This is a genomic window from Brevibacterium otitidis (genome assembly GCF_042429315.1).
GTDB lineage: Bacteria > Actinomycetota > Actinomycetes > Actinomycetales > Brevibacteriaceae > Brevibacterium > Brevibacterium otitidis.
Genome location: NZ_JBHMAU010000038.1, coordinates 1 through 54,957, shown reverse-complemented (window position 1 = coordinate 54,957; position 54,957 = coordinate 1). Strand labels below are relative to the sequence as shown.

Genomic DNA, 54,957 nt, shown 5'->3' with positions numbered 1-54,957 from the left:
AGGTGCCGATCCAAGCCAACGCCTCAGTCAGCCGGTGGGGTGGGGCGAGCTCTTGGATGACGGAGGCGGCGGCGATGAGCGAGGGCGCGAGCGCGAGGCCGACGGTGAAGATCGTGACGCCGAAGGCGAGCATCGAGCTGGCCAGCAGCATCGGCCAGGTGAGGGCGGCCAGGCAGCTGAGGGCGATGGCGAGGCGGCGCTGGACGGGTGCCTTCCAGGTGCGCACGCCGTAGAAGATGCCGGCCAGCAGCGAGCCGAGCGCCATGGCGCTGACGAGCACGCCGGCCATCGGCTTGTGCCCGGCCTCTTCGGCGAAGGCGACGGCGATGATGTCGAGGGCGCCGAACTTGACGCCGAGCACCGCGTGGGCGATGACGACCACGAAGATGCCGAAGTTCGACAGCACCTTGCCGCGGGCGGCGCCGCGCTGGTGCGGCTGCGGGATCGGCTCGGTCGACTTCTGACTGTAGAACAGCGCCGAGCCGACGACCGTCGTCACCATCGAGGCGATGATGCCGGCGGCCGGATAGATGACCGTCGCGAGGAAGGTGACGATCATCGGCCCGGTGACGAAGAGCATCTCGTCGGCCACCGACTCCCAGCTGAAGGCGGTGTCGAGCTGTTTGCGGCTCGTGATGATCGCATTCCAGCGGGCGCGCACGAGCGAACCGAGCGAGCCGACGGTGGCGCCGGAGATCCCGGCGAAGATGAAGACGAAGCCGATCCACCAGCCCTGGAACACCGCCAGCAGCAGCCCGATGAGCCCGATGATGTGGATGCCGACGATCGGCAGCATGACGCGCGCCTGGCCGTAGATGTCGACAAGACGGGCGATGATCGGGTTCGACACCGCCTGCACGAGCATGAAGACCGCGGCGACGAGCCCGGCGAGCGCGTAGGTGCCGAGCACTCCCTGGATGAAGAGGACGACACCGAGGCCGAGGATGGCGATGGGGAAGCGCGCGATGAGCCCCGCCAGCGAGAACTTCAGCGCTCCTGGCAGCGAGAAGATCTCCTGATAGTTGCGGAACATCAGGACAGTCTACCCCGCACCCGCCTGCCGACAGGCGTGAATCCGTGGTGTGATTGGTCACCGCGGCACCGGTCCCGCAGCAACCGTTCACGCAGCAACCGCTCCAGCAGCAACCGGTCCCGAGGCGGTGGGCGAGCCGGAGCGGGGGGCTCAGTATCCGAATGCGGCGAGCAGTCCCTTCTGCATCACACAGCGCTGCGCACAAGGTTGATGTCTGCGCTGTGCGCGGGCGATCTCAGAGCTGTGATCCGATGACCCCGTCGACGACAGCCTTCGCCTCAGCCTGGACCCCGGCTAGGTGGTCGGCGCCCCTGAACGACTCGGCGTAGATCTTGTAGACGTCCTCGGTGCCTGAGGGGCGTGCGGCGAACCAGGCGCTCTCGGTTGTCACCTTGAGTCCGCCGAGTGCCTCCCCGTCACCGGGAGCCTCGGTGAGCTTGGCGGTGATCGGCTCACCGGCGAGCGTATCGGCGCTGACCTGCGCGGGGTTGAGCTTCTTGAGCGCGGCCTTCTGTTCGCGGGTGGCTGGGGCGTCGATGCGGGCGTAGGCGCTTTCGCCGTGCTCGGCGGCGAGTCCGGCATACAGCTGTGAGGGTGTCTTGCCGGTCACTGCGGTCATCTCGGCGGCCAGCAGGCACAGCAGCATGCCGTCCTTGTCGGTCGTCCAGGCGCTGCCGTCGAAGGCGAGGAAGGAGGCGCCTGCCGACTCCTCTCCGCCGAAGCCCACGCTGCCGTCGAGCAGTCCGGACACGAAGTACTTGAAGCCCACCGGCACCTCGTACAGCTCCCGGCCGCGGGCGGCGGCGATCCGGTCGATGATGCCGCTGGTCACCGCAGTCTTGCCGATCTTCGCGTGCTTCGGCCAGTCCGGCCGGTGGGTGAAGAGGTAGTCGACGGCGGCAGCGAGGTAGTGGTTGGGGTTCATGAGCCCGGCATCCGGGGTCACGATGCCGTGCCGGTCGGCGTCGGCGTCGTTGCCGGTGGCGATGTCGAACCGGTTCCGGTTGGCGATGAGTGAGGCCATCGCGTGCGGCGAGGAGCAGTCCATCCGGATCTTGCCGTCCCAGTCCAGCGTCATGAACGACCACGTCGGGTCGACCTCGGCGTTGACGACGTCGATGTTGAGGTCGAGGCGCTCGGCGATGATCGGCCAGTAGTCCGCAGCCGCCCCACCCATCGGGTCGGCGCCGATGTGCAGCCCGGAGCCGCGGATCGCAGCGACGTCGATGACCTTCTCCAGGTCGTCGACGTAGTTGGAGGTGAAGTCGAAGTTCATCGTCTCGTCGAGGTGGAAGGCCCGCTGGAATGCCTGCCGGGGGATCTTCTCCCAGCCGGCTTCGAGCAGTTCGTTCGCCCGGTTCTCGATCCAGGTGGTCACCGACGAGTCGGCCGGCCCGCCGTGAGGGGGGTTGTACTTGAAGCCGCCGTCCGAAGGCGGGTTGTGCGAGGGCGTGATGACGATGCCGTCGGCCAGGCCCTGTGCGCTGCCGCGCGCGGCGTTGTGCTTGAGGATCGCGTGCGAGAGCACCGGGGTGGGGGTGTAGCCGTCTCGCTCATCGATCATCGTCGGCACCTCGGCGGCCGAGAGCACCTCCAGCGTCGTCAGCAGCGCCGGTTCCGACAGCGCATGCGTGTCCCGGGCCAGGTAGAGCGGACCGGTGTAGCCCTGCTGCCGGCGGTGCTCAACAATCGCCGCCGTGATCGCGGCGATGTGCGCTTCATTGAACGACCCGGCACTGGAGCTGCCCCGATGCCCCGACGTCCCGAAGCTCACCCGCTGGGCGGGATCACTCGGATCGGGGACGATGTCGTGGTAGTCATCGAGCAGATCGGGGATCGAGACCAGATCGGACTCAGCTGCGGGTTCTCCTGCACGAACATTCATAATCACACTTTCTCAGAGCCCCGCGCCGAAACGTAGTCGAAAGCTGAATCATCTCGCCATGCGGCCAGCTAGCCGAGACGACGCGGGTGCGGCGTCCCAGCAGGTGAGAACGCCGCGCCCGAGGCGGTGGTTGGGCGGCAAGTCGGATTGCCTCTGCGGGTGGTCACTTCACGTGCGGTTCTTCGTCGGTGTCGCCGACGATCGGACGGCCGTTGTCGAGGTGCCAGGCACCCATGCCGCCGTTGATGTTGATGGCGTCGAAGCCGTTTTTGTTCAGCCATTCGGTCGCGGTGCGCGAGCGCCCGCCGGAGCGGCATATGACGTAGACGTCCTCGTCCATCGGCACCTCGCCGTAGCGCACCGGCAGGTCGGAGAGCCGGATGTGCTGGGCGCCTTCGATATGGCCGGCGGCGAACTCATCGTCTTCGCGGACATCGAGGATGTTGGCACCCTCGGGGATCTCGGTGATGCTGCAGCTTGGAATACTCATGCCGGTCATTCTAATCGCCGCACCTGCCGGCGGACAGGGGCTCAAGCGTACGGCGGTGAGGGGCTGAAGCGCACTGCGGCCGGGACGGGAAGTGCACCCGCCCCGGCCGCAGTGCGATCCGGTGGCTGCGGTGAGGCGCTCACCGCAGCCGGGCCATCACCCGTTGTACATGGCCGGGGCTGATGCTGCCGCAGCGATGGAGATGATGATCCAGGCGATCGTCGACAGCACGCCGAGTGCGATGAGGATGATAGAGACGAACATCGTGATTTTCCGGTGCTCTTCGTATCCTTCGAGCGGCCGGCCCTCGGAGTCGGTGCGCTTGCCGAAGATCGTGAGGAAGACGTCGATGATCGCCCAGATGCCCAGACCGCCGCAGGTCAGCAGCTTGGCCACGCCGGTACCGATCCTGCCGAGGTAGAAGTGGTCGACGCCCCAGCCGCCGAGGAACTGGGCGAAGACCCATGTGAGGATGTAGGACTTCTGCGGTGTACCTCCGTAGCCGGCGCCGGGCTGCGGGCCGCCGTAGGACTGGGCGCCGTAGGCGGAGCTGGGGCCCTGGCCGGGCTGCTGGGCGACCGGGCCGCCGGGCTGAGAGCCGTAACCGGACTGCGGCTGCGCACCGGCCTGCGGCTGTGCACCGGGCTGGGAGCCGTAGCCGGGCTGGGCGGAGTGGGAGCCGCCGGGCCGGCTGCCGGCGGGCTGGCCGTACGGCTGGGGTGAGCCGCCGGGCTGGGACGGGGTGTCGGTCATGGATGGTCCTCCTGTTGGTGCGCTGGGGACTCGGCCCTCATGGTGCGGTGGGGTTGCCGCGCTGAAACCAGGATGCGGCGGAGTGCTGACCCCGCTGGAGGGCACCTGCGCGCCGACGATCGGCGGCGGCGCGCAGGTGCCCGTAGCGCATCGGCTGATCGTGCTGACTCATGGTCCCTCCCTGCGAAATCGGCGGGGATGAGCCGGATGGCTCATTGTCGCTTCGATCGTATCCGAGCCGCGACCCTATTCCGCGCTGCTGTCCGGCAGTGTGTCGAGACTGGCACAACCGCTCCCGAGGCGCCGGTCACCGCTCCGGAGACGCCGGTCACCGCTCCGGAGGCGCCGGTCGCCGGCAGCCAGCCGGCCCCCACCTCGGGCGCGGGTCCTGTCACATGCGGCCGGTGTCGCGCAGGCGCTGATGCCAGCTCAGCGCCTCATCGAGCAGATGCGGAGTGTGGCGGGCGCCTGCGGAGGCAGCCCAGGCGCGCTCGGTGTAGTCGTGGAGGCGGTCGCGGAAGTCCGGGTGGGCGCAGTTGTCGATGATCTTCTTCGCGCGGCGCCGGGGCGCGGTGCCGCGCAGATCGGCGATGCCCTGCTCGGTGATGATGACGTGCACATCGTGTTCGGTGTGGTCGACGTGCGAGGCCATCGGCACGATCGCGGAGATCGCTCCGTCCTTGGCCGTCGAGGGTGAGACGAAGAAGTTGAGGAAGGCGTTGCGGGCGAAGTCGCCGGAGCCGCCGATGCCGTTGATCATCTTCGCGCCGAGCACATGCGTGGAGTTGACGTTGCCGTAGATGTCGGCCTCGACCATCCCGTTGATGGCGATGAGGCCCAGCCGCCGGATGATCTCCGGATGGTTCGACATCTCCTGGGTGCGCAGCAGGATCTTGCCCTTGTACGCCTCGGCGTTGGCATTGAACTTCTCGGCGGCCTCGCGGGAGAGGCTGAAGGCGGTGGCGGAGACCGAATCCATCTTCCCGCTCTCGATGAGCTTGAGCAGATTGTCCTGCATCACCTCGGTGTAGGAGTGCAGGTGCTCGAACTCCGAATGCTCCAGTCCGTCGAGCACGGCATTGGCGACATTGCCGACACCGGACTGGATCGGCAGCAGGTTCTCCGGCATCCGCCCGGCCCGGACCTCGTGGCGCAGGAAGTCGATGAGGTGCTCGGCCATCGCCTCGGACTTCGCATCGACGGGGGCGAAGGCATTGTCGCGGTCCGGGGCATTGGTCTCGACGATCGCGACGACCTTGTCCGGATCGACGTGCAGATACGGGTCGCCGATCCGCTGGGTCGGCTCCAGGATCTGGATCGGATTGCGGTTGGGCGGCAGCTTGGTGCCGTAGTAGACGTCGTGGAAGCCCTCGAAAGCCCGCGGCTGCCAGGAGTTGACCTCCAGGATGACCTTGTCGGCCAGGTCGAGCCAGGTCTTGTTGTTGCCCACCGAGGAGCTGGGCACGAGCAGCCCGTTGGGCAGCACCGCGGTGACCTCGACGACGGCGACATCGAGGTTGCCGTAGAAGCCGAACCACACCTGCTGTGCCAGGTGGCTCAGGTGGGTGTCGATGTACTCGACATCACCGGAATTGATGGCTGCGCGCATGTCCGGATCGGTGTTGAACGGTGCGCGCATGTGCACGCCCTTGGACTGGGCGAGCAGGCCGTCGAGCTCATGCGAGGTCGATGCGCCGGTGAGCAGGCCGATGCTGAAATCATCGCCGGCGGCATGGGCGGCGTCGATCCGCTCGGCGAGGGCGCCGGGGACCGCTTTGGGGTAACCGCAGCCGGTGAAGCCGCTCATCGCGACATTGTCGCCATGGCTGATGTGGGCCGCCGCCGCAGCGGCGCTCGTCACTCGCTGGGACAGAGTGGGGCACGTGATCCGGGACATGCTCCTATTATCTATAACCCCACACCGCCTGGGCACTCAGGTCGTCCTGGCCGGCGGGGAGCGGAGCTGCCGAGGCGACCGGCACCTCGGGGGCGGCTGCCTCAGTCTGCGGGCTGGACGATGAAGTCGAGGTCTTCGGCCACTGCCAGCGGCAGCTCCATGAGCCGGTCAAGGTCCGCCTCGGCGGGATCGCGGCCGAGCAGGCGCAGGCAGTAGAGCAGATAGCTGCGTTCGAGCTCTGCGACGGTGATCGGTCCGTCCTCGCGGTACCACAGGGCGATCGAGTTGCAGATCGAGAGCACTGCGCGGCCGGCGAGTTCAGCATCGTCGACGTCGAACACCCCGGCTGCCTGGCCGGCTGCGATCCGGTCGTTGAGCACCGCACGCGAAGCCCGCTGCTGCTCGTGGATGACCTCGAACTTCTCCGGCTCCAGCCGCTCGGTATCGCGCACCACGACCCGGGAGATGAGCTGATTGTGCGCCCGGTAGCGCACGAGCAGCCGGATGACAGCGGCGGTCTGGTCGATCGGATCGTCTCCGGCGTCGGCGATGACGCGGGTGGCGGTCTCGATGTAGCCGGCGAACGCCGAGCGGATGAGCTCGAACAGCGCGTCCTGCTTCGAGGGGAAGTAGTAGTACAGTGCCGACAGGCTCAGATCCGCCTCCTGGGCGATGTCGCGGATCGAGGCGCCGTCGAAGCCCTTCTTGGCGAAGGTGTTGCGGGCGGCGGTGAGGATGACGGACCTGCCGTTGGACGATCGCATGCTGGCTCCTGACGTGTCTCGATTCGCGGGGGCCAGGCGGCGCAGGCGGCAGCCGGGGCGGCGCACCTCGTCGTGGCCCGCTTTCAGTCTAGCGGGCATTCTATCGAGCAATCGCTCAATTCCGTCATCCGTGCCCGAGGTGACAGCTGGCTCCCGTGCCCGAGGCGACAGCCGGCTGCCCTGCCGAGGCGACAGCCGGTTGCCGCGCCGAGGCGGCGGTCACCGGCCGTTGCCCGCGTGCGGGGGCGCCTTGACAGCGGCGACCCGACCTCCATATTTTGAATGCAGACGAACGTTTGTTCATAAGGGGGTTTAGGGTGGTCGACACGGAACAGCAGCCGGCGGCGCGCAGCGGAGTCCCGGCAGGCATCGACGCCGTGCGGGTCGGTGCGTGGATCGCCGAGCACCACGGTGCTGACCCCGGCAGGCTCAGCTATGAGGTCATGTCGGTCGGCCGGTCGAACCTCACCTACACGGTCCGGTGCGACGGCGAGCCCCGCTGGGTGCTGCGCCGCCCGCCGTTGGGCCACACTGGCGGCAGCGCCCACAACGTCGCCCGCGAAGGCCGCATCATGGCCGCCCTGAAGGACACCGACGTGCCGGTCGTCAACGTCTTGGACATCGTCGACGACGGCAACGTCCTTGACGTCCCCTTCGTCTTCATGGACCACTGCCCCGGCTTCCCTCTCAACACGCCTGCCGACCTCGCCCGCATCCCCGCTGGCCAGCGCCGGCAGACCGCCTTCAACCTCGTCGACTCACTCGCGGCCATCCACCGCGTCGACATCGACGCCGTCGGATTGGGCGATCTGCGCCGGCCCGGCGGGTTCGTCGAACGCCAGCTGCGCCGCTGGCTGGGCCAGTACGAGGCGATCACCACCCGCGACCTGCCGGCCATCCGCGAAGTCCACGCCGAACTCGTCGCCCGCATGCCCGATGACTCCCAGGCTGCCGTCGGCCTCGTCCACGGCGACTTCAAGCCCAACAACGCGATCTTCACTCCTGCCGGTGAGATCGCTGCGGTCGTCGACTGGGAGCTCTCGGCCATCGGCGAAGTCGTCACCGACCTCGGCTACCTGGTGGCGATGCTGTACTCAGACCCGAACCTCACCCACATCTGGGTCCCAAGCGTCGCCGACGGCTTCCCGGAGAAGTCCGCGCTCATCGCCCGCTACGAGGAAACCGCCGGCCGGGAAGCCGCCCACGTCGACTACTACGCCGGGTTCGCGCTGTGGAAGCTCGCCTGCATCTCCGAAGGTGTCTACACCCGCATCCTCAAAGGCCAGATGGGCGATACCGGATTCGATCCCGAGCAGGCCGGGCAGGGCGTTGAGGAGCTCGCCCTCGCCGGCCTCGACCTCATCACCGGCAGCCGATGAGCAGCTTCCTCGGCCGCACGCTTGGTGCCGCGCTGCTGACCCGCGGCACCGACTGCCTCGACGTGTTCCTCATCCGCCACGGCCAGCAGACCCGGCCCGGACCTGACACCCCGGAAGCCGCCTCCTACGACCCGCCGCTGTCGGCCATCGGCCGCGCTCAGGCAGAGGCCGCCGCGGACGCCCTGGCCGCCCGCCCGATCACGGCGGTCTACGCCTCCCAGCTCGCCCGCGCCCATGACACGGCGGCGGCGATCGCAGCCCGCCACCGCCTCGGCGTCGGCACCGACGAGCGGCTGGCCGAGGTGGGGATCTTCCAGCAGGTGCCCGCCCACCTCAGCTTCGAACAGGCCGTCGGAGCCCAGACCGCGGCCGAGGCGGCGGAGACGATGGTGCGCACGCGCAAGTGGGATGCGCTGCCGTTGGGCGAGGGCTCGCAGGCGTTCCGCACCCGGGTGCACACGGCGATCTGGGAGCTGGCGCGCCAGCACCTGCCCGAGCCGGGCAGTGCGATGCGGGCGCGGGAGGCAGCCGAGCGCAGCGGCGAACCGGTGCCGCACCCGCAGGCGATCGCCATCGCCTGCCACGGCGGGGTCATCAATGCCTTCCTCGCTGAGGAATACGGACTCGAAGCCGATTTCCTCTTCCGTCCCGCCCATGCCGGGATCACCCGGGTGCGCTTCGCCGCCGACCGGGCGGTCATGCTCACCGGAAACGAACTCGGCCACCTCGAAGACCGGCAGCTGCTGACCTTCTGAGGGCTGACCGCCCTTCTCGGGGCGTGCCGCCCTCTTGAGGGTCTGCCAGTGGACGCGGTGGATGCCGGCAGGAACCGTGCCGGGACCGCCGCACAGGACGCCGGCAGGCGGCCGGTATAGTGCAGATCGTGCCCCGTGAGTGAAAGGAATCACACCCCATGGAACTGAACAACGCTGTCGCCCTCATTACCGGGGGCGTCTCCGGTCTGGGCCGCGCGACCGCCGAACGCCTGCTGGCTGCTGGCGCGACCGTCGTGCTGCTCGACCTCAATGCCGAAGCCGGTGCCGCCGCCGTCGATGAGCTCGGCGAGAAGGCCCACTTCATCGCCGCCGATGTCACGAGCGAAGAGGATGTGCAGAAGGCCGTCGACCTGGCCACCTCGCTGGGCAGCCTGCGGGTGGTCGTCAACTGCGCCGGCGTCGCCACCCCGGGCAAGCTCGTGAGCAAGCGCGGGCCGCTGGGCCTCGACGAGTTCACCAAGGTCATCAACATCAACCTCGTCGGCACCGTCAACGTCTGCCGGCTCGCCGCTGCGGCCATGCAGCAGCAGGAGGCCGAGGGCGAGGAGCGCGGCGTCATCATCAACACCGCCTCGGTCGCAGCCTTCGACGGCCAGATCGGCCAGATCGCCTACTCTGCCTCGAAGGGCGGCGTGCATGCGGTGACCCTGCCGATGGCGCGTGAGCTGGCGAGCTCCCTCATCCGCGTCGTCACCATCGCCCCAGGCATCTTCATGACCCCGATGATGGCCGGGCTGCCGCAGGCCGCGCAGGACTCGCTGGCCGCCTCGGTGCCGCACCCGGCGCGCCTCGGCCAGCCGGCCGAATATGCGCAGCTGGTCGAGTCGATCGTCGCCAACCCGATGCTCAACGGCGAGACGATCCGCCTCGACGGCGCCATCCGCATGGCGCCGAAATGATGCGCATCCCCTGGCACCGAGGCGTCCCCGCAGGGACGCCTCTCCACGGCGCCGGTCGACTCCCAGGGGTCGACCGGCGCCGTGCGTCTGCTGCCTTCGTCGGCTGCCGGCTGCCGCACGCAGACGCGCGGGCTGCGGCGGTTGCGGTGGTGAATGTGCGTCGGCGCGACACCCTGTCCTCAGGGAACACTCAGCGTCCGGCCTGCTCAGAGCCATCAGCCGGCGGTCGGCCCGGTGCTCCCCGAACCGATGTCGGCAGATCAGCGTCGAGTTGTCGGCAAGGCCCAGAACTGTGGAGGAACCACTGATGGAGTACACCCCTTATACCCTGCTCATCGACGTCGGCATCATCTCCGGCCTGCTGCTCGTCGGCAAGCTCATCCGCGCCTACGTCCGCCCGGTGCAGAGCCTGCTCATCCCCTCGGCGATCACCGCCGGCATCCTCGGCCTCATCCTTGGCCCGGCCGTGCTCGGCTGGCTGCCCTTCAGCGACCAGCTCGGCACCTACTCGACACTCCTCATCGCCGTCGTCTTCGGCGCGATGCCCTACAGCATGGAGCTCTCCGGCCGTGTGCTCAAGGGCGCCCGGGCGATGTGGTCCTTCTCCACCGGCATGTACGTCCTGCAGTGGGGCATCGCGGTGCTCTTCAGCCTCATCGTGCTGTCCTTCCTCTTCGACGCCCCGGACTGGTTCGGCCTCATGCTGCCGGTCGGCTGGGTCGGCGGCTTCGGCACCGCCGCGGCGATCGGCGGCTCCCTGGAGGACAGCGGCCGGGAGGCTGCGATGACCCTCGGCTTCACCTCGGCGACGATCGGCACGCTCGTGGCGATCATCGGCGGCATCATCATGGCCAAGTGGGGTGCGAAGAAGGGCTACACCTCGCAGATCGGCGACACCTCCGAGCTGCCGCAGGAGCTGCGCACCGGCCTCATCTCGACCATCGGCCAGCGCCCGGCGATCGGCCATGCGACCTCCTCGCCGTCCTCGCTGGAGTCGCTGGCCATGCACGTCTCCGTCATCGGCATGACGGTGCTCGGCGCCTATGGTGTGCAGCAGGGTGTGAGCGCGCTGTTCCCCGACGTCAGCATCCCGCTGTTCGCGCTCGCCTTCGTCGTCGGTATGGCCGGCCGCGGAGTCCTGGACGTGAGCAACGCCAAGAAGTACGTCGACCGGGACACCATCTCCGCTGTCTCCGGCTCCGCCACCGACTACCTCGTCGCCTTCGGCGTGGCATCCATCGTCCCGTCGATCGTCGCCGACTTCGCCGTGCCGTTCTCGATCCTCATGGTCGTCGGCCTCATCTACTGCCTCATTCTCTTCCGCTTCGTCAGCCCGGCGATGTTCGGCAAGCAGTGGATCGAGCGCGGCATCTTCGGCTGGGGCTGGGCCACCGCCTCGGTCGCCACCGCGATCGCACTGCTGAAGATCGTCGACCCGAAGATGAAGTCGAAGACGCTCGAGGAGTTCGGCGTGGCCTATGTGGGCTACTCGCCGTTCGAGATCGGCATGACGATTGCGGTACCGCTGCTCATCATCGCCGGCTTCGCCTGGCCGTACGCCATCGTCGTCACCCTCGGCGGCATCGCCGTCTTCGTCATCGCCTTCATCCTCGGCTGGACGAAGAACGCCGATGAGGACGGCGGCGAGGCGAGCGGACAGGCCGGGGCGGCTGCCGCCTCGGGCGCGGACGGCACCTGACACGCGGACGGCACCTGAGCCCCGGGCCGAGGTGAGACGGTCTGGCGCCGCAACCGCTGCGCCGCAACCGCCGCCTCAGTAGCCGCAACCGCCGCGCCTCAGCATGCGCCAGCACCCTTGTTCAGGCGCGCGGTGCCGGTGCGGTGCTGCGGTGCCGGGCCTCGGCCCGCTCCTGCCGGCGCAGCACAACACCGCGGGCGCTGCCCATCGCGATGAGGGTGAGCGTCAGCGCGACCGCCCCGAGTGAGAACGACGGGGAGGCATCAGCCTGCGCGACAGCGAGCTGGAAGACGATGATCGACAGCATCGAGGCGCAGAATGCCGGGATCGTCCAGTTGACCGACAGCCGCGCGGCGATCGAGATGAGCACCACGGCGCCGGCCGGAGCGGCGAGCACCGAGACCATCCAGACGCACAGCACCACCAGCCCGGCGACCAGTGCCGAGGGCGGGCCGACATAGGAGTCCTGCCGCTCCATCGGGTCGTGCTTGATGGCCGCCGGCAGCATCGCGAGCGCAAGGATCCCGAGGATGACGTCGACGATGAGGTGTACGCTCGGGATCCCCGGCTGCACCGCCCGGCCGAACGCGCCGGCGGAGTTGAGCTGCAGGCCGTGATAGGCCGCGCACATGAGCACTCCGGAGATCGCCGCCAGCCAGAACAGCACCATCGTGCGGGTGTGCGAGCGCAGCGGCTGCGGCTCGGTTGGCGGCAGCGGCCGGTCGGCTTCGGCAGAGCGGCTACTATTCATATGCAGTACTCTACGATTCCCAGCCGAGAGCCTGCCGAGACGGGGCTTCGCAGCGGCTGGGCGCGCCCGCTCGGCCGGGCGCCTGACTGGGGCAGAGAGGAGAGCCGGTGATGCGCAAGGTCTACCAGCCTCCCTACTTCGACCCGGCGAAGACCCCGGTGTTCCGCTACTACCGGATGGCCGAAACCTATCCGGGCATCCGCTGGTGGCGCCCGCTGCTCGTCGGGGCGCTCACCCTCGCGCTCTTCCTCATCTTCACCGGGATCATCTTCGTGCCGGTGGTGCTCATCACCGAGAGCCTCATCCCGGCGCTGCTCGAACCGCTCTTCGACGATAACTTCGCCAGGCGCATGACCGACCCGGCGGTGCTGTTCTTCATCGTGCTGTGGACCGTCGCCTGCATTCCGGCCTGCCTGCTGGCGATGAAGTTCTCCGGCCGGCCGGTGGGCACCCTGTTCTCCGTCGAGGGCCGGTTCCGGTGGAAGCTCTTCGCCCGTTGCATCCTGCTCGCCGCCGCCATCACCGTGCCGATCACCTCGCTGCTGCTCATCTTCGATCCGGTCGCCCAAGACCACTTCCACTGGCCGGACCGCGGCAGCGCCACACTCCTGCTCGCCACGCTCCTGCTCATCCCGCTGCAAGCCGCCGGCGAGGAGATGGTCTGCCGCGGCATCCTCGGTCAGATGGTCGGCTCCTGGCTGGCGTACCCGGTGTGGCCGATCCTGCTGCCGGTCCCGCTGCTGCTGCTCGGCAGCGGCTACACCTTCGTCAGCCAGGTCGACATCGTCATCTTCGCCCTCGGCGCCGGCTTCGTCACCTGGGCCACCGGCGGCCTGGAGGCGGCGATCGCGCTGCACATCGTCCTCAACATCCTCTTCTACTCGATGGCGGCGTTCAATCTGCTGCTGCCCAACAGCCTCGACGGCGGATCGCTCACCCAGCTGCTCGTCTCCACCCTCATCGTCGTCATCTACTCCACCCTCGTCGTCACCCACCACGACGCCGTCAAGTACCCCAACCACGCCCGCGCCCAGCCCGGAGCCCTCGACGGCCGGCTTGTGGTGCCGGGCGGCATGTGAGGTTCCGGTGGCCGCCGCCGAGGTGTGGGTTCCGTTCCCGAGGCGGGGGAGACCAGTGGGGAAAACCCGACCGACTCCGACGGTTGACACCATGCCCAGCGCTGCTGCGGCGAACATACGGTGAAGCTATGAACACCACTCCTCGCCCCGATGGGGCACATGAGAATCAGACGCTCCCACTGCCGGGCGCCAGCGGCGCTGCGCCGGAAGCCGGAGCCGAGGCGGTCGAACCGACCGCAGCCCTGCCCGCCTCCGGACCGGTGGCGCCGGCCGATGAGACTGCAGAGACTGCTGTGCTGGCAGCTGATGAAACTGCAGCCGATGAGACTGCGGAGACTGCTGTGCTGGCAGCTGATGAAACTGCAGCCGATGAGCCGGCAGCCGAGGCAGCGGCGACGAGCGATGCCTCCGCGCCCGGCGCCGCGGGAGCCGATGGCCCTGTTGCGGCCGGCGCCGCGGAACCCATCGTCCCGCCGGCGGTCCCGAAGGCTGACAAGGCCGCCGAGCGCACGTGGCGCAAGGGCTACCCGGGGATCTTCGGCATCTTCAATGTCATCGCCTCCGGCGTGCTCGCCGTCGTCTGGGCCTGGGTGCCGGTCTCGCTCCTCGTCGCCGGCGTCAGCGGGCTGTTTGCACTCGGCATCGGACTCCTCGCCCTGTTCCTCTGGTTCCTCCTGCAGCGGGCGGTCAACCGCTTCGAGCGCTACCGGGCCGAGGCGATCTACGGTGATGAGATCACCTCCCTGCCGACTCCGCAGTCGTCGTATCCCTTTGGGTTCGGTCGGTTCATGCACACGCAGTGGCTGATCCTCAAGACCCCCAGCTTCTGGCGCTCGACGGCGCACCACTACATCAAGATGCTCTACGGCGGGTTCATCGGGGTCCTCGTCGCGATCGGCGCAGGGTTCTGCTTCGTGTTCGGCGCTGCTGCCATCAACCCAGTCATCACTGCTTTCGTGGGCCCCGAAATCGTGGGCCTCGGCTCGCGCCTCGGCAGCGGACTGGCCGCCCTGGCGGCGCTCGCCTCCACGATCGTGATCCTCTTCTTCAGCCCGTATCTCGACCGGATCCTCGACCGTACGCTGCTGCCGCCCACCCGCACCGAGGCGCTGCGGGCCGAGGTCGATTCGCTCGACCGGGCGCGGGTCGGCGCTGTCGATGCGGCGACCACCGAACGGCTGCGCATCGAACGCGACCTGCACGACGGCGTCCAGCCGATGCTCGTGGCGACCTCGATGAAGCTCGGCATGGCCAAAGCCAAGATCGATTCCGATCCGGAGGCAGCCAAGAAGCTGCTGACCGAGGCGCATGCTGAGTCGAAGGCGTCGATCAATGAGCTGCGTCAGCTCGCCCGCGGCATCCACCCGGCTGTGCTCACCGACCGGGGACTCGACGCGGCGGTCTCAGCTCTGGCTGCGCGCTGCGCGGTGCCGGTGCGGGTGGACATCGACCTCAGCGAGCGCCCCGCCGTCCCAGCCCAGCCCGGTGCTGTCCCAGGTGCTGCGCCAGGTGCCATGCAGCTGCCGCAGCCGGCGCGCCTGAGCTCGGAGACCGAAGCCGTCGCCTACTTCGTCGTCGCCGAGGCGCTGACGAACATCAGCAAGCATGCGCAGGCCACCGAGGCCAGGGTCGGGATCTACGTCCAGGACGGACGCCTGAACCTGAGCGTCAGCGACAACGGCCGCGGCGGTGCGCGCATCGACCCGACGATCGGCACCGGGCTCTCCGGCCTGGCCGACCGTGTGACCGCAGCCCGCGGCACATGGGCCCTGACCAGCCCGGTCGGCGGCCCGACAACCCTGGTAGTGGAGGTGCCATGCGAATAATCATCGCCGAAGATGCCGTGCTGCTGCGGGAGGGCCTCGTCAGGCTGCTCACCGATGCCGGTCACGAGGTGGTCGCTGCCGTCGGCGATGCCAATGAGTTCCTCGCTGCGCTCAACACTCTGGCGCAGTCGGCTGAGGGCGCACCGGACCTGGCGATCGTCGACGTGCGGATGCCGCCCACCTTCACCGATGAGGGCATCCGCGCTGCGGTGCTCGTGCGCTCGCAGAACCCCGAGGTCGGCGTCATCGTCCTCTCCCAGTACGTCGAGGAGCGCTACGCGCGCGACCTCATCGCTGACAACTCCGGCGGATTCGGCTATCTGCTCAAGGACCGGGTCGCCGATGTCGAGGAGTTCCTCGAAGCAGTCACCGAGGTCGCCGAGGGCGGCACGGTGCTCGACCCTGAGGTCGTCAGCCAGATCATCGTGCGCACCCGCAAACAGGACGGCCTCTCGGTCCTGACGGCCCGCGAACGCGAGGTCCTGCAGCTCATGGCCGAGGGCAAGTCCAATTCTGCGATCGCCGGCAGCCTGTTCCTCAGCGCAGGCGCCGTCGAGAAGCACATCAGTTCGATCTTCACGAAATTCGGCCTCATGGCCGACACATCTGAGAACCGCCGCGTCCTCGCAGTGCTGCGGTTCCTCGGGGCCTAGGAGGTACCCGCCATGTCGTTCCCACAGAACCCCCAGCATCACGAGAACCCCCAGCAGCAGCCCGATGCGCCGACGCGGCCGATGCACCCGGCCGGACCCGCTCAGCAGGGGCCTGCCCAGCCCGGACCTGCCCAGCCTGGACCCGCTCAGTTCGGACCCGCCCAGCCCGGTGGCCCTGGCTACAACGGGCCGCCACAGACCCACCGACCGGCCGGCGGCCGGCCGGGGAAGCACGAGGTGCGGGTCGATCCGGCCACGGCCTTCCGACCCGAGAACGTCAGCAGCAGTGCCCGCACCGGCATCCGCACGGTCGTCGCCATCGTCGCCGTGCTGGCTATCGTCGTGCCGCTGTCGATCGGCTCGGTCATTTTCGCCGAGGTCGTGCGCACACACCAGTACACCGACCTCCAGTCCTTCGCGCCCACGTCCGATGAGCTGCTCGTCGATATGCCGGTGGGCCGGGTCGAGGTCGTTACCGGTGAGGTGAGCGAAGTCGAGGTCGCATTCGAGTTCGTCGGCACCACTGAGAACCCCTCGCTCTCGATCGACGAAGACGACCAGCGCACGCGGATCTCCGTCGAGCACGCTGAGGAGACGTCGCGGACGTCGGGCCACTACGACTCCTTCCTGAGCGTCACAGTCCCAGAGAAGGAGGCGGAGACGATGGGCGTGGAGGTCCGATCCGACCTTGCCGCTCTGTGGCTCAGCGGCACCTTCGAGACGGTCACGGCGTCCAGCGGTATCGGTGCCATCGACGCCTCAGACCTCACGACCAAGAAGCTGAGCATCGATTCCGGGACCGGAGCGATCAGCCTCGACGGCCGGCATGAGGTTGTCGAGGTCTCCTCCGACCTCGGTGCCGTCAACGCCTCCGATCTGGTGGTCACCGACCAGCTGAGCGTCGACACTGAGAGCGGTCTGATCGACGTCTCGCTGGACAAGGCCACCCTGCCGCGCAGTGGTGTCGACCTGAGCACTGAAAACGGCTTCATCGACCTTGCGGTGCCCCGCATCGGCGATGTCGTGGAGACCGATGCGGTCGGCTACACCGTCAGTTCCACAGGCTCCGGCTTGAACGAGATCAACATCGATTCGATCCCGCTGTCGAAGGACCAGACGACAGTGCCGCTCAACCTGCGCAGCTCAGGCGGTGACGTCACCGTCGTCTACCGCGACCTCGACGACTACGATGACAGCGACGACGGTGAAGACGCCGACGGAGAAGACGCCGACGGAGAAGACGCCGACGAGGAAGGTGACGAAGCCGACGCCCACGAGGCGTGAACGTGCGCATTGACACAGCGGTGGTGCCTGTCACAGCCAGTAAGATGGCTGCTGACAGGCGCCGCCGCGGCGTTGGGAGGGGGAATCGATGCAGGTCAACACCGAGACGCTGAAGCCGGCGATCAACCGACTCAAGCGGGCCAACGGTCAGCTCGCCGCCGTCGTCCGGATGGTCGAAGAAGGCAATGAGTGCCAGGACGTCATCACCCAGCTGGCCGCTGTGTCCTCAGCTGTCGACCGCGCCGGCTTTGCGATCATCGCCGACACCCTCCAGCACTGCATCTCCGAGGGCGGAGCCGAGGTCGACGTCCGCGAGCTGGAGAAGATGTTCCTCTCCCTGGCCTGAGCCTCCGACCTGAGGCTGACTGCTCAGCCGCCGAAGAGCCGGGCGAAGAAGCCCTTGCCGCCGCCGGCGGCGTCCTTCTCCGCCTGCGTGTGCTTGCCATTGCACCACTGTCCGGCCGGCACCTGAGCCTTGACCTGAGCGATGTGCTGGCCGCAGCCGGCCCACGTCGTCTTCTCGCACACTCTGCATCGCACTGGTCGGCACATGATGTGCCTCCTTCCTCTGCTGCCCGGCGGCAGCCTCGCCTCTGACGAAATCCGAAATAATACCCATAGGGGTATCTGAATGATACGCGGGTGAGAGCGACTCATGTCAAACCGTGCATCTGCTCGCCAGCCCGACCGGCTCGACGCGCCCGGAGGTGAATGGGGTACGAATGGACTATGGAGAACACCCCCGCCGCACGCCCCGGCCAGCCGGTCCGCGCCACCACCGTTCCCGAGGCGCTGGCCGCCTCACAGCAGCTGGGCACCGCCTTCAACGCGATCGTCGAGACCCTGCCGGTCGACCCGGAAGCAGCCGGCATGCCGATCGCAGTCAAGGACGTCATCGACATCGCCGGCTCACTCACGACCATGGGTTCCCACGTCCGCCCAGCTGAGCCGGCCACCGCCTCGGCGGCGGTCATCGAACTGTGCGCGCAGCTCGGGCTGGTGCCGGTGGCCAAGACGACCTGCCAGGAGCACTCCTACGGCATCATGGGCGAAGAGAGCGTCCACGGCCGCGGCATCAACCCGATCTGGCCGGGCTTCACTACCGGCGGGTCGAGCTACGGCTCCGCGATCGCCGTCGCCACAGGCGTCGTCCCGGCTGCGATCGGCACCGACACTGCCGGCTCGGTGCGCGTACCGGCTGCCTGCGCGGCCATCACCGGCTTCAAACCCACACTCGGGCGCATCCCGACCGCCGGTGTCGCGCCGCTGTCGGACAGCTTCGACACCGTCGGCTTCTTCACCCGCACCCTGGCCGAGATGGCCCCGCTGTGGCAGCGCTTCGCACAGGCCTGCCCCGGACCCGTGCCCGGTCAGGCCACCGTGCCGGCGATACCGCAGGCCCGCACTCTGCCGGCCAGGGGAGCAGCAGCCGGCGCCGAGGCGGCAGCCCACCCCGCAGCTGGCGCCGAGGCGGCAGCCCACCCTGAGGCAGGCGGCGACGCGGCTGCCGAAGGCGGCGACCGGTGCGTGCGCATCGGCGTCTTCGCCGTCGATGAGCTCACCGGTCACGGCGGCGGCACCGGTGGGCGGGCCTGCGACCGGGGCTGGTTCGCACAGCGCGTGCAGCCGTGGCTGGACGCGCGCATCGCCGCAGCTGAGCGCGCCGGCTGGCAGATCGAGCTCGTCGACCTGGCAGATGCCTTCGACCTCTCGGAGATCGCTGCGGTCTACTCGACGGTGCGGGCGCGCGAAAGCTGGCTCATCCACCGCCCGGCCTGGGAGGCCGGCCATCGGGACTTCCAGCCGCAGGTGCGCGCCAATCTCGAACACGATCAGTCGGTGACGGAGGAGGCCTACCGGCACGCGCTGGCTGAGTGCGCACGCATCCGTGAGACCGCCGCCGAGGTGTTCGCGCGCGTCGATGTCATCCTCACCCCGACGATGGGCTGCGAACCGGTCCGCTGGGAGGACACCGACCAGAACGTGCGCTGGGCCTTCCGCGCCTATACGCAGCTGTTCAACGTCCTCGGCTGGCCAGCCATCAGTGTGCCGGTCGATGCGCTGCCCCGGCTGCTGACCGGCCCGGACGGCCGGCAGCGGGCGGAGTTCCCTGCGAGCGTGCAGCTGGCAGCCGCTCCGTGGCAGGACACCGAGCTCGTCGACTTCGCCGCATGGTTCGCAGGTGAGGCCATGCCCGAGGCTGACCCGGCAGATGAAGATCCGGAGGTCGAGCAGGTGGTGCTGCTGTCCGATGACGGGCAGGCGATCGGCGTCGCTGACAAGGCCGAGGTCCACACTGCCGCGACCCCGCTGCACCAGGCGTTCTCCTGCTTCATCAGCGACGCCGATGGGCGTGTGCTGCTGACCCGCCGAGCGCTTGGGAAGAAGACCTGGCCGGGGGTGTGGACGAATGCGCTGTGCGGCCACCCCGCGCCGGGCGAGCCGATCGCTGCCGCCGTGCACCGGCGGGCGGCAGAGGAGCTCGGCTGCCGGCTGGAGGACCTCGACACGGTGCTGCCGGCCTTCCGCTATCAGGCGACCGACGCCTCGGGCGTGGTGGAGAACGAGATCTGCCCGGTCTTCACCGCCCGGCTCGCAGGCGATCTGGCGCCCCTGCCAGAGGAGGTGGCCGAGCATGCCTGGGTGGAGCCGACCGCACTCGATGTGGCGGTGGCGGCGGTGCCGTTCATGTTCTCGCCGTGGATGCGCGAGGAGTGGCAGCTGCTGCGCGCCGCCCAGCAGGGCTGAGCCTCAGCTGCTGCGGGCCGGCAGCCCGAGCAGCCGCGCACCGTTGTCCCACAGGACCGCGCGCAGCCACTCCTCACCCAGCCGGAGGCGGGCGAGCGCTTCGAGCTGATGCGCATAGGGATACGGGATCGTCGGGAAGTCCGAGCCGAGCACCACGCGCTCGCGCAGCTCCGCCAGCCGGCTGCGGTAGCGCTCATCGAAGGGCGCCATGCGGTTGGTGAAATCGGTGGCGAACATCGTCGTGTCGAGGTGCACATGCTCGAAGTCCTCGGCCAGATCCGCGAACGCGTGGTACTCCGGCATCCCCATATGCGCGATGACCGCATGCAGCTGCGGGAAGTCAGCGAGCACCTGCCGCATGTGCTCCGGCCCGGTGAACCGGCCCGGGCGCGGACCGGAGCCGACATGGATGACGACCGGCACCTCGGCGGCGGCCAGCGCCTCCCATGCCGGGGCGAGCAGCGGGGAGTCCGGTGCGAAATCGCCGACCTGCACATGCATCTTGAACAGCCGCGCTCCCGCGTCGAGAGCCTGGCGGACATAGTCGCCCACCCCCTCTTCGGGGTAGAGGGTGCCGCAGTGGATGACATCGGCGTGTTCTGCGGCGAAAGCGGCATTCCAGTCGTTGAGCCAGGCGGCCATGCCCGGCTTGTGCGGATAGGTCAGCGCCGGAATCGCCGGGATCCGGAAGCCGCGCAGGATCTCCAGCCGGGTGGCGACGTCGAAGCGGTAGGTGATGGGCCAGTCGTATCCGTCGACCTCGGCGGCATTGTCGAAGACCGCCCACACCTTCTGCTGCATCCGCGCAGGCAGGAAGTGGATGTGGATATCGGCCAGGCCGGGCAGCTCGAGGGCCGTGAGGAAGCCGGGGATCTCAGCGTCGGTGCGTGGGTCGGGCAGGCTCGTCATGGCCTGAGGGTATCAGCACCTCGACGCTGGGCGGCCAGCGGCATTAGAGTATTGAACAGTCGTTCGACAACTGCTAAAGGAGAGATCCCATGACGGTCAACCGCAGCATCCGCCTCGCCCGCCGCCCCCACGGCGCACCGGTTCCCGAGGACTTCGAACTCGCCGAATCAGCGATCCCGACCCCCGGTGAGGGGCAGGCGCTCGTGCGCACCCGGTACCTGTCGCTCGACCCGTATATGCGCGGGCGGATGTCGGATGCGAAGTCCTATGCCGCTCCGCTGGAGATCGGCGATGTCATCATCGGCGGCACCGTCGGCGAGGTGGTCGCCTCCAATGACCCGAAGCTCGCGGTCGGTGATGTGGTGCAGAACTACGGCGGCTGGCAGGACTACAGCCTCACGACTTCCAAGGAGGCCTATCCAGTCGATGAGTCGGTCGCCCCGGCCAGTGCGTCACTCGGCATCCTCGGCATGACCGGCTTCACCGCCTACTCCGGGCTGCTGGCGATCGGCAAGCCGCAGGCAGGTGAGACCGTCGCGGTGGCCGCCGCCTCGGGCCCGGTCGGTTCGGCCGTCGGGCAGATCGCCAAGATCAAGGGCTGCCGCACCGTCGGCATCGCCGGCGGACCAGAGAAGGTCGCCTATCTCAAGGAGATCGGCTTCGACGTCGCCCTCGACCACAAGGAGCCGGACCTGCGCGGCCGCCTCAAGGAGGCCTGCCCGGAGGGCATCGACGTGTACTTCGAGAACGTCGGCGGGCAGGTGTGGGATGCGGTGCTGCCACGGCTCAACACCTATGCGCGTGTGCCGGTGTGCGGGCTCATCGCCAACTACAACCGCACCGAGGCGCCCTCGGGCCCGGACCGTTCGGCTGCGCTCATGGCCTCGGTGCTGACGAAGAGCCTGACCCTGCGCGGCTTCATCCAGCTGGAGTTCGTCCGCGAGATGTACCGCGATTTCCTGCGCGATACGGGCCAGTGGGTCGCTGAGGGGAAGATCAGCTACCGCGAGGACATCACCGAGGGACTGGAGAACGCCCCGGAGACCTTCATCGGCATGCTCGAAGGCAGGAACTTCGGCAAGACGATCATCAAGGTCGCCGACTGATCAGCCGCGGAAGGCGGCGAACACTCCGGGCAGGCTCTCGCGCGGCACGCCGGCGCGCAGTGCGAGCATGAGCAGCAGCCGCGCCCGGCAGGCGTTGAGCACGCCTGCGGAGATGAGGCCGCGGCTGAGCAGGTCGATCTCGGCACCGGGGTAGGCGTAGGTGCGCTCGAGCACCGCGCCTGCCCCGGTCCGGCTTGCGAGCACGACTGGCAGCTGCTCGGCCAGCGCCGCAACGGATTCGATGGCGCGGTCGGAGACATGTCCTCCTCCCACCCCGGCGATGACCGCACCGGCGTATCCGGCGTCTGCCAGCCCGCTGAGGTAGGCGAGATCGTCATCGAAGCCGGCGGCCACGAGCGCCACCCGGGGCGTCTCCGCTGCCGAGGCGTCTGCCGCATCGGGCACGGTGAGGGTGCCCGGCAGGGTGGCCGGCATGTGCGCGAGGACGACCCGGTCCTCACTCACCCAGCCGAGCGGGCCGGCTCCCGGCGAGGTGAAGGCCGCAACCGAGGTGGTGTGGGCCTTCGTGACGGTGAGCGGGTTGTGGACCTCATCGGCGAAGACGAGCACGCTCGGCAGCCCGGCCAGCCGCGGATCAAGGGCCGCCAGCGCGGCGGCGCGGACATTGGCGGGGCCGTCAGCGCCGGGCAGGGTGGGGTTGCGCATCGCACCGGTGACGGCGATCGGCAGCCCGGTGTCGTTCATGAGCGCGAGGATGAAGGCGGTGTCCTCCAGTGTGTCGGTGCCCTGGGTGACGATGACGGCGCGGGCGCCGTCGGCGCGGGCCTGCCGGGCAGAGGCGAGCACCGCATCGAGCATCTGGAAGGTGATGCTCGGCGAGCCGACCTGGGCGACCTGGTCGAAGCTCACCTCCGGTCCGCCGCCGGGCAGGGAGTCGAGGCCGGCGGCTGCGGTGATCTCTGCGGCCGTGGCAGAGGGCAGCACCCCTCCGGCATCAGTGGTCGCGGCTTGCGCTGCGGCGATCGTGCCGCCGAGGGCGATGACATGCAGGTCGGACATCAGGCTCCTTCGCACAGATTCGGGTTCTCCGCACAGCTCCGCGCGGAGACGGGCAGGCCGGGCCGGCAGCGGCTGCCGGCCCGCAGGTGTCAGCGGTTCTTGGGTCGGGCGTAGAGCTGTTTGCGCACGGTGGCCACGACGGTGCCGGATGCGTCGATGATGTCGTTCTCGAACCACATGAGGGCCCTGCCCTCACGGTCGGCTTCGGTGCGCATCGCCTCGACGGCGGCATCATCGAGGTGGATCTCGGTGGTGACGGTGCCGCGGCCGGGACGCTTGAAGTCGATCTCGCCGGCCTTGTCCCACACGATGTAGTCCGGCCCGAGGCGGCGGAGCATGAGGATCATCCAGAACGGGTCGCACATGGCGAAGAGGGTGCCGCCGAAGTGCGTGCCGACGTAGTTCATATTCAGCTGGCCCTGCCGCAGCTCGACGACGGCTGAGGACCAGTCGGGGGCGATGTGGCGGACCCGCACACCGGCGGCCAGGAACACCGGCCAGGCGTTCATCGCCCGGCGCAGGGTCGCCGGATTGCTCTTGGCGTCGCTGACGGCGCGCTTCGTGCGCGAACGGGCGGACTCAAATGCCTGCTGGGCGCGATGCACAAGGACCATGAGGCACAGTATACGGAGCGCTCAGAGCACCGCGGCGAGCATGAGCATCGTGACGCAGAAGCCGGCGGCGTAGTTGAGCCACAGGAACACCTGCCAGCCGGCCCGGGCGCGTTCGGCGGTGTCATCGGTGACGGTGGCGAAGCGGGCGGTGTTGAGCACATACGGCACCGCGAGCACAGCGGCCAGCCGCACGAACACCGTCGTCCCGGCCAGCAGCAGGAGCCCGGCGAGCAGATAGGCGAGGCTCGCCGCCCGCACGGTCGCCCGGGCCCCGATGACGGTGGCGATCGAGGCGAGGCCGCCGGCCCGGTCCGGTCCGATGTCCTGCACCGCACCGAAGGCCTGACTGGCCGCACCCCAGATGAAGAACGCCGCGATGATGAGCCAGATGTCGCGGTCCAGGCTCGCGCCGGTGAGCGCCAGACCGTACCAGGCGGGGGAGGAGAAATGGGTCGAGGAGGTCAGCGCATCGAGAAACGGGATCTCCTTGAACCGCAGGCCCCGCAGACTGTAGGCGACGACGGCGAACATGCTGATGGCGAGCACGAGGTTCGCCTGCCAGCTGCCGGCGCAGGCGAGGACGATGAGGAACGGCAGGCAGGAGGCGGCCGCGGCGATGAGGATGGTGCGGTGGTGGCGCGGGTCGGTGACCTGGCCTTCGATGCCGCCCTTGCGGGGATTGCGGATGTCGGAGGCGTAGTCGAAGACGTCGTTGATGCCGTACATCGCCAGGTTGTAGGGGATGAGGAAGAACAGGCAGCCGAGCGCGAACACCGCATCGACCCCGCCGCCGGTGAGCAGATACGCTGCCCCGAACGGGAAGGCGGTGTTGATCCACGAGACCGGGCGCGAGGTGCCGGCCAGCAGCCTGAGTGTCCTCACCGGGCGCCCCGATCACCCGCGTTGCCGTGCCCGTCTGGGGTGCTGTGCTCGGCTGGGCCTGGGCGCTCGTTCCGCTGCCGTGGCGCACGCCGGCGGCCGAGCAGCAGCCACAGACTCGGCAGCGCGGCGACGGCGAAGAGGGTGTACGACAGGTCCTCGATCGGCATGAGCCCGATCGTGATCCCCAGGTGGTTCTCGTAGGAGAAGAGGCCGGCGGCGATCATGAGGTTGTCGAAGATGATCGTCAGTCCGATGAGCAGGGCAGCGGTGATGATGAGCGCCCGCTGGTGGATGCGCGAACGCGAGGCGGTCATCGACGGATCAGCCGGAGCCGAGGCGGCGGGCCGGTGGGCATCAGCGCTGGGGCTGCCGAGCCGGGCTGAGGAGGGATCCGAGGTGCGCAGCCGCAGGAGTGCGGCGAAGAGCAGCCCGGCGGCCGGGATGAGGAAGACGATGTTGATGAGCACATAGGTCACCGTGGCCCACCTCCCGGCTCGTGCGTGCCCGGCTTATGCCCGGCGGTATCGGCTGGCCCGGCGGGGGCAGCGGCACCGGTGTCGTCGGCATCGCGCATCCGGGTGAGGATGCGCATCGCGCCGGTGAAGACGACCATCGTCAGCCAGCACAGGAAGAAGAGGAAGAAGATCTCTTCGATCGGCAGCTCCGGGGCCAGGTTGATGCCGGTCATATAGGGGCTGTCGCCGCGGTGGAACACTCCGGCGGCGATCCCTGCGGCATCCCAGATGAGGAACACGGCCAGTCCTGCCCCGTGGACGAGGGCGGCGCGCTTCCAGTCAGCGAACCAGAACAGCCGGTGCCGCCAGTCCAGCAGCGCCATCCCCGCGAGCGAGACGAGCAGGCAGGCCAGGTACAGCAGGCTCACCGGACCACCGCCTCGGCTGCGGGAGCCGCAACCGCCTCGGGCACGGGCAGCGGGCCGGAGCTGCGGTCGCCGCGGAAGGCCTTGAGGACGTTCTCGGCACTGATGACGCACATCGGCAGCCCCACCCCGGGCGCGGTGAAGGCGCCGGCGTAGAAGAGGTTGCCGACCTTCTTCGAGCGCACCCGTCCGCGCAGGAAGATCGACTGCGACAGAGTGTTCGCCGGGCCCAGCGCGGTGCCGGACCAGGCATGGAAGTCGCGGGCGAAATCTGCCGGGGCGAGCACGCGGCGCACCCGCAGTCGAGCGGCCAGATCCGGGTGTCCGGTCCAGTGCGCGATCTGCTCGATGATCCGGTCGGCATAGGCTTGCACCGCCGGGTCATGCGCCTGCAGGGAGGCGTCCGCGGGCCAGGGGACGAGGACGAAGAGGTTCTCGCAGCCGGCCGGGGCGACACGCGGGTCCGTGCGCGAAGGCGCGCAGACATAGACCGAGGCAGGATTCGGGATCTGCCGGTCACGGTAGATCGCATCGAAGTTCTGCTCCCAGTCGGCGGTGAAGAGCAGATTGTGATGCGCCAGCCCGTCGAGGCGGCCCTCGACGCCGAGCAGCAGCACGAGCGCACCCATCCCCGGGTCGGCACGCTTCCAGCTGGCTGCCGGCCGGGTCTGCAGGGCCCGCGGCAGCAGGCGGGTCTCCAGATGGTGCAGATCGCAGGCGGCGACGACCGCCTCGGCGCAGAAGACCTCCAGGCCGTGCCGGGTGCGGGCGAGTACCTCGCCCAGCTGCGCGCGCCGGCCGGGCAGCCGACCCCCGACGCGCCGGCCGGGCCTGTGGTGGGTGAGGGAGACGGCCTCGGCCTCGGTGCGGATCGTGACGCCGAGGGCGCGCGCCCGCTCGGCCAGCGCGGTGATGAGGGTGTGCATGCCGCCGAGCGGGTAGCGCACCCCGTCGACGAGGTCGAGGTGGCTCATGAGGTGGTACATCGCCGGCGCGGTCTCCGGGCGGGTGCCGAGGAACACGGCCGGATAGCCGAGGATCTGCCGGGCGAGCGGATCGCTGACCGTGCGCTCGATCCGATCCTGCATGGAGGTGCTCAGCAGACCGGTGAGCTCACCGAGGCCGGCGAGCACCTCCGGGTGGGCGAAGCCGGCAGGGGTGGAGAAGGTCGTGTAGAGGAAGTGGTCGAGGGCCAGCCGGTAGGTGCGGGAGGCGGAGTCGAGATAGGCGGCAACTGCTGCGCGGCTGCCGGGCTCGAGGCGGTCGAACAGCTCGAGCACCCGCTCGCGTCCCGCCGGCACATCGACGGGTGCGGCCGGCACATCAACGGGTGCGGCAGGGGCAGCGCTGCCGGGTTCGGAGGCATGGCCGGTTCCGCTGCGGCTGCCGGGTGCGGTGAAGATCCGGTAGGCCGGGTCGAGGTCGACGAGGGTGAGCGGATTCGGCCCGCCGAGGAGCGCGAAGAGGTGATCGAAGACCTCGGGCATGAGGTACCAGCTCGGGCCGGTGTCGAAGGTGAAGCCGTCCTCGGTGTGCAGGCCGGCCCGGCCGCCGAGCTCGGCGTTCTTCTCCAGCAGCGTGACGGTGTGGCCTGCGGCAGCCAGCAGCGCAGCGGAGGCGAGTCCGGCGATGCCGCCGCCGATGACGACCGTGTCTGTCACGGTCGCTCACCGCCGGCGCCTGCGCGGGTGAGTGCGCGGGCGGCGAGGGCGAGTTTGCGCGGATTGCTCACCCGCATCCGCTGCGTGCGGATCTGCGCTGCCGGGGTGCGGGCCAGCCTCCGGTTGAGTTCGGCGAACAGGGCGTGGGCGATCCGCACCGCAGGGCGCACACGGGCCGGCAGCAGCCCGATGACGGCGCCGGCGGTCGCCAGATCCGCGTCGATCTCGGCGACGATCCGGTCGCGGGCGGCATCATCGAGCCCGGCTGCGCCCAGCCCGGGCAGATAGCTGCGGCCCAGCCGCGTGTCCTCAGCCAGATCGCGGAGGAAGTTGACCTTCTGGAAACCCGCCCCCAGCGCCATCGCGCCCGTGCGCAGGGACGCGGCATCCGCCTCGGGAACGGCACCTTGGAAGAACGCGGCCAGGCACATCTGGCCGATGACCTCAGCCGAGCCGTGGATATAGGCGGCGACCGACTCCTCGGTGTGGGCCTGCGGGCGGATGTCGGCGCGCATCGAGGCGAAGAACGGCTCCCATTCGGCCGGGCCGATGCCCACCTGGCGGGCAGTCAGTGCGAAGGCGTGGGCGATGAGATCCGCCGAGGCGCCGGTCGCCACCGCCGCGGCGATGCGCTGTTCGAAGGCGTCGAGTTCCCTCTGCCGCTGCGCGGCGTTGAGCTGGGCCATGCCGCCGTCGACGATCTCATCGGCGACCCGGGCCATCGCATAGATCGCGGTGATGTGGATCCGCACCTCCGGCGGCAGGGTGCGTACGGCCAGGGAGAAGGACGTCGAATACCGTGCCAGCACCTCGGCGGCGGCAGCCTGGCAGGCGCGCGTGTAGTCCGTGCGGGCGCAGCGGTGCCCGGAATGGCTCGCCGCAGCGAACCGGGTTCTGCGGATCATCGCAGCACCCCTCAGTGCCGGCCGGTCGGGCGGGTGGCGATGAGCGCCTCGTGCTTGTTCTGCCAGATGAGCAGCCCCTCGCAGACGATGAGGAGCACACCGAGTGCGATGCCGACCCAGGCGGGGCCGACGATGATGAGGCCGATGACAGCGCAGAGGTAGGCGAGGCTGCGCACGATGATGACGGAGGCGCGGGAGGCGAGGAAGCCCTTGGGGGAGGCGAACAGCGCCCACAGGAGGATGACGATGAAGAGCGCGCCGACCGCTGCCAGCCACGAGAACAGGCCGCCGCCGACGAGGACGAAGGCGACATAGGCGACCGCCAGCCAGGCGAGGGTCTCGAGGAAGAACAGCGTCGCCTCGGCGAACTTCACCAGTGAAGACATGGCTGGAATCCTCCTTGAGCTGACCGTAGGGCACCGGGCGGACCGGCTGCCCACCACGATACCGCCTGAAGCGTGGATGGCACGGCAGGTGGGTGCTGTGGCAGGCCGGTGGCGCGGCGTCCGGGCGGTCTGGGCGGTCGGGAGCTGAGTGCGGCCCGGAGGCGGCAGGCGGCGGCGCGTAAGTAGACTGTGCCCAGCACGTCTGCCCGGCAATCCGAAAGGACGCTTTATGACCCGCAGGTCCCTGGCGGTGACCGCAGCCGCCGTATGCGCCGCAGCTCTCGCGCTCACCGGCTGCTCGAAGGACGACTCCGAACCCGCGAAGGGCCCAGAGACGCAGACGGCGGCCGACCCGCGGGGCACCGAGGGGCCGCCGAACTCCGGCGACGAGCACGACCTGGCCAACTTCAAACCGGCGCTGAGCTGGGAAGACGCGCAGAAGAAGGCACAGGAGGAGTTCGACGGGCAGTTCCAGCAGATCCAGATTGCGCTCGCCAAGGACGATGTCATCCGCTACGACATCACGATGGTCTCTGAGGACAAGACCTACACCGCGGCCTTCGACGCGATGAGCGGTGACGTCATCTCCGAAGACACCGAGAAGGGTGAGGGCGGCGAGACCCTCGACCTGGAGAACACCGTCGACCTCGATGAGGCGAAGTCCGCGGCCCTCGATGTGCTGCCGGGGAAGATGACGAAGATCCAGCTCACCACCCGCGACGGCGCCGGCGCCTATGTCATCGAGATCGCGCCGGAGCAGGACAGCGAGGTCTTCGAGGTCGTCGTCGACGGCGAGTCCGGTGAGGCCCACCGCTCCGACGACTGACGGGCGCTGCAGCCTGGCTGCCGGCTGCAACCCAGCTGCCGGCCGAAACATGCGGGCGCCGCGCGGCGACGGTGTCGCTTGAGCCGGGTGCGCCCGGTCGTGGCGGGAAGCGCCGCTGCGGTGTGCGAAACTCTCATGCCACGCTGGATACAAACGCGCGCGAACGACGATTTAGCCCCCTGACTGGTTCACTTCCAGCGAGCGAAGGTCTTGGGCCGATCTTCTGGGAAACGAAGAGCTTGCGGTAATGGGGATCCCCGTCTTTACGTGGGTGATAGTGCCAGCCGATTCCTGTCCAAAACTCGTCAGCGCCTTCGGAAACGGCGAACGCCCACCAGGTCGTGGTGGGCGTGTAGACGTTGCTACTGGGTTACTGCTTGATGGCGACTACTTGGGTGCTGCCGTCGCGGAATCGAAAGGTGACGTTGCCGTCGACCTCGACGGTGCCTTTGTCGAGCAAAGCGACGCAGAGGTATGGGCTGAAGACCAACTGTTCAAGATCAAGGTTGGCTGTCTCCTGCCTGTAGTCTCGACGCCGGTGGACATGTATGGCGCGGACGACGGGCTGAGGGATTGCGTTCGACGATTTCCTTCGTTGCTGCAGTTGCCTTACTGGGCGAGAGCCGACTTCGAGGTGATTGGCTGGGCTTGAGGTTAGGCGACACGTTTCACGAGTTGCTGCACCCGCTGATGGGACACTCCCAACAGCATTGCCACATCTCGGTAGGTGGTTCCCTGTGAGACCAGGCGGCGCGCCGCAATTGCCATGTCTCGCATTGCGGATACCTTCGCCCGCTCCGCTGCAGCATTGGCTTTTGAGGCGACAACAGCGGCGTGGGCGGCCTCGTCATCTGATTCAAAGATAATGGTGGCCGAGTCAGGATCCGGTTCCACGTCCGGGTACAGGGTCAAAGCGTCGCGCACCATTTCGACAACTTCGGCGAGGCTGTGACCTTGGGTGAACAGTCCCGGAACCTCGGGGACGGTGACAGCCCACCAGTCCCCACTGCGGGTGACCTTTGCGGTGTAGGTGGTCATTGCTCCACTCCCAACTGCTTGTAGATGGCTTTCGCGGTCAGTTCGTTGATATCGCTGTGTCGGGGAATCACGCTCTGTCGGTCACCCACCCACACCTTCGTATGCCTACCGCCTTCCTCCATGCGGAAAGGCAACCCGTTGCTATTGGCGTGTGCGCGTACCTTCTTGATGATGTCCCGACGCTTCGTCACACCTCGAGTCTATTGTGATAGACAAACGGCGTCTACCTCGCTAGACACAACACTGTTGCCCACCCACGTGAGCCCGCCGATTGCGGACTAGATAATCTCCTCAAACTCCGCGCACATGTGATGTCTCAGGACTTCGGTGACAGCGCTGACCAGAGGGTAGTGGTTCTCGGGCGCGACAAACACGAGAAGACCGCGTCGTCTTGGCAGCCGTGTATTAGTGACGACGAACAGACCGCCATCCAACTTGAGGTGAGGCCATGACGCCCGAAGAAACCCCGGCGCGCGACGTGGAGAGTCTCATCGCCGTCGATGATCCAGCCTGGCCCTATCTTCAGCAGGCGCTGGCAAATTCCGACGCTGAGGAGCTGCCCGTCGATCCCGAGCGGGGCCGGCGCTCACTGTGGAACCTGCAGGTCACCGCTGCGTCGACGATGGGTGCCGTGGCGCTGCACACCGGCGGCATCATCGCCGACCACGGTTGGGTGCGGCTCTACGGCGGCGGCAGCGGACAGCTGCCCAGCATTGCCGAAGCGAGTGGCCTTTGCGGGTCTCAGCCCGGTGCCACCGGGGCGCTTGTCATCGGGCATGACGTCCTCGGCGGTCAGTTCGCCATCGACGGCGGCGCGCTGGGCGTCGAGCCCGGGGAAGTCTGCTACTTCGGGCCGGACACGCTCACCTGGGACGGCTTGGGAGGCGGCTACTCGGCATTCCTGGCGGCAGTGCTCGGCGGTGGGCTGGACGTCGTCTTCGACGGCCTGCGCTGGCCGGGCTGGCAGGAGGAGGTCGCGGCCCTGACGCCGGATCAGGGCATCTTGCTCTATCCGCCGCCGTCTACCGCCGAGGGCAAGGACGTGAGCAAGGTGGCGAGGTCCGTCGTCCCGATCGGGCAGCTGCTCGGCGGAGGTGCCGTGCCCAAGGCAGGCACCAATCCCGGCGACGATTAAGCGGGCAACGCGCTCATGGTGCTGCCCCGGGGATGACGCGACCCGCGTCTGGGATCACGAGACCGGAGAGGTCGAACCCGTGGATCTCCTCTGGGATCGTGCAATAGAGTCGGCTGCATGGACACGATGACTCTGCCAGCCCTGAGTTCGCTCGAACGTCAGGGATGGGATGCGCTGTGCAACCAGACCGGATCGTCCTTCTACGGATCCCTCATGACCGAAGATGCCGTCATGGTCCTCGTGAATGGCTTCATGATGGACAGGGACACCGTGGTCGCGTCCCTCGACCAGGCGCCGGCATGGGACAGCTACACGATCAGCGACGAGCGGATCGTCCGCGTCGGAGCGGAGGCGGCGGCATTGGTGTACCGGGCCACAGCTGAGCGCGCGGGCGAAGAGCCCTTCGAAGCGGTCATGACCAGCGTCTACGTCAGATCGGCCGACGGCCCTCGCCTCGCTCTCTACACCCAGACGACAGCAACGCACTGACCTGATGCTCAACGCGTGAGGCCGAGTCCCGCATCCGGGACTCGGCCTCACGCGTTCGGTCAGATGTACCGCCAGGCGAGTTTGTCCACCCGCTTGGCCATCACCATGATCGCACCGAGGGTGAGCACGAGCATTCCGGCGCCCACGAGGTCGAAGACGACATTCGGGGTCAGCAGCAGGATCGAGCCGACGACGAGCGCGATCCGCAGCACCCACGGCACTGTGACGAACAGGAAGCCTTCGGCGGCGACGGCCAGGAGGATGACGCCGATCGCTGCGGTGGCGATGACGCGGACGGCGGTGGGCACATCGACGTCCTGCATGAGCAGCACCGGGTTGTACACGAACACGAACGGCACGATGTAGCCGGCCAGGGCCAGACGCATCGCCGTGAATCCGGTCTTCATGGGGCTGCCGCCTGACAGGCCGGCGGCCGCGAACGCGGCGAGCGCGACGGGCGGGGTGATGTTGGCGAACAGGCCGAAGTAGAACACGAACAGGTGGGCGGCCAGCGGTTCGACGCCCAGCTGTGCCAGCGCCGGAGCAGCCATCGTCGCGGTGACGATATAGGCCGGGATCGACGGCAGTCCCATGCCGAGCACGATGCAGGCCACCGCGGTCATGATGAGCGTCGGCAGCAGCAGACCGCCGCCGATCGTCACGATCGCGCTCGCGAGCTTGACGCCGAAGCCGGTCTGGCTGGCGACGCCGACGATGATGCCGACCGCTGCACAGGCCACGGCCACAGAGACCGCGGTGACGGCGCCGTCGCGGAGCGCCAGGATGATGTCTTTGAAGCTCATCCGGGTGGTCTTGCGCAGCATCGCCACGGCGACAGTGACGAAGATCGTCGTGACAGCTGAGAACAGGATCGTGCGCCCGGAGAAGAACAGCATGTACAGCAGGTAGGCGAGCGGGATGAGCAGGTGGCCGCGCTCGCGCATGACATCCATGACCGCCGGCAGGTTCTTGCGGGAGATGCCCTCAAGGCCCCGGCGGGTGGCGCGCAGATGCACCTGCATGATGATGCCGAGATAGTACAGCAGCGCCGGCACGATCGCGACGAGGGCGATCTCGCGGTACGGGATGCCGAGCGTCTCCGCCATGATGAAGGCGGCCGCGCCCATGATCGGCGGCAGGATCTGTCCGCCGACCGAGGCGGCGGATTCGACGGCACCGGCGAAGTTGCGCTGGTAGCCGATCTTCTTCATGAGCGGGATCGTGAACGCGCCGGTGGTGACGACATTGGCGATCGCCGAGCCGTTGATCGATCCGAGGAAGCCGGAAGCGATGACGGAGACCTTCGCCGGGCCGCCGCGAGTCTGCCCGGCCAGGGCGAGGGCGATGTCGTTGAAGAACTGGCCCATGCCCGAACGCTGCAGGAACGCGCCGAAGAGGATGAAGAGGATGATGTAGGTCGATGACACCCCGATCGCGGTGGAGAAGATCCCCTCCGTCGAGGTGAGCATGTAGTTGAGGATCCGGTCGAGGTCGTAGCCGCGGTGGCGCATGATGCCCGGCATCGACCGGCCGTAGATGTCGAAGATGATGAACAGCACCGCCAGTGCCGGCAGGAACCAGCCGGTGACGCGGCGGGCCGCCTCCAGGGTGGTGAAGACGAGCACGGCGCCGATGATGACATCGGTCATCGTGAACCGGGAGCCGCGGGTGACGAGCTCGGCGTAGTTGATCGCCAGGTACAGCGCCACCGAGGCGGAGGCGGCGATGAGGATGTAGTCGAACCACGGCGTCGTCTGCCGCTTCTCCTTGGCATAGGGCCGGTAGAGCGCGAAGGTGAGCACGAGGACAGCGGAGACGTGGATCGCGCGGTGCACGAGTGTGGGCGGGCCGCCGAAGAGCGCGGTCGAGATGTGGTAGAGCGACAGCCCGACGGCGACGATGCCGACCGGCCAGGCCAGCCACGTGTCCCAGACTTCGCGGGTGCGGGACTCCCGGTCGAACTTCTCCAGGGTCTCCTGACCGGTGGCGGCCTCGGAGGTCACCACTCCGGATTCAGGGATGATGTCGCCGTCGGGCTGCGGCGTCTGCGGTGTGCTCATCGTGTGTCCTTTCTGCTCCTCCAGCGGAAACCGCTGTCACCGACTCTCAGGCGAGGACCATCTCCACCGGGGTGCGGTGGGGAAGGTCGGCTGCTGCGAGGAGTTGATGGCCGTTGATGCTGATGGTGTGGTCGACGTCGTGGGAGTGGATCCAGCGCACCGCGTCGAAGCGGCGGTCCAGGCCGCAGTAGCGCAGCATGCTCCCGACCTTCTCGACGTGCGGCGCCTCGGACGGGGCGCCGGCTCCGGTGAGGGCGAGGTCTGTGCAGTCGAGGAGGAAGCCGCTGCGGCTGAGGGTGTAGTACTCGATCCAGGGGGTGTGGTCCACGGAGTGGATCCAGGACAGGGAGATCCTCGCCGCGCGGCTGACCTCCACCTTCCGGTAGACCTCGCGCGGGCGGCGCTGGTGGCGGAAGAGAACGGTGGCCTGCGCCGCAGCCGAGGCGGTGAGCGCCACGGCCGCGAGTGCCGGCACCCAGCCGGCGAACCGGCTGAGCGCCGCCCGCCGGGTGACCGTCCGGCCCGGCCCGCGGACGGGCTCATGCGGGCGGGCACGCGACGGGCTCAGGCTCAGAGCGCGCCGACTTCCTCGAAGTAGCGCACGGCGCCCGGGTGCAGCTCGGTGACGACGACATCGGGGGCGTTCTCCACCGTGATGTCCTTGGCTGCGTTGTGGGTGGCGTGGACCTGATCGATGTTGTCGAAGATCGTCTTCGTGATGTCGTAGACGGCGTCCTCGCTCAGATCCGGGCTGGCCAGCAGCAGGTTCGGGATCGTCACCGTGGTGGCGTCCTCGGCGCTGTCGTAGGTGTCGGCCGGCACGGTGCCCTCGCCGAAGAACTCGTACTCCAGCAGGTTGTCCAGGCCCTCGCCCTCGAAGGGGACGACCTTGACGTCATGGGTGGTCGCCAGGTCGGTGACCGAGGAGTTCGGCAGACCGGAGGTGACGAACGCGGCGTCGATCTGGCCGTTCTTCATCTGGTCGATCGCCTCGGCATAGGGCAGGTAGTCGGCGTTGAAATCGTCGTAGCTCATGCCGTAGGCCTCGACGACAGTGCGGGCGTTGAGCTCGACACCGGAGTTGACGTCGCCGACCGACACGCGCTTGCCCTTGAGGTCCTCGATCGAGTCGATGCCCTTGTCCTCAAGCGTGATGACCTGCAGGTACTGCTCGTAGAGGTTGGCGATCGCCGGGATGCTCTCGACGGGCTCCTCGAACGGTCCCTCGCCCTTGAGGGCCTGGTCTGCGGCATCGGCCATCGCGAAGGCGACTTCGGCGTCGCCGTCCTTGAGCAGGGTGATGTTCTCCACCGAGGCACCGGTGGCCTGCACGGTCGAATCCGAGCCGAGCTCATCGGTGAACAGCTGGGACATGCCGGCTCCCACCTGGTAGTAGACGCCGGAGTTGCCGCCGGTGGCCACGGTGATGAACTCGGTGCCGAGGTCGCCCTCGCCTTCGCCGGAACCGCCGGCGCAGCCGGAGAGGGCGAGTGCTGCAGCTGCAGCGCCGGCGAGGATGGTGGTGGTGCGTGTGCGCATAGTTGTGTCGTTCTCCTCATAGATGGGCGATGCCGCCGCGTCGGCGAGCTCATCGGCGGCACCGTCAGTCAGGTTCTCCCAGCCTATTGTTGGCCAACTCACAGCTGCAAACGATCGTTCAGCGCTGATGGCATCTCGTGACCGGCTGTTTATGAAATCGTTGCCGACCGCCTCGGGCTGGGAGCGCACCCCGGTGCGCACCGGGATGCGGGCCGCAGAGCCGGTGATGGAATAGCGGCAGGGCAGCTGGTGTTGTACATGGCAGCAACCGCCCGTCTGCGACGAAGTGGAGGATCACGATGACGAAGCGCCCATTCACGATTCCCGGTATGACAGATGAGGATGCCGCCAAGGTCTGCGAGATCCTGCAGGACCGCCTCAACTCGATGAACGACCTGCACCTGACCCTCAAGCACGCCCACTGGAATGTCGTGGGACCCAACTTCATCGGCATCCACGAGATGCTCGACCCGCAGGTCGAGGTGGTGCGCGGCTTCGCTGATGCGATCGCCGAGCGGATCGCAGCGCTCGGCTCGAGCCCCGTCGGCGTGCCCGGACGCATGACCTATCAGCGTCCGTGGGAGGACTACGACGTCGATCGTGCTCTCGCCCTCGACCACGTCCGGGCGCTCAACCGCGTCTACGACGGTGTCATCTCCTCGCACCGCGCCAGCATCGCCGAGACCAGCGAACTCGACCCGGTCACCGAGGACATGCTCACCGGCCAGTCCTTCGAGCTCGAGCAGTTCCAGTGGTTCCTGCGCGCCCACCTCGAAGACGGCTCCGGCCAGATCGACGCGTGATGACCGCCAGCTGAACCTGCTGCGGGCCCTGCTTCTGCGGAAGCGGGGTTCGCGGTCATTCACCGCCGCCTGTTCAGAAGCGGTGGGTGATGCTCAGCTCGGTTCCCAGCAGCACGCCGGTGCGGTACTCGACCGGCTGCCCGCCGGAGGTGCCGACCCGTTCGAAGCGCAGCAGCGCCGCCCCGATCGCGCAGTCGAGCAGCCGTGCCTCATCGGGTCCGGCGAGGATCGCAGAGACATCCTCATGACCGCCGTCGATGTGTACATTCGCCGTCTCAGCCAGCACATGGTAGACCGCCTCATGCGTGAAGTCGGTCGTGAGCATCGGCTCGCCCAGTGCGGAGGGCAGCCACACATGGTCGACGGCCACCGGCCGCCCGCTGGCCCGGCGGATGCGCGCCAAGTGGAACACCTCCGCATCGGTGGGCAGACCGATCCGTTCGGCTGCACGGGCATCGGTGACGATCTCCTGGGCCAGCGTGTCCGACAGCGGCTCCTGCCCGGAGTGGGAGATGATCTCGAACAGCGAATAGATCGCGCCATAGGCCGATGGGCTGGTCGTCAGCAGCCGGGGCCGCTGCCCGCGGTTGGCCGTCAACACGCCGCTCTCGCGCAGCGGCCGCAGCGCGTGGCGCATCGTGCCGCGGGAGACGTCGTACTCAGCGGCCAGCTGCAGTTCACCGGGAAAGCCATCGGCGAAATCTCCGGCAGCGATCCGAGCGCGCAGATCATCGTGGATCTGCTTCCACCTCGGCGCCGAAGCTGCCATGTCTTACCCTCCTGCTGGAGCTGACGGTTCTGCCTGCTGACTGCATCTGCTGCGCCGCCCGTCTGAGCATGCGCTCAGCTGACCCCAGTATGGTGGCTGTCGGACTGCCGAGTCAGATGAGTCGTTATCAGCATAGGAGAGAGCGCAGATGAACCGCGGCACTGCCCGAGCCCAGGGTTTCCTGGCCCGCAACTGGCCCTGGACGATCGCAGCAGGACTGCTGGCCGTCATCCTCGTCTTCAGCCTCATCGCCGGCTCCGGATTCGGCGGCAGCTCCGGTTCGGGCGGCAGCGCGGATGACGCGGCAGCTGGTGGATCCGACGGCGATGCTGCATCCGGCGAGGCTGCTGCGGCCAGTGGGCAGGAGTTCGATCTCTCCCGCCGCATCGACGACGACCCCACTGCGCTCGGCGAAACCGACGCCCCGGTGGTGCTCATCGAATTCGCTGACTACCGCTGCCCGTTCTGCGCGAAGTTCCACCGCGATACGCTCGGCGATCTCGTCAGCGACTATGTCGACGACGGGCGGATGCGCGTCGAATGGCGTGACGCACCGGTCTTCGGCGAAGAATCCGCGCTGGCGGCCGTCGCCGCACGTGCGGCCGGTGAGCAGGGCATGTTCTGGGACTTCCAGCATGCGGTGTTCGGCGATGCTCCGGACAGCGGCCACCCCGATCTGCCGCGCGAGGTCCTCATCGAGCACGCCAAGGCCGCTGGCGTCGAGGACCTGGAGAGGTTCGAGGCCGATCTCGACAATGAGGCGCTGCACGATGCAGTGCAGTCCGATTTCGAAGAGGCGCAGCGCCTGGGCGTCACGAGCGTGCCGACCTTCGCGATCAACGATTCGGTGATCTCCGGTGCGCAGCCGGCCGAGGTGTTCCGCGAGACGATCGAGAAGGAGCTCGCCGAAGCCGGCCACTGAGCCGCAGTCTCAGCGGGAAGAACCGCAGCCTCAGCGGCTGTGGGCCTGCCGCAGATAGTCGCGCAGGTACGGGATGGCGAACTCGACCCTGCCGCGACCGGCCTCCATGATGACGCCGTCGATGATGAGCCGGCTGCGGTAGACCCCGGCATGCTGGATCGTCACGCCCAGCCGTGCGGCGATATCGCGGGTCAGTGACGGCCCGTCATCGACGCTCATCGCGAAGATGTAGTCCCGGTCCCGATCCGACAGTCCCGCCAGGGTGGGTTCGTGGATCTGCCGGAACATGGCCGGCCTGGCCTGTTCGACTGCCCAGGCGACGTGCGCTGCGGTGATGACCGGCGCCTCGGCGGCGGCCTCCCACGCGAAGTCGCCGATGAGCTGCACGAGATACGGATAGTTCTCAGACGCCTCGACAGCGGCCGCCAGCGCATCAGCCTCGATGGACCGGCCGGCCTCCTCGATCGGATGGCGCAGCGCGACGGCAGTGTCATCGGCGGTGAAGTTCTTCAGCTCGATCCGCTCGGCACGCCGCAGATACGTCGAGACGTCGTCGTTGACGAGCTTGTTGATCGTCGCCGGCAGCCCGGCAGCTACGAACGCCAGCGGTGCATTCTCCGCGATCGCATAGGCGACGACATCGGTGATCTCCCGCAGTTCGCTGACATTCGTCCGGTGCACCTCATCGAGGGCCAGCAGCAGGCCGGTGCCGTGCGGGCGCAGCAGGTCGAGAACCTGCATAACCCGGTGCCGCAGATCCGGGACCATCTGGATCGTCGACTCCGTGCGCGTCGTCAGCCCGCCGCCGATGACCGGCAACGTGAAGCCGACCGTCGAGGACTTCGTCGTCTCGGCGGTATCGAGGTCTTCGAGCAGCTGCGGCAGCCGCGCCTCCGTCAGCCGCTGCACGACACCGGGCGAGGCCTGTTCGCGCACCGGCACCCATTGCCGGGAATCGGCGACCTCGCCGAAGGTGTTGAGCAGCACCGTCTTGCCGACCCCGCGCGTGCCGGTCACGAGCGTCGCCCGCCCGCGCACTGCGCCGTCGAGTGCCCGGGCGAAGAGGTTGACCTCCTCCTGGATGCCGACGACAGCGGCCGGAGTGGTGCCGAAGCTCGGCCGGAACGGAGACGGGTGGGGGCGCGGATTCGGCGGCGGGATGGTGATCGTCACGGCAGCTCCTCCGTTCGAGATCGGGCCACAGGGCGGCAGCGCTGCACCGGCGCCCGTGAGTGCTCAGGGGCCGGCCGCCATCAGGCTCTCCTACGGAGCCTACGGTATCGTCAGGGGCGGATGACACAGGCAGTGCCGGGCGCAGGTGCTCGGCTGCCGCGCTGAAGGGGACATGCTCATGCTGGCTGAACTTGCCGCCTGGCAACCGCGCCGCTGGCTGTTCGCACTGGCAGCGGCACTCGTCACCGTGCTGTTCGTCGCCATCCCCACCGATCTCATCGACACGCCGCTGTTCGTCCGCGATGTCCCGCCCACCTGGTGGGCGTGGCCGGTGCTCATCGCCAATGCGGTGCTCGCCGGACTCGTCGCCGCCACCTATGTCGCCCGCCGTGACACCGGCGCGCAGGCCGAACAGCGCAGCGGCCGCCTCGGTGCCGCCGGGGCGATCGTGACCTTCTTCGCCGTCGGCTGTCCGGTGTGCAACAAACTCGTGCTGCTGGCCCTCGGTTATGCCGGCGCGCTGCAGTACTTCGCGCCCGTCCAGCCGATCCTCGCGCTCGGCTCGGTCGTGCTGCTGGCCTGGGCCTTCGTCACCCGCGTGCGCAAGGAGCGCAGCTGCCCGCTGCCCGGCGCCGGGCAGTCGCCGCCGGCCACCGCCTCGGGAGCGGCCACCACCGCGGATGCGGCCACCGCCTCGGGAGCGGGAACGGCAGCCGAGTCCTGACCCTCAGCAGCCCGGTGGGCGGATGTGATGCGCCGAGCAGCGCAGAATCGGCGCAGCTGGGTATAGACTCGCTGACCAGGAACACACGCACCACGTCCAGCCCGGGCATCTGACTTGCGGCGGACGCCGTAGCAGCCGAGGGGAGTCAGATCCGTGTGGGAATACTTCACCCAGCGCTCTGACCAGATCCTCTTCGCCTCCTGGCAGCACTTCAGCCTCGTCGGCCAGAGCCTCATCCTCGCCACCGTCATCGCAGTCGGCATCGCGGTGCTGTCCTACCGATCGAACGTCATGACCGCGGCCGCCAACAGCGTCTCCGCGATCGGCCTGACGATCCCGTCGTTCGCACTCGTCGGCCTGCTCATCGCTCCGGTAGGCTTCGGCGTCATCCCCGCCGTCATCGTTGTGACCTTCTACGCCGCCCTGCCGATCCTGCGCAACGCCCTCGTCGGGCTCTCCGGCATCCCCAGCGAGGTTGTCGAATCCGCCCGCGGCATCGGCATGAGCCGCCTGCGCACCCTGCTGACCGTCGAACTGCCGATGGCCTGGCCGGTCATCCTCGCCGGTGTCCGGGTCTCCGGGCAGATGGTGATGGGCATCGCGACGATCGCCGCCTACTCCCTGGGCCCCGGCCTGGGCGCCTTCATCTTCTCCGGCCTCGACCGCCTCGGCGGAGCGAACTCACTCGAATCCGTCGTCGTCGGCGTCGTCGGCGTCATCATCCTCGCCTTCATCCTCGACCTGCTGCTCGTGGCAGTCGGCCGTCTCACCACTCCGAGGGGTATCCGTGTCTGAGAACCATCGCACCGCATCCGCCGCGCCCGAGGCGGTGGGCGCCGCTCCCGGCACCGGCACCGGCCAGCCGGGCGGGTCCGGAACGCAGGCCGGATCCGGCACGCAGGGGGTCTCGATCACCCTGGAGGGGATCACCAAACGCTACGACAAGGACAAGCCGCCGGCCGTCGACGGGCTCAACCTGGAGATCCCGGCCGGCTCGATCGTCATGTTCTGCGGGCCCTCGGGCTGCGGGAAGACGACGACGCTGAAGATGATCAACCGGCTCATCGAGCCGAGCTCCGGCCGGGTGCTCATCGACGGTGAGGATGTCACCAGCCTCGATGCCGACAAGCTGCGCCGCCGGCTCGGCTACGTCATCCAGTCCGGCGGGCTGTTCCCGCATATGACGGTGGCGAAGAACATCGGGCTGGTGCCCAAGATGCTCGGCTGGGATGCCAGCCGGATCCGCGCCCGCGTCGACGAGCTGCTCGAACTCGTCTCCCTCGACCCTGCCACCTACCGCGACCGGTTCCCGCGCGAGCTCTCCGGCGGCCAGCAGCAGCGCGTCGGTGTCGCCCGGGCGCTCGCGGCTGATCCGCCGGTGCTGCTCATGGACGAGCCCTTCGGTGCGGTCGACCCGATCACCCGGCAGCGGCTGCAGGATGAGCTCATCGCCATCCACTCCGAGCTGAAGAAGACGATCGTGTGCGTCACCCACGACTTCGATGAGGCCGTCAAGCTCGGCGACTGGATCGCGATCTTCCGCGAAGGCGGCATCCTCGCCCAGTACGACTCCCCGGAGCGGATCCTCGCCCAGCCGGCTAACTCCTTCGTCGAGGACTTCATGGGTGCCGGCGCCGGGCTCAAGCAGCTCTCGCTCTCCCGCCTCGACGACGTCACGCTCACCAAACCGGTGCGCGTGCGCGCCGGCGCACCCGCTGCCGAGGCGGTGGAGGCGATGCGTGCCGCCGGAGAGGACTATGTCGTCATCGTCGATGAGGCTGACCGGCCTGTCGACTGGCTCATCGCCAGCCAGCTCGAACGTCTCACCACCCTGCCGACGCAGGTGAATGAGGACCTGCCGGTGGTGTACAACCGCGCCTCACTCAACGACGCGCTCGATTCGATGCTCGTGACGACGACGTCCTCGGCGATCGTCGTCGGCCGGCGCCGCCAGATGCTGGGCCTCGTCACCGTCGACACGATCATGGACGTCATCTCCGGCCTCAACGGCCGCGCCCACAGCACCGCCGCGCAGGCCCCGCGCGGAGAGAACACGCCCGAGGAGTTCGAGATCCCGGCAGACGACGGGCGCACCGGCCGCAACACCGATGAGGCAATCGCGGCCCAGGAACGCGAGGATCCCGCGGTTGGGGAGCGCCAGGACCCCACCGCTGGGGAGCCTGAGGACCCCGCGGTCGAGGCGGAGAAGCGCGCGCCGTGAGTGCACTGACAGCTGGGCAGCGCCGCGATGTCCGGGACCTGATCGTGCAGGCCGGACTCATCATCGCTGCCTTCGCCGCGCTCAGCTGGTGGCTGCTGGCCGCCGAGCTCTCCGAGGTCGAATCCTCCACCCTGGCACCGGGTGCGGTGGTCTCGCTCATCGGTGAGCACCTGCTGCTCACCGTCGTCTCAGCCGTCATCGTGCTCGCCGTGGCGATCCCGCTCGGCATCCTGCTCACCCGCCCGGCCCTGCGCCGGGCGGCAGGACCGGTCATGGCCGTGGCGAACATCGGCCAGGCCGCCCCGGCTGTCGGCATCATCGTGCTCTTCGGGTTCTGGCTCGGCTTCGGCCTGCAGGCCGCCATCGCCGCACTCGTCGTCTACGCGCTGCTGCCGGTGCTGCGCAACACGATGGTCGGCCTCACCCAGGTCGACCGGCAGCTCATCGAAGCCGGCCGCGGCATGGGCATGAGCGCTGCCGCCGTGCTCTTCCGCGTCGAACTGCCCCTGGCGGTGCCGGTCATGCTCTCCGGCATCCGCACCGCACTCGTGCTGCTCGTCGGCACCGCAACGCTGGCGACCTTCGTCAACGGCGGCGGGCTCGGCCTGCTCATCACCACGGGTGTGACGCTTGACCTGTCGCGGGTGCTCATCGCCGGAGCCGTCATCGTCGCGCTGCTGGCCCTGGTCGTCGACTGGTTGGGACGCCTTGTCGAACTCCTCGTCCGCCCGAAGGGACTGGCATGACCGACACGCCCCGCACCCGCCGCTCACGCAGCATCCACCGTTCACGCAACACCCACCGGGCCCACCGCCTTGGCGCCGGGATCGCAGCGCTGAGCGCACTGGCGCTCAGCGCCTGCGGACTGCAGCCTTCTGCGGCCTACATCCCCTCGGTCGACGCCGCCTCGATCGAGGAGATCCCCGGCGCGGCTGACGGCGGTGCGCTCACGGTGACGAGCAAGAACTTCACCGAAGCGGTGATCCTCGGCAAGATCTCCGTCATCGCCGCCGAGGCCGCCGGATTCAGCGTCACCGACCTGACGAATGTGCCCGGCAGCGTCTCAGCCCGCAAGCTCATGACAAGCGGGCAGGCCGATCTGACATGGGAATACACCGGCACCGCATGGCTGACCTACCTGAACGAAGAGGAGGGCATCCCCGACCCGCACGACCAGTGGGAAGCCGTCCATGACGCCGATCTGGCCAACGGCCTGACCTGGGGTGAGGCCGCCGAGCTCAACAACTCCTACGGCATGGCGATCCGTTCGGATGCGCCCGGCGAGCTCGGCGAGGTGACGAAGATGTCGCAGCTGGCCGAACTGCCGCCGGAAGAGCGCACGATCTGCGTGGCCGCCGAGTTCAACTCCCGACCCGATGGCCTCACCCCGCTACTGGAGGCCTATGGAATTCCGCGCGGTGAGCCCGACGGCACCCCGGAGGACAATATCGGCATCTACGACGCCGGCCCGATCTACGCAGCCACCGCCGACGGCCAGTGCAATTTCGGCAATGTGTATCTCACCGACGGGCGGATCAAGGCGATGAACCTCCTCGTCCTCGAAGACGATGAGCAGTTCTTCCCCGCCTACAACGCCGCTCCGGTGTTCTTCACGCAGACGCTGGAGGAGTACCCCGAACTCGAAGACCTCTACGCGCCGATCGCCGAGAAGCTCACGACCGAGCAGATGCAGGAGCTCAACCGGCAGGTCGACGTCGACGGTGATGACCCCGTCGACGTGGCGCTGCGCTGGATGGTCGACGAAGGCTTCGTCACCGAACGGTGACCCGCCGGTCAGACGGTAGGCTTGTCGCCGGCTCGTGAGGGAAGGAAGCGGCGATGTTGGGTCTGAATCTCACCGAAGGCACGGTGCTCATCATCTGGCTGATCGGCATCGCCTGCGCGGCTGGCACCCGGCGCGATCCCGGTGACACCGCCCGCTACCCGCTCACTGTCATGGCTGCGCTGTTCGCCCCGGTGATCGGTTCGGTCTATGCGGTTGTGCGGTTCTTCCAGGTGCGGGCACGCCACCGGCAGCAGCGCGGACTCGGCCGCGCGAGGGACACAGGGCTCAGCCGAGAGTGAGCGGCTCGTCGGCTGCGATCGGGCCGTCCTCGCCGACCCGCCAGGAGATCTCGACCTCCACCTCGCGTTTGGTGCCCTTGCTCGGCTTCTGCTCGGTCGCCGGCTTGTCCTCGTCGACGACCTCGACGGACAGGCGCACCGAGCTCGGCATCTCCAGCCGGGTCTCTTCAGCGCCCTGACGGAACACGAGCGTGCCCTCGGCGATCTGGTCGGCGAGCTGCTGGAGCAGGTCGGCGAGCTCGTCGCGGCTGCGGATCTCTTTGGTCTTGAGGTGAACGGTCTTCACAGTGACATCCCTTCAGATGCAGGGTGCCGGCGCAGATGCCGTGACAACGGCGGAAAGGCGCGCAACCGGCCGGATACCCATCGTATCGGAGTCCGCATCTGCGGGATACGGGCGCCGTGAGAGCAGAAACAAAAGGTCTCGCCTGTTGGCACCAGTTCACAAGCGTGACCTGCATCGCTAAGCTCTGTGTATGGACGTCACTCATACTCTCGGTTCATTTGACTACGTTGACCCAACTGATCTCAAGAGGATGGCTGAGGCCTCAGGGCCCAAGGTGACCATCCTGATGCCGACATCGCGAGCGGGTCACCAATCGCGCGAGTCATCCACCCGCCTCAAGTCACTGCTCGATGAGGCAGGCCGCAAGCTCGCCGACGCCGGCGTCGAGGCGAAGGAAGCCAAGGAGATCCTCGCCCCGCTCAACGACCTCGTCAACGACGGCCCGTTCTGGCGGCAGCAGGCCGACGGGCTGGCCCTCTACGCAGCCAAGGGCATGACGCTGACCTACCGGCTCGGTGTGCCGCTGACCGAGCACGTCAGCGTCGGCGACTCGATGACGGTCCGCCCGATCGCCCCAGCGCTCGCCCAGTCCCACGCCTTCTACATCCTGGCGCTGTCACGGAACAAGGTGCGCCTGTTCGACGCGACGAAGGACTCGATCGTCGAACTCGACCTCGGTGAGACCGTGCCGCAGAGCATGGACGACGTCGTCGACCCCGATGAGCGGCAGCGGCAGCTGCAGAGCCGGTCGATCGGCGGCGACCGTGCGATGTTCCACGGCCACGGCGCCGGCGGAGAGGTCGACCGGATCTTCGTCGAGAAGTTCGTCAAGGCCGTCGGCGAAGGAGTCGGAACGCTGCTCGGCAAAGCCCGCAGCCAGCCGCTGATCCTCGCAGCCGTGGCTGAGGCGATGCCGCTGTTCAAGCCCGTGTGCACCTACCCGGCGCTGCTCGACGAGATGGTCGCCGGCAACCCCGACGACCGCACGCCCGGCCAGCTGCACGCCGATGCCTGGGAGGTCGTCATGCCGGCCTTCGCCGAACGCGACGACGCAGCCTACGCCCGCTTCGCCGATGCGCAGGGCACCGGCCGCGGCGTCACCCAGACCGACGTCATCCGCGAGGCAGCTGCCGAGGGGCGGGTCGACACGCTGTTCATCAACCCGTCGCTCACGGCCTCAGAGGGCAGCGGCGATGTCGATTCCGCGATCCTGTCGACGCTGCAGAACTCCGGCACGATCGTCATCATCTCCGACGGCCGGGTCGAGAACGTCGCAGCACTGATGCGGTACTGACCTGCCGCCGCCTGGGCGCACAGCGCTCAGGCGGCAGCGATCTCACCGAGAGCGGCGAGCGCGGCAAGGGCTGCGCTCGCCGCTTCGTGTCCCTTGTCCTCCCGCGAGCCCGGCAGCCCAGCCCGGTTGCGGGCCTGCTCATCGTCATCGCAGGTCAGCAGCCCGAACCCGACCGGTGTGCCGGTCTCGGCCGCCACCTGGGCCAGCCCGTCGGTGGCGGCCCGGCAGACGTAGTCGAAGTGCGGGGTGCCGCCGCGGATGACGACGCCGAGCGCGACGACGGCGTCGAAGCGTTCCGCCGCCGCACGGGCCAGCAGCGGCAGCTCGAAGCTGCCCGGCGCCCGGAAGACGCTGACCTCCAACCCGGTCGTCTCAGCTGCGGCCTCGTCGAGGGCGCGCTGGGCGCCGGCGAGGAGCCCGTCCATCACCTCGGTGTGCCAGGAGGAGGCGACGATCGCCACGCGGGTGCCGGGCGCGGCCTGCGGCCTCATGGTCGGTGCTCCGCTCGATGCCATGATGTGATCCCTTCTCTCAGTGTTCGGTGCGGTGTCCGGTGCAGTGTCCAGTGCAGTGCCTGGTGCGGTGTCCGGTTCAGTTCTGATGGGCGGCTGGGGTGTGCGTGTCGAGCCATGCGCGCAGCTCGGCGATCGAGATGACCGGCAGCCCGAACCGGGTCCCGAAGGCCAGCAGCGCGTCGAGGCGCATGACCTCGCCGGTGTCGTCGACGACCTCGGCGATCGCTGCGACCGGCCGGCAGCCGGCCAGCCGGGCGAGTTCGACTCCGGCCTCGGTGTGCCCGGCGCGCTCGCGGACCCCGGCGGCGGCGGCGATGAGCGGGAACACATGCCCCGGCCGGGTCAGCTGCTCCGGGCCCGCCTGCGGGTCGGCCAGCATGCGCAGGGTTGTCGTGCGCTCACCGGCGCTGATGCCGGTGTCCAGGCCGCGGGCATCGCAGCTGACGGTGTAGTTCGTGCCCTTCGGGTCCTCGTTCACCGCGGTCATGGCCGGCAGATCGAGGTGGGCTGCGATCTCAGCGGTCATCGGCGCGCACACCACGCCGGAGGTGTGGCGGACGATGAAGCCCATCCACTCCGGGCTCAGCAGCTCGGCCGGCACGATGAGGTCGCCTTCGTTCTCGCGGTCGGCATCGTCGACGACGATCGTCGGGACACCGCGGCGCAGTCGGCTGATCGCCTCATCGATCGAGTCGAGCCCGCGTGCCGGGGACGCGTCGGCTGCGGTGGTCTCCCACGGCTTGTCCTGCCACGGCGACGGCGGCGCCTGCACGGGATCGGCACGTCGCACCTGCCGTCCGGCGAGGCTCTGGGCGTACTTGGCCAGCACATCGGTTTCGATGTTGACGAGGTCCCCGACGCTCGCCTGCCCGAACGTCGTCGCGGCCAGGGTCGCCGGGATGAGCCCGACTTCGCACCACGGCTGCCCGGCACCTGCCGGGGAGACGGCGGTGATCGTCAGCGAGGTGCCGTCGAGTGCGATCGAACCCTTCTCCACGCACAGCGGGGCGAGCGCGGCTGGCAGCTCGATGCGCATCCGCGTCCACGCCCCGCAGTCCTCGAACACGCTGATCCGCCCGACCCCGTCGACGTGACCTTGGACGATGTGCCCGTCGAAGCGCCCGCTGGCCGGCATGCAGCGTTCGAGATTCACCTGCGCGCCCGCCCTCAGCGCACCCAGGCTCGAGCGCGCCAGCGTCTCGCCCATGATGTCGGCGGTGAAGATCCCCGGGCCCGAGGTGCTGGCCGGGTTCTCATCTGCCGGCGCGGCTTCGGCGGAAGTGCGGGTGGCGGTGAGGCAGACGCCGTTGACAGCCAGGGACCCGCCGGCTGGCAGGTCGTCGATGAGGCTGCCGGCCCTGATGCTGATGCGGGCGGTGTCGGTGCCGGGAACGGAGGTGACGGACAGGACGGTGCCGGTGGCTTCGATGATGCCGGTGAACATGTGGTGACTCCTGTGGTCGGTGGTGGATGGGGCTGGTGGTGCCGGGGCCGGGGCGGCGGGTGCCGGTCTCAGGTGCAGGATGGTGTCGGTCCCGCTCGTGGCAGCGGCAGGGGCGGCAAGGTCGTCGGGGATGAAGCGCGGGGCGGCTGCGAGTGTCGGCACCTCAAGGCCGGCGGTGGCGGCGAGCCCGCCGGTGCCGAGCAGCTGCGGGCCGAGGTGGAGGAACAGCTCGTCGACGAGTCCGGCGGTTAGGAAGCCGCTGAGCAGGTGCGCCCCGCCCTCGACGAGCACGTGCTCGATCCCGCGCGCCCGCAGCTGCCGCAGCGCGTGCAGCAGGTCGTGGGTGCGCAGGTGGATGGTGCGCGGGTCGGCGGCGAGGTGGCTGGAGGCGTCGAGATCGCGGGTGCCGATGACGACCGGCACCGGCTGCCGGGCCGCAGCGCGGCCGTCGATGCGGGCGGTGAGCCGCGGATTGTCGGCCCGGGCGGTGCCGGTGCCGACGATGACGGCGTCGACCCGGGCGCGCAGCGCGTGCACGCGGGACCGGGTCTCATCGGAGGTGATCCACTGGCTGGTGCCGTCGGCAGCGGCGATCCGCCCGTCGAGGCTCTGGGCGAGCTTCGCCGTCACGAACGGCCGGGACGCACGCTGTGCGGCCACCCACCGGTCATTGAGCACCGCCGCCTCATCGGCTGCCAGCCCGGCGACCACCTCGCGTCCGGCCGCCCGCAGCACCTCGGCACCCCCGGCGGCGACCGGATTCGGGTCGGCTGCAGCGTAGACGATGCGCGGGATCCCGGCCCTGACGATCGTGTGCGCACACGACGGGGTCCGGCCGACATGGGCGCAGGGTTCGAGCGTGACGACGAGCGTGGCGGTGCCGAGGTCAATGCCGGCCGCAACGGCGGCCGCCAGGGCTGCCGGTTCGGCGTGCGGATGCCCAGCACCTGCGTGGTAACCGGTGACGATCGTCCCGTCGGCGCTGATGACGGCCGCGCCGACGAGAGGGGTGGCCCCGCGCTGGCCGCGGCGGGCGGCGGCGAGGGCAGCGGACATGGCCCGGCGTTCACGGGCAGTGATCCCGGCGGCAGGCGCGGCGGGTGCAGATGAGCGGTGCATTCTCCCTCTCCTCCTACCGGGGAGACGGGAGCCAGACGGCAGGCGTCCGCGCAGACACGGGTGCGCCGCTGCCGGTCCGGGCAGACACGGGTGCCCTGGACCGTGTGTTCCTCCCATCCAGACTTTCACTGTCGGTCTCGGAATCGCACCGAGTCAGCCGAACCCCTCCGCCCGTGTGGGCCTCGGCGTTCGGGTCGCGGACTGTCACCGCCGGTACGGAATCTCACCGTCCCCGGAACATCTGCCCACACCGTAGCACGCGTCACAGACACGCACACCACCGTGCCCGAGGCGGTGGGCGCCTCCCGTGCTTCGCCACCACCGTTGTCCGACCCGTCTGGCATAGTGAAGACAGGATGCTCACCAGGGAGATCATCACGGTGTCCCTGCTTGCGAAGGAACAGTCATGCACCCGTTCCCCCGCCCCGCGCTCGCCCTCATCGCCGTAGGTGCTCTCACGCTGGCCGCCGGATGCGCGGCCGCAGATGACGCACCCGGCAGCTCACCTGCGCCCAGCACACCGGAACCGCCGCAGCTGAGCGAGGCGATCACCCTCGACTTCTACGCCAGCCTGCTGGCCGACAACGACACCGACCGGGCTCTGGTCGCCGACGCGATGGGCGGGCGGCTCGTCGCGGTCGGCGCAGACGGCGCTGAACTGTGGACCCACCAGGCGCAGGTCGATATGGACCGGCCCGACAGTGTGGCCGCCTACTCCCACGGCGAGACCGTCATCGTCGATGACGGGACCGGCCGCCTGCGCGCACTCGACTGGGGCGACGGCAGCGAAGCATGGACCTACACACCAGCCGATGCCGGTCTCGGCTGCACCGAACCGGGTGACTACTACTCGTCCTCCTCCACCGGGACGAGCGCACTCGGCGAGGACGGGATCATCCTGCTCGAATACGGGATGATCGACGCCGCTCGCGGCAGCTGCACCGGCGATGAGCACAAGGCGATGGTCCTCGGCCTCGATCCGGCCTCCGGCCAGCCGGCGTGGCCTGCCGTGCAAGCGGCTGCCGATGCGCAGCCCATGGGCGGGGCGAACCTGCAGATCACACCCGACCGCACGCACGCCTACCTGCCGTGGCGCGATGGCGACGGCAGCTTCCTCACCCGCCTCGACCTGGCATCAGGCCAGCATGCCACCGTCGACCTCAGCGCGTACGGCGAGCAGGACCTCGGCTTCGGCATCTACCCGCAGAAGGCCCCCGGCACGCTTGTCTACGCCTTCGGCACCGCCGATCCTGACGACCCGTACTCCGGGTCCGTCACCCGCACCGCGCTGCTCACGGTGCCGACGGACCTGCCGGAGAGCTCTGGGGCGCTCACCCCGCTCAGCGCTGCCGACGATCCTGACCTCGCCGAGGGCATCGACTTCAGTGAGGAGCCGGTCGACTACTGTGCCGCCCGGCCGGTCTCCACCGCCTCGGGCACCTTCGTGTGCGCGAGCACCCAGCCGTTCGCCTCCCGGATCCTCGTGCTCGGCTCACTGCTCGACGGCGAGGCCTGGCACACCGACATCTCCGAAGACGCCTTCGAATTCGGGCTGTTCAACGAACAGTACGGACGCCTGCACACACCCGTCGACGGCACCAATGCGCCGCTGATCATCATGCCCGGCCTCGACGCCGGCGTGAGGGCCGTCAACGCCAATGACGGATCGACACTCTGGGAAGCAGGCGAGGACGTAGATCCGGTCGACCCGGTCGAAGGCAGCTACGGATTCGGCGGCAACGGCGCATTTCCGCAGCTCGGCCTCATCCCGGTGCTGCTCAACGATGCGGTGCACTTCTTCACCCTCGACGGCACGGAGCACGCCGAGGCCCACGACGTCGGCCAGTACGCCGAGCCGAGTGCCACCGGCCGCTGGTTCGCAGCAGCCGCCGGTGAGTCCACCACGCTGTGGACCGTCACCGGCGGCTGAACGACGCCGCTGTGCGGCGCTGGTTGCGCTGCGGAGAGACTTACCAGCCGCGCTCGGCCAGGCGGTGCGGGGCCGGCAGGTCGCTGACGTTCAGGCCGACCATCGCCTCACCGAGCCCGCGGGAGACCTCAGCGAGCACCTCGGGATCGTCGTAGTTCGCCGTGGCCTTGACGACGGCTTTGGCCCGTGCCTCCGGATTGCCGGACTTGAAGATGCCCGAGCCGACGAACACGCCCTCGGCACCGAGCTGCATCATCATCGCCGCATCAGCAGGGGTGGACACGCCACCGGCGACGAAGGTGACGACCGGCAGGCGGCCGTCGCGGGCGACGGTGCGCACGAGGTCGAACGGTGCCTGCAGCTCCTTGGCCGCAACATAGAGCTCATCCTCGCTCAGCGCCTGCAGCCGGCGGATCTCCCCGTTGATCGTGCGGATGTGGCGGGTCGCCTCGGAGACATCGCCGGTGCCGGCCTCGCCCTTCGAACGGATCATGTCGGCACCTTCGTTGATGCGGCGCAGCGCCTCGCCGAGGTTGGTGGCACCGCACACGAATGGCACCTCGAAGGCGCGCTTGTCGATGTGGTTGACGTAGTCGGCAGGGGAGAGGACCTCAGACTCGTCGACGTAGTGCACGCCGAGGGACTGCAGGATCTGCGCTTCGACGAAGTGGCCGATGCGCGCCTTGGCCATCACCGGAATCGACACGGCGTCGAGGATCCCGGCGATGAGGTCCGGGTCGCTCATCCGGGCGACCCCGCCCTGGGCGCGGATATCGGCAGGCACCCGCTCGAGCGCCATGACCGCCACCGCACCGGCATCTTCGGCGATGCGTGCCTGATCAGGGGTGACGACGTCCATGATGACGCCGCCTGCCAGCGAGCGGGCGAGCTCTGAGCTCAGCTGGGCGCCGGTGGCGCGCTGCTGCGCGGCGCTGTCGGCAGTGCCTGAAGTGGGCGTGTCCGCAGCGGCGTTGGAGGTGGTGGTGTCGGTCAGTGTGGCAGTCATGCAATCTCCTGGGTTGTGGCGGGTGCCGGACACCCGCTGGTGGTGAGCCGGACGTCCAGGCGCCCGACGGGGTATTCGTGAGCCTAGCGAGCATTGGACTGCAGATATGGTCCAGATTCAGGGGTATTCTGTAGTCCAGTTGCGCGCGGTTCCGGATGCCGCGAGACCAGGTGAGGGAGGGGTGTGCATGGCGCATGACGCGGATCTCACGGTGAGCCTCGACCGCAGCTCGCGCATCGGTCTGCCGCTGCAGATCGTCGCCGGCATCCGGGCCGAGATCGCCACCGGTCGTCTGCGCCCAGGCGACAGCCTGCCCTCCAGCCGGGTGCTCGCCGCGCAGCTCGGCGTCGCCCGCGGCACCGTGCAGACGGCGTATGAGCACCTCATCGCCGAGGGCCAGCTCGTCACGGCCGCCCGTTCGGGCACACGCGTCAACCCGGCACTGGAGACGGCGCCGACCGGTGGCGGCTCGCCTGCCCGCGCCCCGACCGGTCGCGCCTCGGCTGCACGCCGTTCGGGGACACATGCCGCGCCGGGACGGGCAGCCCCCGCCCAGCGCTCCGCTGACACCGCGGCGGAGGTGCGCATCGATGCCCGGGGTGTGAGCGTGCGCCCCGACCCGCGCGATGAGCCCGATTTCCGGGCTGCCTGGCGCCGCGGACTCGACACCCGCGATGTCAGCGATGACGGCTGCGGCACCCAGACGGTGCGCCAGGCGATCGCCGGGCACCTGCGGCTGGTGCGCGGAATGCAGGTCGAACCCGCCGACATCGTGCTGACCGCCGGCGCCCGCGACGGGCTGCGCACCGTCCTCAACGTCCTCGCCCCCGCAGCGCTCGGAGTCGAGAGCCCGGGCTTCCCCGGGCTGCGCCGAGCACTGGCGAACACCGCCACCGTCGATGTTCCCGTCGACGCCGACGGCATCGACCCCGCTGCGATCCCGGGGCGGCTGCGCGCCCTGCTGGTGACGCCCAACCACCTGCATCCGCACGGAGATTCGATGAGCGCGAGGCGACGCGTGCAGCTGCTGCGCTGGGCCGAATCGTGCGGCGGACACCTGATCGAAGACGACTACGACACCGAAGCGCGCTACGCCGGCAGCCTGCCGCCGACCCTCGCCGACCTCGACAGCAGCGGCCGGGTGCTGCACCTCGGATCCTTCGCCACCCTGCTCGGCACGCGCCTGGGCATCGGCTACATCATCGCCACCGGCCCGCTCAGCGCTGCGATCGCCGCCCACCGCCGGATGCTCGGTCCCGCCGCCTCACCGCTCATCCAGGCAGTGCTCGCCGACTACCTGGACTCAGGCGGGCTGCGCCGGCGGATGCTGCGGATGCGCAAGCGGCTGGCGGCCGCCGCCGAGGCGGTCGATGCCGCAGGCCTACCGCTGACCCAGGTGCGCGGGCGGGTGATCCTCGAACGGCCGGCCGCGGGTGCGCGGCGCCTGCGGCGCGCACTCGGTGAGCGCGGCATCCTCGTCGACGATCTGGCCGGCAAATGGACCGGCGGGCAGCAGGCCGGCATCGAGATCGCGCTGAGCTCGCTCACCGGCCCGGAGCTCACTGCTGTCCTGGCGGCTGTGCGCGCCGAGCTCAGCCAGCTCTGATGACGCTCAGGGGTGTCAGCGGCTGATGGGCAGGTGCCCCTGCGAACAGGTCGGCGCGCCAGCTGTCGCCGGAGGAGACCATGTCCTCCTGGAGCGATTCGATGAGCGCCTCGACCGTCGGGCCCGGCAGATCTGTCAGCACCGCCGCAGCCTTCGCGACGAGCGGTTCCGGCAGCGGTCCGCCGGGCACCTGCGGGCGGACGAGCCCGCTGAGCTCGGTGAGCAGATCGATAAGCTCGGGATACGACATCACCGTCCCGCCGCCGATCGAGACCTGCCCGGTCGGCCGATCGACCCGCAGCGCCGCCTCGATCGCGGCGGCCACATCGGTGATGGCGATCGGCTCGACGAGGTGGCGCATCCACGACGGCACCACCGTGACCGGCAGCCGCGTCGCCAGCTGCCGGACGAGGGCCAGGCTCGTCGAGCCCGCCCCGACGATCATCGCCGCACGCAGCGTGATGACCGTGGCGGCGGCCCGGGAGAGCTCCTGTTCGACTTCGAGCCGCGAGAGCAGATGCTCGGACAGACGCTCCCTGTTGACAGCCGGGATGATCCCCGAGAGGTAGACGATCCGATTGATGCCGGCCGCGTCGGCTGCCCGGCGCACGTGCTGGGCTGACTGCCGGTCGACCGTGCGGAAGTCAGACCCGCCCATCCCGTGGACGAGGTAGACGATGGCATCGGCATCACTGTGAGCCACCGCCGCGGACACGGATGCGTCATCGGTGACGTCGAGCCGGGCGGCGGTGACGCGGTCTGCCCACCAGAACGCCCTGAGCTTCTCCGGTGAGCGGGCAGCGGCGGTGACGGTGTGCCCGGCATCGAGCAGGACGGGGATCGTGCGCGAGGCAACGTATCCGGTGGCGCCGATGAGCAGAACTCGCATTGCAGTCATCTCCTAGACTGGTGCCCTGACGTCGCAGCGGGTGCTCACCTCACGTGCTGCTGTCTGGGCGCCTGCGACCGTCACGATTGTCCTCGGCGCGCTCATCCTGCGCAAGGCCTTCGGGCTCGGCGCATCTGCCGGCACTGCGGCACTGCCGCTGTGGAGTCTTGCCCTCGCCGCGGTGTGGACGCTCGGCGGGATCGCCCTCATGCTGCTTGCACGCGCGCATGCCAGACGCCACCGCTCAGCAGATCCGGCACCCGGCCCGCCGGCGCGCCGCTCCGCCGCCTCTGCCGGGTGGCGGGCGCTGGCCGTCGGCGCGGCGCTGGCGGGCGCGTCGTTCTTTGGAGGCTGGATCCTCAGCATCATCCCGGCGACCGCGCCGTGGATCACCGCGGCCCTTGTGACTGCCGGGACCTCGGCGGCCGGGCTGACGCTGGCGGCGGCCGTCGTCACGGGTCTGTCGGAAGAGGTGTTCTTCCGCCTCGGCCTGGCGGACCTGTTCCGCGTCCGCTCCCGCTGGATCGCCCCGACCATCGTCTACACGCTCGTCACCTGCGCAACACTCAACCCCGGCCTCATCGCCGCCGCCCCCGTCGTCGGGCTCGCCGCAGCCTGGGCCCGCGAATCGACCGGCCGCTGGTTCGCCCCGCTCATCGTCCATGGCCTGTGGTCGCTCGTCATGGTCGGGATCTTCCCGCTAGGGCGTGTCTGATAAATGCTGTAACCAAGCGATGACACCGTTGAGCACGATAGCGGCCCGGTAGATGATGGCGAGTTTGTCATATCGTGTGGCCAGTCCTCG

Annotated in this window: 57 protein-coding genes, 2 pseudogenes and 1 riboswitch (1 of these 60 only partly in view); of the genes and pseudogenes, 28 read left to right on the top strand and 31 right to left on the bottom strand. The window is 68.8% G+C overall.

The window, feature by feature from the left end; translation table 11 throughout:
- The 7 genes from ACFFN1_RS05065 to ACFFN1_RS05035 form a co-directional block, all read right to left on the bottom strand.
- Window positions 1-1,033: the 5' portion of an MFS transporter gene (locus ACFFN1_RS05065; RefSeq protein WP_376839208.1), read on the bottom strand. 287 nt of this gene lie to the left of the window's left edge; 1,033 of the gene's 1,320 nt are visible here — the first part of the coding sequence; the start codon lies at window positions 1,031-1,033; the stop codon falls past the left edge of the window.
- A 235-nt stretch (window positions 1,034-1,268) separates the two neighbouring features.
- Entirely contained in the window at window positions 1,269-2,918 is a 1,650-nt protein-coding gene (gene pgm, locus ACFFN1_RS05060) for a phosphoglucomutase (alpha-D-glucose-1,6-bisphosphate-dependent) (protein WP_376839206.1), read from the bottom strand.
- 163 nt (window positions 2,919-3,081) lie between these two features.
- Window positions 3,082-3,408, bottom strand: a complete 327-nt coding sequence (locus ACFFN1_RS05055) for a rhodanese-like domain-containing protein (RefSeq protein ID WP_376839203.1) — start codon at window positions 3,406-3,408, stop codon at window positions 3,082-3,084.
- A gap of 156 nt (window positions 3,409-3,564) precedes the next feature.
- The gene (locus ACFFN1_RS05050) at window positions 3,565-4,161 is read right to left on the bottom strand and encodes a TM2 domain-containing protein (protein WP_376839201.1); all 597 of its coding nucleotides are present in this window, start codon (window positions 4,159-4,161) and stop codon (window positions 3,565-3,567) included.
- Window positions 4,162-4,198: 37 nt separating this feature from the next.
- Window positions 4,199-4,333 carry a hypothetical protein gene (locus ACFFN1_RS05045; protein ID WP_376839198.1) on the bottom strand — a complete coding sequence of 45 codons (135 nt, stop codon included), beginning with the start codon at window positions 4,331-4,333 and terminating at the stop codon, window positions 4,199-4,201.
- A gap of 219 nt (window positions 4,334-4,552) precedes the next feature.
- A complete protein-coding gene (scpC, locus tag ACFFN1_RS05040; protein WP_376839197.1) occupies window positions 4,553-6,058 on the bottom strand; it encodes a succinyl-CoA:acetate CoA-transferase ScpC in 1,506 nt (501 codons plus the stop codon).
- 101 nt (window positions 6,059-6,159) lie between these two features.
- Window positions 6,160-6,822 (bottom strand): TetR-type transcription factor C-terminal domain-containing protein, encoded by a 663-nt coding sequence (locus tag ACFFN1_RS05035; RefSeq protein WP_376839195.1) that lies wholly within the window; start codon window positions 6,820-6,822, stop codon window positions 6,160-6,162.
- A gap of 317 nt (window positions 6,823-7,139) precedes the next feature.
- On the opposite strand from ACFFN1_RS05035, the gene ACFFN1_RS05030 reads away from it, so the two are divergent.
- From ACFFN1_RS05030 to ACFFN1_RS05015, 4 genes are all read left to right on the top strand, one after another.
- Window positions 7,140-8,201: a phosphotransferase family protein gene (locus ACFFN1_RS05030; RefSeq protein ID WP_376839193.1), complete on the top strand. Its 1,062-nt coding sequence runs from the start codon at window positions 7,140-7,142 to the stop codon at window positions 8,199-8,201.
- Entirely contained in the window at window positions 8,198-8,956 is a 759-nt protein-coding gene (locus ACFFN1_RS05025; protein WP_376839191.1) for a histidine phosphatase family protein, read from the top strand. Before ACFFN1_RS05030 ends, ACFFN1_RS05025 begins: the two co-directional genes overlap by 4 nt.
- 158 nt (window positions 8,957-9,114) lie before the next feature.
- On the top strand, window positions 9,115-9,876 hold the full coding sequence (locus tag ACFFN1_RS05020; RefSeq protein WP_376839189.1) for an SDR family NAD(P)-dependent oxidoreductase: 762 nt from the start codon (window positions 9,115-9,117) through the stop codon (window positions 9,874-9,876).
- A 307-nt stretch (window positions 9,877-10,183) separates the two neighbouring features.
- Window positions 10,184-11,575 (top strand): sodium/glutamate symporter, encoded by a 1,392-nt coding sequence (locus tag ACFFN1_RS05015; protein WP_376839187.1) that lies wholly within the window; start codon window positions 10,184-10,186, stop codon window positions 11,573-11,575.
- A 121-nt stretch (window positions 11,576-11,696) separates the two neighbouring features.
- Here ACFFN1_RS05015 and ACFFN1_RS05010 read toward each other — a convergent pair whose 3' ends face one another.
- A complete protein-coding gene (locus ACFFN1_RS05010; RefSeq protein WP_376839185.1) occupies window positions 11,697-12,326 on the bottom strand; it encodes a hypothetical protein in 630 nt (209 codons plus the stop codon).
- Window positions 12,327-12,436: 110 nt separating this feature from the next.
- Between ACFFN1_RS05010 and ACFFN1_RS05005 the strand changes: the two genes are divergently transcribed.
- From ACFFN1_RS05005 to ACFFN1_RS04985, 5 genes are all read left to right on the top strand, one after another.
- Window positions 12,437-13,405: a CPBP family glutamic-type intramembrane protease gene (locus ACFFN1_RS05005; protein ID WP_376839184.1), complete on the top strand. Its 969-nt coding sequence runs from the start codon at window positions 12,437-12,439 to the stop codon at window positions 13,403-13,405.
- A 128-nt stretch (window positions 13,406-13,533) separates the two neighbouring features.
- On the top strand, window positions 13,534-15,231 hold the full coding sequence (locus tag ACFFN1_RS05000; RefSeq protein ID WP_376839181.1) for a sensor histidine kinase: 1,698 nt from the start codon (window positions 13,534-13,536) through the stop codon (window positions 15,229-15,231).
- A complete protein-coding gene (locus ACFFN1_RS04995) occupies window positions 15,222-15,884 on the top strand; it encodes a response regulator transcription factor (protein WP_376839179.1) in 663 nt (220 codons plus the stop codon). Before ACFFN1_RS05000 ends, ACFFN1_RS04995 begins: the two co-directional genes overlap by 10 nt.
- A 12-nt stretch (window positions 15,885-15,896) precedes the next feature.
- The gene (locus tag ACFFN1_RS04990; protein ID WP_376839177.1) at window positions 15,897-17,168 is read left to right on the top strand and encodes a DUF4097 family beta strand repeat-containing protein; all 1,272 of its coding nucleotides are present in this window, start codon (window positions 15,897-15,899) and stop codon (window positions 17,166-17,168) included.
- 88 nt (window positions 17,169-17,256) lie between these two features.
- On the top strand, window positions 17,257-17,514 hold the full coding sequence (locus tag ACFFN1_RS04985) for a metal-sensitive transcriptional regulator (protein ID WP_376839176.1): 258 nt from the start codon (window positions 17,257-17,259) through the stop codon (window positions 17,512-17,514).
- Window positions 17,515-17,537: 23 nt separating this feature from the next.
- Here the strand turns inward: ACFFN1_RS04985 and ACFFN1_RS04980 are convergent, their stop codons facing one another.
- Window positions 17,538-17,720 (bottom strand): DUF8730 family Cys-rich protein, encoded by a 183-nt coding sequence (locus tag ACFFN1_RS04980; protein ID WP_376839174.1) that lies wholly within the window; start codon window positions 17,718-17,720, stop codon window positions 17,538-17,540.
- Window positions 17,721-17,879: 159 nt separating this feature from the next.
- Between ACFFN1_RS04980 and ACFFN1_RS04975 the strand changes: the two are divergent.
- Window positions 17,880-19,313 (top strand): annotated as a pseudogene (locus tag ACFFN1_RS04975) (amidase); the annotation flags it as partial.
- A gap of 45 nt (window positions 19,314-19,358) precedes the next feature.
- Window positions 19,359-19,916: an isopentenyl-diphosphate Delta-isomerase gene (idi, locus tag ACFFN1_RS04970; protein ID WP_376839367.1), complete on the top strand. Its 558-nt coding sequence runs from the start codon at window positions 19,359-19,361 to the stop codon at window positions 19,914-19,916.
- Between the two features lie 3 nt (window positions 19,917-19,919).
- On the opposite strand, the gene ACFFN1_RS04965 is transcribed toward idi, so the two are convergent.
- Window positions 19,920-20,825, bottom strand: coding sequence for an amidohydrolase family protein (locus ACFFN1_RS04965; RefSeq protein WP_376839172.1), 906 nt, complete (start codon window positions 20,823-20,825; stop codon window positions 19,920-19,922).
- 89 nt (window positions 20,826-20,914) lie between these two features.
- On the opposite strand from ACFFN1_RS04965, the gene curA reads away from it, so the two are divergent.
- On the top strand, window positions 20,915-21,931 hold the full coding sequence (gene curA, locus ACFFN1_RS04960; RefSeq protein WP_376839170.1) for an NADPH-dependent curcumin/dihydrocurcumin reductase: 1,017 nt from the start codon (window positions 20,915-20,917) through the stop codon (window positions 21,929-21,931).
- Here curA and ACFFN1_RS04955 read toward each other — a convergent pair whose 3' ends face one another.
- From ACFFN1_RS04955 to ACFFN1_RS04920, 8 genes are all read right to left on the bottom strand, one after another.
- On the bottom strand, window positions 21,932-22,951 hold the full coding sequence (locus ACFFN1_RS04955; RefSeq protein ID WP_376839168.1) for an asparaginase domain-containing protein: 1,020 nt from the start codon (window positions 22,949-22,951) through the stop codon (window positions 21,932-21,934).
- Window positions 22,952-23,040: 89 nt separating this feature from the next.
- Window positions 23,041-23,565, bottom strand: coding sequence for a DUF4442 domain-containing protein (locus ACFFN1_RS04950; protein ID WP_376839166.1), 525 nt, complete (start codon window positions 23,563-23,565; stop codon window positions 23,041-23,043).
- A gap of 21 nt (window positions 23,566-23,586) precedes the next feature.
- Window positions 23,587-24,447: a prenyltransferase gene (locus ACFFN1_RS04945; protein WP_376839163.1), complete on the bottom strand. Its 861-nt coding sequence runs from the start codon at window positions 24,445-24,447 to the stop codon at window positions 23,587-23,589.
- Complete coding sequence (locus ACFFN1_RS04940; protein WP_376839160.1) at window positions 24,444-24,923, bottom strand: lycopene cyclase domain-containing protein; 480 nt, start codon at window positions 24,921-24,923, stop codon at window positions 24,444-24,446. The genes ACFFN1_RS04945 and ACFFN1_RS04940 overlap by 4 nt, the downstream gene beginning before the upstream one ends.
- A complete protein-coding gene (locus ACFFN1_RS04935; RefSeq protein WP_376839158.1) occupies window positions 24,920-25,330 on the bottom strand; it encodes a lycopene cyclase domain-containing protein in 411 nt (136 codons plus the stop codon). The genes ACFFN1_RS04940 and ACFFN1_RS04935 overlap by 4 nt, the downstream gene beginning before the upstream one ends.
- The gene (crtI, locus tag ACFFN1_RS04930; protein WP_376839157.1) at window positions 25,327-26,988 is read right to left on the bottom strand and encodes a phytoene desaturase family protein; all 1,662 of its coding nucleotides are present in this window, start codon (window positions 26,986-26,988) and stop codon (window positions 25,327-25,329) included. Before crtI ends, ACFFN1_RS04935 begins: the two co-directional genes overlap by 4 nt.
- Complete coding sequence (locus ACFFN1_RS04925; protein WP_376839155.1) at window positions 26,985-27,893, bottom strand: phytoene/squalene synthase family protein; 909 nt, start codon at window positions 27,891-27,893, stop codon at window positions 26,985-26,987. Before ACFFN1_RS04925 ends, crtI begins: the two co-directional genes overlap by 4 nt.
- Before the next feature lie 11 nt (window positions 27,894-27,904).
- Window positions 27,905-28,279, bottom strand: a complete 375-nt coding sequence (locus ACFFN1_RS04920; RefSeq protein ID WP_376839153.1) for a DUF2568 domain-containing protein — start codon at window positions 28,277-28,279, stop codon at window positions 27,905-27,907.
- A gap of 229 nt (window positions 28,280-28,508) precedes the next feature.
- On the opposite strand from ACFFN1_RS04920, the gene ACFFN1_RS04915 reads away from it, so the two are divergent.
- Complete coding sequence (locus ACFFN1_RS04915; RefSeq protein ID WP_376839151.1) at window positions 28,509-29,105, top strand: PepSY domain-containing protein; 597 nt, start codon at window positions 28,509-28,511, stop codon at window positions 29,103-29,105.
- 277 nt (window positions 29,106-29,382) lie between these two features.
- Window positions 29,383-29,757, top strand: coding sequence for a hypothetical protein (locus tag ACFFN1_RS04910; RefSeq protein WP_376839149.1), 375 nt, complete (start codon window positions 29,383-29,385; stop codon window positions 29,755-29,757).
- Between the two features lie 2 nt (window positions 29,758-29,759).
- Here the strand turns inward: ACFFN1_RS04910 and ACFFN1_RS04905 are convergent, their stop codons facing one another.
- Window positions 29,760-30,143 carry a hypothetical protein gene (locus tag ACFFN1_RS04905; protein ID WP_376839146.1) on the bottom strand — a complete coding sequence of 128 codons (384 nt, stop codon included), beginning with the start codon at window positions 30,141-30,143 and terminating at the stop codon, window positions 29,760-29,762.
- The gene (locus ACFFN1_RS04900; protein ID WP_376839144.1) at window positions 30,140-30,334 is read right to left on the bottom strand and encodes a hypothetical protein; all 195 of its coding nucleotides are present in this window, start codon (window positions 30,332-30,334) and stop codon (window positions 30,140-30,142) included. The genes ACFFN1_RS04905 and ACFFN1_RS04900 overlap by 4 nt, the downstream gene beginning before the upstream one ends.
- A gap of 257 nt (window positions 30,335-30,591) precedes the next feature.
- Between ACFFN1_RS04900 and ACFFN1_RS04895 the strand changes: the two genes are divergently transcribed.
- Together ACFFN1_RS04895 and ACFFN1_RS04890 are read left to right on the top strand one after the other, a co-directional pair.
- Window positions 30,592-31,278 (top strand): DUF2625 family protein, encoded by a 687-nt coding sequence (locus tag ACFFN1_RS04895; protein ID WP_376839143.1) that lies wholly within the window; start codon window positions 30,592-30,594, stop codon window positions 31,276-31,278.
- 117 nt (window positions 31,279-31,395) lie between these two features.
- Entirely contained in the window at window positions 31,396-31,767 is a 372-nt protein-coding gene (locus ACFFN1_RS04890) for a nuclear transport factor 2 family protein (protein ID WP_376839141.1), read from the top strand.
- Between the two features lie 59 nt (window positions 31,768-31,826).
- Here ACFFN1_RS04890 and ACFFN1_RS04885 read toward each other — a convergent pair whose 3' ends face one another.
- From ACFFN1_RS04885 to ACFFN1_RS04875, 3 genes are all read right to left on the bottom strand, one after another.
- Window positions 31,827-33,827 (bottom strand): TRAP transporter permease, encoded by a 2,001-nt coding sequence (locus tag ACFFN1_RS04885; RefSeq protein ID WP_376839140.1) that lies wholly within the window; start codon window positions 33,825-33,827, stop codon window positions 31,827-31,829.
- Between the two features lie 46 nt (window positions 33,828-33,873).
- Window positions 33,874-34,302, bottom strand: coding sequence for a DUF1850 domain-containing protein (locus tag ACFFN1_RS04880; RefSeq protein ID WP_376839138.1), 429 nt, complete (start codon window positions 34,300-34,302; stop codon window positions 33,874-33,876).
- Window positions 34,303-34,397: 95 nt separating this feature from the next.
- Complete coding sequence (locus tag ACFFN1_RS04875; RefSeq protein ID WP_376839136.1) at window positions 34,398-35,468, bottom strand: TAXI family TRAP transporter solute-binding subunit; 1,071 nt, start codon at window positions 35,466-35,468, stop codon at window positions 34,398-34,400.
- 197 nt (window positions 35,469-35,665) lie between these two features.
- Here ACFFN1_RS04875 and ACFFN1_RS04870 point away from each other — a divergent pair, with 197 nt between their 5' ends.
- Window positions 35,666-36,169, top strand: coding sequence for a Dps family protein (locus tag ACFFN1_RS04870; protein ID WP_376839134.1), 504 nt, complete (start codon window positions 35,666-35,668; stop codon window positions 36,167-36,169).
- Between the two features lie 73 nt (window positions 36,170-36,242).
- Here ACFFN1_RS04870 and ACFFN1_RS04865 read toward each other — a convergent pair whose 3' ends face one another.
- The gene (locus ACFFN1_RS04865) at window positions 36,243-36,938 is read right to left on the bottom strand and encodes a GntR family transcriptional regulator (protein ID WP_376839131.1); all 696 of its coding nucleotides are present in this window, start codon (window positions 36,936-36,938) and stop codon (window positions 36,243-36,245) included.
- Window positions 36,939-37,086: 148 nt separating this feature from the next.
- Here ACFFN1_RS04865 and ACFFN1_RS04860 point away from each other — a divergent pair, with 148 nt between their 5' ends.
- Window positions 37,087-37,860, top strand: a complete 774-nt coding sequence (locus tag ACFFN1_RS04860) for a DsbA family protein (RefSeq protein ID WP_376839129.1) — start codon at window positions 37,087-37,089, stop codon at window positions 37,858-37,860.
- Window positions 37,861-37,890: 30 nt separating this feature from the next.
- Here ACFFN1_RS04860 and ACFFN1_RS04855 read toward each other — a convergent pair whose 3' ends face one another.
- Window positions 37,891-39,033 carry an ATP-binding protein gene (locus ACFFN1_RS04855; RefSeq protein ID WP_376839127.1) on the bottom strand — a complete coding sequence of 381 codons (1,143 nt, stop codon included), beginning with the start codon at window positions 39,031-39,033 and terminating at the stop codon, window positions 37,891-37,893.
- A 178-nt stretch (window positions 39,034-39,211) separates the two neighbouring features.
- On the opposite strand from ACFFN1_RS04855, the gene ACFFN1_RS04850 reads away from it, so the two are divergent.
- From ACFFN1_RS04850 to ACFFN1_RS04825, 6 genes are all read left to right on the top strand, one after another.
- A complete protein-coding gene (locus tag ACFFN1_RS04850) occupies window positions 39,212-39,757 on the top strand; it encodes a hypothetical protein (RefSeq protein WP_376839124.1) in 546 nt (181 codons plus the stop codon).
- 153 nt (window positions 39,758-39,910) lie between these two features.
- Window positions 39,911-40,552: an ABC transporter permease gene (locus ACFFN1_RS04845; RefSeq protein WP_376839122.1), complete on the top strand. Its 642-nt coding sequence runs from the start codon at window positions 39,911-39,913 to the stop codon at window positions 40,550-40,552.
- 115 nt (window positions 40,553-40,667) lie between these two features.
- Window positions 40,668-41,978, top strand: coding sequence for an ABC transporter ATP-binding protein (locus tag ACFFN1_RS04840; protein WP_376839365.1), 1,311 nt, complete (start codon window positions 40,668-40,670; stop codon window positions 41,976-41,978).
- Complete coding sequence (locus ACFFN1_RS04835; RefSeq protein WP_376839120.1) at window positions 41,975-42,724, top strand: ABC transporter permease; 750 nt, start codon at window positions 41,975-41,977, stop codon at window positions 42,722-42,724. The genes ACFFN1_RS04840 and ACFFN1_RS04835 overlap by 4 nt, the downstream gene beginning before the upstream one ends.
- Window positions 42,721-43,764 carry a glycine betaine ABC transporter substrate-binding protein gene (locus tag ACFFN1_RS04830; protein ID WP_376839119.1) on the top strand — a complete coding sequence of 348 codons (1,044 nt, stop codon included), beginning with the start codon at window positions 42,721-42,723 and terminating at the stop codon, window positions 43,762-43,764. The genes ACFFN1_RS04835 and ACFFN1_RS04830 overlap by 4 nt, the downstream gene beginning before the upstream one ends.
- A 53-nt stretch (window positions 43,765-43,817) precedes the next feature.
- Window positions 43,818-44,063: a hypothetical protein gene (locus tag ACFFN1_RS04825; RefSeq protein ID WP_376839117.1), complete on the top strand. Its 246-nt coding sequence runs from the start codon at window positions 43,818-43,820 to the stop codon at window positions 44,061-44,063.
- Here the strand turns inward: ACFFN1_RS04825 and ACFFN1_RS04820 are convergent.
- Window positions 44,050-44,349, bottom strand: a complete 300-nt coding sequence (locus ACFFN1_RS04820) for an amphi-Trp domain-containing protein (protein WP_191727353.1) — start codon at window positions 44,347-44,349, stop codon at window positions 44,050-44,052. The two genes, ACFFN1_RS04825 and ACFFN1_RS04820, sit on opposite strands and share 14 nt — an antisense overlap.
- 286 nt (window positions 44,350-44,635) lie before the next feature.
- On the opposite strand from ACFFN1_RS04820, the gene ACFFN1_RS04815 reads away from it, so the two are divergent.
- Window positions 44,636-45,643, top strand: a complete 1,008-nt coding sequence (locus ACFFN1_RS04815) for a baeRF3 domain-containing protein (RefSeq protein WP_376839115.1) — start codon at window positions 44,636-44,638, stop codon at window positions 45,641-45,643.
- Window positions 45,644-45,669: 26 nt separating this feature from the next.
- On the opposite strand, the gene ribH is transcribed toward ACFFN1_RS04815, so the two are convergent.
- Window positions 45,670-46,158: a 6,7-dimethyl-8-ribityllumazine synthase gene (ribH, locus tag ACFFN1_RS04810; RefSeq protein ID WP_376839113.1), complete on the bottom strand. Its 489-nt coding sequence runs from the start codon at window positions 46,156-46,158 to the stop codon at window positions 45,670-45,672.
- Window positions 46,159-46,234: 76 nt separating this feature from the next.
- Entirely contained in the window at window positions 46,235-48,721 is a 2,487-nt protein-coding gene (gene ribD, locus ACFFN1_RS04805) for a bifunctional diaminohydroxyphosphoribosylaminopyrimidine deaminase/5-amino-6-(5-phosphoribosylamino)uracil reductase RibD (protein ID WP_376839112.1), read from the bottom strand.
- Between the two features lie 101 nt (window positions 48,722-48,822).
- A riboswitch (FMN riboswitch) is annotated at window positions 48,823-48,965 on the bottom strand.
- Window positions 48,966-49,127: 162 nt separating this feature from the next.
- Between ribD and ACFFN1_RS04800 the strand changes: the two genes are divergently transcribed.
- On the top strand, window positions 49,128-50,651 hold the full coding sequence (locus ACFFN1_RS04800) for an outer membrane protein assembly factor BamB family protein (RefSeq protein ID WP_376839110.1): 1,524 nt from the start codon (window positions 49,128-49,130) through the stop codon (window positions 50,649-50,651).
- Between the two features lie 40 nt (window positions 50,652-50,691).
- On the opposite strand, the gene pdxS is transcribed toward ACFFN1_RS04800, so the two are convergent.
- On the bottom strand, window positions 50,692-51,657 hold the full coding sequence (pdxS, locus tag ACFFN1_RS04795; protein ID WP_376839109.1) for a pyridoxal 5'-phosphate synthase lyase subunit PdxS: 966 nt from the start codon (window positions 51,655-51,657) through the stop codon (window positions 50,692-50,694).
- A gap of 187 nt (window positions 51,658-51,844) precedes the next feature.
- Here pdxS and ACFFN1_RS04790 point away from each other — a divergent pair, with 187 nt between their 5' ends.
- Window positions 51,845-53,263, top strand: a complete 1,419-nt coding sequence (locus ACFFN1_RS04790; RefSeq protein WP_376839107.1) for an aminotransferase-like domain-containing protein — start codon at window positions 51,845-51,847, stop codon at window positions 53,261-53,263.
- Here the strand turns inward: ACFFN1_RS04790 and ACFFN1_RS04785 are convergent.
- Window positions 53,250-54,152 carry an NAD(P)H-binding protein gene (locus tag ACFFN1_RS04785; RefSeq protein WP_376839105.1) on the bottom strand — a complete coding sequence of 301 codons (903 nt, stop codon included), beginning with the start codon at window positions 54,150-54,152 and terminating at the stop codon, window positions 53,250-53,252. The two genes, ACFFN1_RS04790 and ACFFN1_RS04785, sit on opposite strands and share 14 nt — an antisense overlap.
- A 40-nt stretch (window positions 54,153-54,192) precedes the next feature.
- Here ACFFN1_RS04785 and ACFFN1_RS04780 point away from each other — a divergent pair, with 40 nt between their 5' ends.
- Window positions 54,193-54,867: a CPBP family glutamic-type intramembrane protease gene (locus ACFFN1_RS04780; protein ID WP_376839103.1), complete on the top strand. Its 675-nt coding sequence runs from the start codon at window positions 54,193-54,195 to the stop codon at window positions 54,865-54,867.
- Here the strand turns inward: ACFFN1_RS04780 and ACFFN1_RS04775 are convergent.
- Window positions 54,853-54,957: pseudogene (locus tag ACFFN1_RS04775) on the bottom strand (IS5/IS1182 family transposase); the annotation flags it as partial. The gene ACFFN1_RS04780 and the pseudogene ACFFN1_RS04775 sit on opposite strands and share 15 nt — an antisense overlap.

Coding starts and splice junctions, on each gene's coding strand:
- pgm (WP_376839206.1), bottom strand. CDS start 2,918: ATGAATGTTCGTGCAGGAGAACCCGCAGCTGAGTCCGATCTGGTCTCG.
- ACFFN1_RS05055 (WP_376839203.1), bottom strand. CDS start 3,408: ATGAGTATTCCAAGCTGCAGCATCACCGAGATCCCCGAGGGTGCCAAC.
- ACFFN1_RS05050 (WP_376839201.1), bottom strand. CDS start 4,161: ATGACCGACACCCCGTCCCAGCCCGGCGGCTCACCCCAGCCGTACGGC.
- ACFFN1_RS05045 (WP_376839198.1), bottom strand. CDS start 4,333: ATGAGTCAGCACGATCAGCCGATGCGCTACGGGCACCTGCGCGCCGCC.
- scpC (WP_376839197.1), bottom strand. CDS start 6,058: ATGTCCCGGATCACGTGCCCCACTCTGTCCCAGCGAGTGACGAGCGCC.
- ACFFN1_RS05035 (WP_376839195.1), bottom strand. CDS start 6,822: ATGCGATCGTCCAACGGCAGGTCCGTCATCCTCACCGCCGCCCGCAAC.
- ACFFN1_RS05025 (WP_376839191.1), top strand. CDS start 8,198: ATGAGCAGCTTCCTCGGCCGCACGCTTGGTGCCGCGCTGCTGACCCGC.
- ACFFN1_RS05020 (WP_376839189.1), top strand. CDS start 9,115: ATGGAACTGAACAACGCTGTCGCCCTCATTACCGGGGGCGTCTCCGGT.
- ACFFN1_RS05015 (WP_376839187.1), top strand. CDS start 10,184: ATGGAGTACACCCCTTATACCCTGCTCATCGACGTCGGCATCATCTCC.
- ACFFN1_RS05010 (WP_376839185.1), bottom strand. CDS start 12,326: ATGAATAGTAGCCGCTCTGCCGAAGCCGACCGGCCGCTGCCGCCAACC.
- ACFFN1_RS05005 (WP_376839184.1), top strand. CDS start 12,437: ATGCGCAAGGTCTACCAGCCTCCCTACTTCGACCCGGCGAAGACCCCG.
- ACFFN1_RS05000 (WP_376839181.1), top strand. CDS start 13,534: ATGAACACCACTCCTCGCCCCGATGGGGCACATGAGAATCAGACGCTC.
- ACFFN1_RS04995 (WP_376839179.1), top strand. CDS start 15,222: ATGCGAATAATCATCGCCGAAGATGCCGTGCTGCTGCGGGAGGGCCTC.
- ACFFN1_RS04990 (WP_376839177.1), top strand. CDS start 15,897: ATGTCGTTCCCACAGAACCCCCAGCATCACGAGAACCCCCAGCAGCAG.
- ACFFN1_RS04985 (WP_376839176.1), top strand. CDS start 17,257: ATGCAGGTCAACACCGAGACGCTGAAGCCGGCGATCAACCGACTCAAG.
- ACFFN1_RS04980 (WP_376839174.1), bottom strand. CDS start 17,720: ATGTGCCGACCAGTGCGATGCAGAGTGTGCGAGAAGACGACGTGGGCC.
- idi (WP_376839367.1), top strand. CDS start 19,359: ATGCCCGAGGCTGACCCGGCAGATGAAGATCCGGAGGTCGAGCAGGTG.
- ACFFN1_RS04965 (WP_376839172.1), bottom strand. CDS start 20,825: ATGACGAGCCTGCCCGACCCACGCACCGACGCTGAGATCCCCGGCTTC.
- curA (WP_376839170.1), top strand. CDS start 20,915: ATGACGGTCAACCGCAGCATCCGCCTCGCCCGCCGCCCCCACGGCGCA.
- ACFFN1_RS04955 (WP_376839168.1), bottom strand. CDS start 22,951: ATGTCCGACCTGCATGTCATCGCCCTCGGCGGCACGATCGCCGCAGCG.
- ACFFN1_RS04950 (WP_376839166.1), bottom strand. CDS start 23,565: ATGGTCCTTGTGCATCGCGCCCAGCAGGCATTTGAGTCCGCCCGTTCG.
- ACFFN1_RS04925 (WP_376839155.1), bottom strand. CDS start 27,893: ATGATCCGCAGAACCCGGTTCGCTGCGGCGAGCCATTCCGGGCACCGC.
- ACFFN1_RS04920 (WP_376839153.1), bottom strand. CDS start 28,279: ATGTCTTCACTGGTGAAGTTCGCCGAGGCGACGCTGTTCTTCCTCGAG.
- ACFFN1_RS04915 (WP_376839151.1), top strand. CDS start 28,509: ATGACCCGCAGGTCCCTGGCGGTGACCGCAGCCGCCGTATGCGCCGCA.
- ACFFN1_RS04905 (WP_376839146.1), bottom strand. CDS start 30,143: ATGACCACCTACACCGCAAAGGTCACCCGCAGTGGGGACTGGTGGGCT.
- ACFFN1_RS04895 (WP_376839143.1), top strand. CDS start 30,592: ATGACGCCCGAAGAAACCCCGGCGCGCGACGTGGAGAGTCTCATCGCC.
- ACFFN1_RS04890 (WP_376839141.1), top strand. CDS start 31,396: ATGGACACGATGACTCTGCCAGCCCTGAGTTCGCTCGAACGTCAGGGA.
- ACFFN1_RS04885 (WP_376839140.1), bottom strand. CDS start 33,827: ATGAGCACACCGCAGACGCCGCAGCCCGACGGCGACATCATCCCTGAA.
- ACFFN1_RS04870 (WP_376839134.1), top strand. CDS start 35,666: ATGACGAAGCGCCCATTCACGATTCCCGGTATGACAGATGAGGATGCC.
- ACFFN1_RS04865 (WP_376839131.1), bottom strand. CDS start 36,938: ATGGCAGCTTCGGCGCCGAGGTGGAAGCAGATCCACGATGATCTGCGC.
- ACFFN1_RS04860 (WP_376839129.1), top strand. CDS start 37,087: ATGAACCGCGGCACTGCCCGAGCCCAGGGTTTCCTGGCCCGCAACTGG.
- ACFFN1_RS04850 (WP_376839124.1), top strand. CDS start 39,212: ATGCTGGCTGAACTTGCCGCCTGGCAACCGCGCCGCTGGCTGTTCGCA.
- ACFFN1_RS04830 (WP_376839119.1), top strand. CDS start 42,721: ATGACCGACACGCCCCGCACCCGCCGCTCACGCAGCATCCACCGTTCA.
- ACFFN1_RS04825 (WP_376839117.1), top strand. CDS start 43,818: ATGTTGGGTCTGAATCTCACCGAAGGCACGGTGCTCATCATCTGGCTG.
- ACFFN1_RS04815 (WP_376839115.1), top strand. CDS start 44,636: ATGCCGACATCGCGAGCGGGTCACCAATCGCGCGAGTCATCCACCCGC.
- ribH (WP_376839113.1), bottom strand. CDS start 46,158: ATGGCATCGAGCGGAGCACCGACCATGAGGCCGCAGGCCGCGCCCGGC.
- ribD (WP_376839112.1), bottom strand. CDS start 48,721: ATGCACCGCTCATCTGCACCCGCCGCGCCTGCCGCCGGGATCACTGCC.
- ACFFN1_RS04800 (WP_376839110.1), top strand. CDS start 49,128: ATGCACCCGTTCCCCCGCCCCGCGCTCGCCCTCATCGCCGTAGGTGCT.
- pdxS (WP_376839109.1), bottom strand. CDS start 51,657: ATGACTGCCACACTGACCGACACCACCACCTCCAACGCCGCTGCGGAC.
- ACFFN1_RS04790 (WP_376839107.1), top strand. CDS start 51,845: ATGGCGCATGACGCGGATCTCACGGTGAGCCTCGACCGCAGCTCGCGC.
- ACFFN1_RS04785 (WP_376839105.1), bottom strand. CDS start 54,152: ATGCGAGTTCTGCTCATCGGCGCCACCGGATACGTTGCCTCGCGCACG.